This is a genomic window from Anabaena sp. 54 (genome assembly GCF_017355725.1).
GTDB lineage: Bacteria > Cyanobacteriota > Cyanobacteriia > Cyanobacteriales > Nostocaceae > Dolichospermum > Dolichospermum heterosporum.
Genome location: NZ_JAAVWA010000025.1, coordinates 1 through 57,671, shown reverse-complemented (window position 1 = coordinate 57,671; position 57,671 = coordinate 1). Strand labels below are relative to the sequence as shown.

Annotated in this window: 51 protein-coding genes and 1 pseudogene (1 of these 52 running past the window's edge); 28 read left to right on the top strand and 24 right to left on the bottom strand. The window is 38.5% G+C overall.

What is annotated here, in order from left to right; all coding sequences use genetic code 11:
- Positions 1-1,717, top strand: the 3' portion of a protein-coding gene (gene recJ / locus HEQ36_RS19305; protein ID WP_168635394.1) for a single-stranded-DNA-specific exonuclease RecJ. 596 nt of this gene lie to the left of the window's left edge; 1,717 of the gene's 2,313 nt are visible here — the last part of the coding sequence; the start codon falls outside the window, past its left edge; it ends in the stop codon at positions 1,715-1,717.
- A 310-nt stretch (positions 1,718-2,027) separates the two neighbouring features.
- On the opposite strand, the gene HEQ36_RS19300 is transcribed toward recJ, so the two are convergent.
- Positions 2,028-2,507 carry a molybdenum cofactor biosynthesis protein MoaE gene (locus HEQ36_RS19300; protein ID WP_168635393.1) on the bottom strand — a complete coding sequence of 160 codons (480 nt, stop codon included), beginning with the start codon at positions 2,505-2,507 and terminating at the stop codon, positions 2,028-2,030.
- A gap of 160 nt (positions 2,508-2,667) precedes the next feature.
- On the opposite strand from HEQ36_RS19300, the gene HEQ36_RS19295 reads away from it, so the two are divergent.
- Together HEQ36_RS19295 and HEQ36_RS19290 are read left to right on the top strand one after the other, a co-directional pair.
- On the top strand, positions 2,668-3,690 hold the full coding sequence (locus tag HEQ36_RS19295) for a DMT family transporter (RefSeq protein ID WP_168635392.1): 1,023 nt from the start codon (positions 2,668-2,670) through the stop codon (positions 3,688-3,690).
- Positions 3,683-4,591 carry an LD-carboxypeptidase gene (locus HEQ36_RS19290; RefSeq protein ID WP_168635391.1) on the top strand — a complete coding sequence of 303 codons (909 nt, stop codon included), beginning with the start codon at positions 3,683-3,685 and terminating at the stop codon, positions 4,589-4,591. The genes HEQ36_RS19295 and HEQ36_RS19290 overlap by 8 nt, the downstream gene beginning before the upstream one ends.
- Before the next feature lie 322 nt (positions 4,592-4,913).
- On the opposite strand, the gene HEQ36_RS19285 is transcribed toward HEQ36_RS19290, so the two are convergent.
- Positions 4,914-6,224 (bottom strand): glycosyltransferase, encoded by a 1,311-nt coding sequence (locus tag HEQ36_RS19285; RefSeq protein ID WP_205748419.1) that lies wholly within the window; start codon positions 6,222-6,224, stop codon positions 4,914-4,916.
- A gap of 292 nt (positions 6,225-6,516) precedes the next feature.
- Here HEQ36_RS19285 and HEQ36_RS19280 point away from each other — a divergent pair, with 292 nt between their 5' ends.
- From HEQ36_RS19280 to lnt, 3 genes are all read left to right on the top strand, one after another.
- The gene (locus tag HEQ36_RS19280; protein ID WP_168635389.1) at positions 6,517-7,179 is read left to right on the top strand and encodes a glycosyltransferase family A protein; all 663 of its coding nucleotides are present in this window, start codon (positions 6,517-6,519) and stop codon (positions 7,177-7,179) included.
- A gap of 493 nt (positions 7,180-7,672) precedes the next feature.
- Entirely contained in the window at positions 7,673-10,315 is a 2,643-nt protein-coding gene (gene gyrA / locus HEQ36_RS19275) for a DNA topoisomerase (ATP-hydrolyzing) subunit A (RefSeq protein WP_168635388.1), read from the top strand.
- Between the two features lie 75 nt (positions 10,316-10,390).
- Entirely contained in the window at positions 10,391-12,064 is a 1,674-nt protein-coding gene (gene lnt, locus HEQ36_RS19270) for an apolipoprotein N-acyltransferase (protein ID WP_168635387.1), read from the top strand.
- Positions 12,065-12,777: 713 nt separating this feature from the next.
- On the opposite strand, the gene HEQ36_RS19265 is transcribed toward lnt, so the two are convergent.
- Positions 12,778-14,004 (bottom strand): lipopolysaccharide assembly protein LapB, encoded by a 1,227-nt coding sequence (locus tag HEQ36_RS19265; RefSeq protein WP_168635386.1) that lies wholly within the window; start codon positions 14,002-14,004, stop codon positions 12,778-12,780.
- Positions 14,005-14,187: 183 nt separating this feature from the next.
- Between HEQ36_RS19265 and HEQ36_RS19260 the strand changes: the two genes are divergently transcribed.
- Positions 14,188-14,967, top strand: coding sequence for a phosphate ABC transporter ATP-binding protein (locus tag HEQ36_RS19260; RefSeq protein WP_039199698.1), 780 nt, complete (start codon positions 14,188-14,190; stop codon positions 14,965-14,967).
- Between the two features lie 77 nt (positions 14,968-15,044).
- Here HEQ36_RS19260 and HEQ36_RS19255 read toward each other — a convergent pair whose 3' ends face one another.
- The 6 genes from HEQ36_RS19255 to rimM all read right to left on the bottom strand — a co-directional run bounded on the left by HEQ36_RS19255 (position 15,045) and on the right by rimM (position 20,807).
- The gene (locus tag HEQ36_RS19255; protein ID WP_027403682.1) at positions 15,045-15,593 is read right to left on the bottom strand and encodes an NUDIX hydrolase; all 549 of its coding nucleotides are present in this window, start codon (positions 15,591-15,593) and stop codon (positions 15,045-15,047) included.
- A gap of 98 nt (positions 15,594-15,691) precedes the next feature.
- Entirely contained in the window at positions 15,692-16,180 is a 489-nt protein-coding gene (folK, locus tag HEQ36_RS19250) for a 2-amino-4-hydroxy-6-hydroxymethyldihydropteridine diphosphokinase (protein ID WP_053537735.1), read from the bottom strand.
- Between the two features lie 82 nt (positions 16,181-16,262).
- Positions 16,263-17,141: a Uma2 family endonuclease gene (locus HEQ36_RS19245; RefSeq protein WP_234413384.1), complete on the bottom strand. Its 879-nt coding sequence runs from the start codon at positions 17,139-17,141 to the stop codon at positions 16,263-16,265.
- A 273-nt stretch (positions 17,142-17,414) separates the two neighbouring features.
- A complete protein-coding gene (locus tag HEQ36_RS19240; RefSeq protein ID WP_053537737.1) occupies positions 17,415-17,813 on the bottom strand; it encodes a lipopolysaccharide assembly protein LapB in 399 nt (132 codons plus the stop codon).
- Positions 17,814-17,832: 19 nt separating this feature from the next.
- Positions 17,833-19,590 carry an Hsp70 family protein gene (locus HEQ36_RS19235; protein ID WP_168635385.1) on the bottom strand — a complete coding sequence of 586 codons (1,758 nt, stop codon included), beginning with the start codon at positions 19,588-19,590 and terminating at the stop codon, positions 17,833-17,835.
- A 560-nt stretch (positions 19,591-20,150) separates the two neighbouring features.
- Positions 20,151-20,807 carry a ribosome maturation factor RimM gene (gene rimM, locus HEQ36_RS19230; protein WP_168635384.1) on the bottom strand — a complete coding sequence of 219 codons (657 nt, stop codon included), beginning with the start codon at positions 20,805-20,807 and terminating at the stop codon, positions 20,151-20,153.
- A gap of 469 nt (positions 20,808-21,276) precedes the next feature.
- Between rimM and HEQ36_RS19225 the strand changes: the two genes are divergently transcribed.
- Positions 21,277-21,603 (top strand): hypothetical protein, encoded by a 327-nt coding sequence (locus HEQ36_RS19225; RefSeq protein WP_205748418.1) that lies wholly within the window; start codon positions 21,277-21,279, stop codon positions 21,601-21,603.
- A 115-nt stretch (positions 21,604-21,718) separates the two neighbouring features.
- Here the strand turns inward: HEQ36_RS19225 and HEQ36_RS19220 are convergent, their stop codons facing one another.
- A complete protein-coding gene (locus HEQ36_RS19220; protein ID WP_168635538.1) occupies positions 21,719-23,002 on the bottom strand; it encodes a valine--pyruvate transaminase in 1,284 nt (427 codons plus the stop codon).
- Positions 23,003-23,307: 305 nt separating this feature from the next.
- On the opposite strand from HEQ36_RS19220, the gene HEQ36_RS19215 reads away from it, so the two are divergent.
- Positions 23,308-24,417 carry an S-(hydroxymethyl)glutathione dehydrogenase/class III alcohol dehydrogenase gene (locus HEQ36_RS19215; RefSeq protein ID WP_053537739.1) on the top strand — a complete coding sequence of 370 codons (1,110 nt, stop codon included), beginning with the start codon at positions 23,308-23,310 and terminating at the stop codon, positions 24,415-24,417.
- A gap of 80 nt (positions 24,418-24,497) precedes the next feature.
- Positions 24,498-24,752 (top strand): annotated as a pseudogene (locus HEQ36_RS19210) (DUF29 domain-containing protein); the annotation flags it as partial.
- An 83-nt stretch (positions 24,753-24,835) separates the two neighbouring features.
- On the opposite strand, the gene hemW reads toward HEQ36_RS19210, so the two are convergent.
- Positions 24,836-26,020 carry a radical SAM family heme chaperone HemW gene (gene hemW / locus HEQ36_RS19205; protein WP_168635382.1) on the bottom strand — a complete coding sequence of 395 codons (1,185 nt, stop codon included), beginning with the start codon at positions 26,018-26,020 and terminating at the stop codon, positions 24,836-24,838.
- A gap of 242 nt (positions 26,021-26,262) precedes the next feature.
- Here hemW and HEQ36_RS19200 point away from each other — a divergent pair, with 242 nt between their 5' ends.
- The 3 genes from HEQ36_RS19200 to HEQ36_RS19190 all read left to right on the top strand — a co-directional run bounded on the left by HEQ36_RS19200 (position 26,263) and on the right by HEQ36_RS19190 (position 28,278).
- Positions 26,263-27,339: a PIN/TRAM domain-containing protein gene (locus tag HEQ36_RS19200; protein ID WP_053537741.1), complete on the top strand. Its 1,077-nt coding sequence runs from the start codon at positions 26,263-26,265 to the stop codon at positions 27,337-27,339.
- Between the two features lie 169 nt (positions 27,340-27,508).
- Complete coding sequence (locus HEQ36_RS19195; protein ID WP_039201952.1) at positions 27,509-27,889, top strand: DUF433 domain-containing protein; 381 nt, start codon at positions 27,509-27,511, stop codon at positions 27,887-27,889.
- Entirely contained in the window at positions 27,886-28,278 is a 393-nt protein-coding gene (locus tag HEQ36_RS19190; protein WP_039201951.1) for a DUF5615 family PIN-like protein, read from the top strand. The genes HEQ36_RS19195 and HEQ36_RS19190 overlap by 4 nt, the downstream gene beginning before the upstream one ends.
- A 61-nt stretch (positions 28,279-28,339) precedes the next feature.
- Here the strand turns inward: HEQ36_RS19190 and HEQ36_RS19185 are convergent, their stop codons facing one another.
- On the bottom strand, positions 28,340-29,146 hold the full coding sequence (locus tag HEQ36_RS19185) for a D-alanyl-D-alanine carboxypeptidase family protein (RefSeq protein WP_039201950.1): 807 nt from the start codon (positions 29,144-29,146) through the stop codon (positions 28,340-28,342).
- Positions 29,147-29,229: 83 nt separating this feature from the next.
- Between HEQ36_RS19185 and HEQ36_RS19180 the strand changes: the two genes are divergently transcribed.
- The 4 genes from HEQ36_RS19180 to HEQ36_RS19165 all read left to right on the top strand — a co-directional run bounded on the left by HEQ36_RS19180 (position 29,230) and on the right by HEQ36_RS19165 (position 36,416).
- Positions 29,230-30,147, top strand: coding sequence for an AEC family transporter (locus HEQ36_RS19180; RefSeq protein ID WP_168635381.1), 918 nt, complete (start codon positions 29,230-29,232; stop codon positions 30,145-30,147).
- A 63-nt stretch (positions 30,148-30,210) separates the two neighbouring features.
- Positions 30,211-31,881 carry an AIPR family protein gene (locus HEQ36_RS19175; RefSeq protein WP_168635380.1) on the top strand — a complete coding sequence of 557 codons (1,671 nt, stop codon included), beginning with the start codon at positions 30,211-30,213 and terminating at the stop codon, positions 31,879-31,881.
- A gap of 174 nt (positions 31,882-32,055) precedes the next feature.
- Positions 32,056-33,708 carry a site-specific DNA-methyltransferase gene (locus tag HEQ36_RS19170; protein ID WP_168635379.1) on the top strand — a complete coding sequence of 551 codons (1,653 nt, stop codon included), beginning with the start codon at positions 32,056-32,058 and terminating at the stop codon, positions 33,706-33,708.
- Positions 33,709-33,722: 14 nt separating this feature from the next.
- Complete coding sequence (locus tag HEQ36_RS19165) at positions 33,723-36,416, top strand: DEAD/DEAH box helicase family protein (protein ID WP_168635378.1); 2,694 nt, start codon at positions 33,723-33,725, stop codon at positions 36,414-36,416.
- A gap of 23 nt (positions 36,417-36,439) precedes the next feature.
- On the opposite strand, the gene HEQ36_RS19160 is transcribed toward HEQ36_RS19165, so the two are convergent.
- Positions 36,440-36,955 (bottom strand): phosphoribosyltransferase, encoded by a 516-nt coding sequence (locus HEQ36_RS19160; protein ID WP_168635377.1) that lies wholly within the window; start codon positions 36,953-36,955, stop codon positions 36,440-36,442.
- Positions 36,956-37,026: 71 nt separating this feature from the next.
- Here HEQ36_RS19160 and HEQ36_RS19155 point away from each other — a divergent pair, with 71 nt between their 5' ends.
- From HEQ36_RS19155 to HEQ36_RS19135, 5 genes are all read left to right on the top strand, one after another.
- Entirely contained in the window at positions 37,027-38,478 is a 1,452-nt protein-coding gene (locus tag HEQ36_RS19155; protein WP_168635376.1) for an MFS transporter, read from the top strand.
- 325 nt (positions 38,479-38,803) lie between these two features.
- Positions 38,804-39,247 (top strand): DUF29 domain-containing protein, encoded by a 444-nt coding sequence (locus HEQ36_RS19150; RefSeq protein WP_096663115.1) that lies wholly within the window; start codon positions 38,804-38,806, stop codon positions 39,245-39,247.
- 171 nt (positions 39,248-39,418) lie between these two features.
- Positions 39,419-41,176 carry an arginine--tRNA ligase gene (gene argS, locus HEQ36_RS19145; protein WP_168635375.1) on the top strand — a complete coding sequence of 586 codons (1,758 nt, stop codon included), beginning with the start codon at positions 39,419-39,421 and terminating at the stop codon, positions 41,174-41,176.
- A gap of 333 nt (positions 41,177-41,509) precedes the next feature.
- Positions 41,510-41,800, top strand: a complete 291-nt coding sequence (locus HEQ36_RS19140) for a nucleotidyltransferase family protein (protein WP_053537749.1) — start codon at positions 41,510-41,512, stop codon at positions 41,798-41,800.
- Entirely contained in the window at positions 41,797-42,129 is a 333-nt protein-coding gene (locus HEQ36_RS19135) for a DUF86 domain-containing protein (protein ID WP_039204943.1), read from the top strand. The genes HEQ36_RS19140 and HEQ36_RS19135 overlap by 4 nt, the downstream gene beginning before the upstream one ends.
- 59 nt (positions 42,130-42,188) lie before the next feature.
- On the opposite strand, the gene HEQ36_RS19130 is transcribed toward HEQ36_RS19135, so the two are convergent.
- The 6 genes from HEQ36_RS19130 to HEQ36_RS19105 all read right to left on the bottom strand — a co-directional run bounded on the left by HEQ36_RS19130 (position 42,189) and on the right by HEQ36_RS19105 (position 45,026).
- On the bottom strand, positions 42,189-42,416 hold the full coding sequence (locus tag HEQ36_RS19130; RefSeq protein ID WP_168635374.1) for a type II toxin-antitoxin system HicB family antitoxin: 228 nt from the start codon (positions 42,414-42,416) through the stop codon (positions 42,189-42,191).
- A complete protein-coding gene (locus HEQ36_RS19125; RefSeq protein ID WP_168635373.1) occupies positions 42,413-42,622 on the bottom strand; it encodes a DUF5615 family PIN-like protein in 210 nt (69 codons plus the stop codon). Before HEQ36_RS19125 ends, HEQ36_RS19130 begins: the two co-directional genes overlap by 4 nt.
- Entirely contained in the window at positions 42,619-42,843 is a 225-nt protein-coding gene (locus tag HEQ36_RS19120; RefSeq protein WP_027403705.1) for a DUF433 domain-containing protein, read from the bottom strand. The genes HEQ36_RS19125 and HEQ36_RS19120 overlap by 4 nt, the downstream gene beginning before the upstream one ends.
- A gap of 32 nt (positions 42,844-42,875) precedes the next feature.
- Positions 42,876-43,067 (bottom strand): hypothetical protein, encoded by a 192-nt coding sequence (locus tag HEQ36_RS19115; RefSeq protein WP_027403704.1) that lies wholly within the window; start codon positions 43,065-43,067, stop codon positions 42,876-42,878.
- 372 nt (positions 43,068-43,439) lie between these two features.
- Positions 43,440-44,018, bottom strand: coding sequence for a hypothetical protein (locus HEQ36_RS19110; protein WP_168635372.1), 579 nt, complete (start codon positions 44,016-44,018; stop codon positions 43,440-43,442).
- 126 nt (positions 44,019-44,144) lie between these two features.
- Positions 44,145-45,026 (bottom strand): 4-hydroxybenzoate solanesyltransferase, encoded by an 882-nt coding sequence (locus HEQ36_RS19105; protein WP_053537755.1) that lies wholly within the window; start codon positions 45,024-45,026, stop codon positions 44,145-44,147.
- Positions 45,027-45,110: 84 nt separating this feature from the next.
- Between HEQ36_RS19105 and HEQ36_RS19100 the strand changes: the two genes are divergently transcribed.
- The 5 genes from HEQ36_RS19100 (at position 45,111) to HEQ36_RS19080 (ending at position 52,525) form a co-directional block, all read left to right on the top strand.
- A complete protein-coding gene (locus tag HEQ36_RS19100; RefSeq protein ID WP_168635371.1) occupies positions 45,111-46,745 on the top strand; it encodes a Ppx/GppA phosphatase family protein in 1,635 nt (544 codons plus the stop codon).
- A 336-nt stretch (positions 46,746-47,081) separates the two neighbouring features.
- Positions 47,082-47,303, top strand: a complete 222-nt coding sequence (locus tag HEQ36_RS19095) for an antitoxin family protein (protein ID WP_039204950.1) — start codon at positions 47,082-47,084, stop codon at positions 47,301-47,303.
- A 3-nt stretch (positions 47,304-47,306) separates the two neighbouring features.
- Positions 47,307-47,702, top strand: a complete 396-nt coding sequence (locus HEQ36_RS19090; protein WP_081424112.1) for a PIN domain-containing protein — start codon at positions 47,307-47,309, stop codon at positions 47,700-47,702.
- A 333-nt stretch (positions 47,703-48,035) separates the two neighbouring features.
- A complete protein-coding gene (locus tag HEQ36_RS19085) occupies positions 48,036-51,134 on the top strand; it encodes a plasmid replication protein, CyRepA1 family (protein WP_168635370.1) in 3,099 nt (1,032 codons plus the stop codon).
- 80 nt (positions 51,135-51,214) lie between these two features.
- The gene (locus tag HEQ36_RS19080; protein ID WP_168635369.1) at positions 51,215-52,525 is read left to right on the top strand and encodes a tetratricopeptide repeat protein; all 1,311 of its coding nucleotides are present in this window, start codon (positions 51,215-51,217) and stop codon (positions 52,523-52,525) included.
- A 216-nt stretch (positions 52,526-52,741) separates the two neighbouring features.
- Here the strand turns inward: HEQ36_RS19080 and pyrE are convergent, their stop codons facing one another.
- The 5 genes from pyrE to HEQ36_RS19055 all read right to left on the bottom strand — a co-directional run bounded on the left by pyrE (position 52,742) and on the right by HEQ36_RS19055 (position 56,032).
- Positions 52,742-53,359 carry an orotate phosphoribosyltransferase gene (gene pyrE / locus HEQ36_RS19075; protein ID WP_168635368.1) on the bottom strand — a complete coding sequence of 206 codons (618 nt, stop codon included), beginning with the start codon at positions 53,357-53,359 and terminating at the stop codon, positions 52,742-52,744.
- Between the two features lie 179 nt (positions 53,360-53,538).
- Positions 53,539-53,679: a hypothetical protein gene (locus HEQ36_RS19070; protein WP_290708281.1), complete on the bottom strand. Its 141-nt coding sequence runs from the start codon at positions 53,677-53,679 to the stop codon at positions 53,539-53,541.
- A gap of 104 nt (positions 53,680-53,783) precedes the next feature.
- Complete coding sequence (locus tag HEQ36_RS19065) at positions 53,784-54,131, bottom strand: hypothetical protein (protein WP_233455398.1); 348 nt, start codon at positions 54,129-54,131, stop codon at positions 53,784-53,786.
- Positions 54,132-54,370: 239 nt separating this feature from the next.
- A complete protein-coding gene (locus HEQ36_RS19060; protein WP_168635367.1) occupies positions 54,371-55,132 on the bottom strand; it encodes an SDR family oxidoreductase in 762 nt (253 codons plus the stop codon).
- Positions 55,133-55,219: 87 nt separating this feature from the next.
- Positions 55,220-56,032: a nuclear transport factor 2 family protein gene (locus HEQ36_RS19055; RefSeq protein WP_168635366.1), complete on the bottom strand. Its 813-nt coding sequence runs from the start codon at positions 56,030-56,032 to the stop codon at positions 55,220-55,222.
- Between the two features lie 85 nt (positions 56,033-56,117).
- Here HEQ36_RS19055 and murG point away from each other — a divergent pair, with 85 nt between their 5' ends.
- Positions 56,118-57,191: an undecaprenyldiphospho-muramoylpentapeptide beta-N-acetylglucosaminyltransferase gene (murG, locus tag HEQ36_RS19050; RefSeq protein ID WP_168635365.1), complete on the top strand. Its 1,074-nt coding sequence runs from the start codon at positions 56,118-56,120 to the stop codon at positions 57,189-57,191.
- The last annotated feature ends 480 nt before the right edge of the window (positions 57,192-57,671 follow it).

Here is a 57,671-nt window from a genome sequence, read left to right as displayed (position 1 = left end):
TCATCTTTCTGGTGTGGCAGTTGCTTATAAATTGGTGGAAGCATTATATATAAGTTTGCCAGATATTCCCGAACATCCATTAACAGATTTATTAGATTTAGTAGCAGTAGGATTAATTGCCGATTTAGTCCAATTAAGTGGTGATTGTCGCTATTTGGCACAGTTGGGAATTCAACAATTACACACAGACTTTAAAAAAATCCCATCAGCCAGAAGAAGACCAGGAGTGGGGAAATTATTAGAATTATGCCAGAAAAGTGGCGATCGCCCCACAGATATTTCCTTTGGTTTGGGACCCCGCATTAACGCCGTTAGTCGCATTCATGGTGATGCTAGTTTCTGTATAGAATTATTAACCAGTAGAGATATGCAGCGTTGTCAACAACTTGCAGAAGAAACAGAATTAGCTAATTCCCGTCGCAAATCTTTACAAAAAGATGTCCAAGTCCAAGTTACTAAAAAACTCAGTCAATTAGACTTATCAACCACCAGCGTCATCGTTTTAGAAGATCCTCAATGGGCAGGTGGTGTTTTAGGTCTGGTTGCCGGACAAATTGCCCAAGAAATAGGGCGACCGACAATTTTGTTAAGTACAGAAGCAAAAGAAAATAAGACGGATTCTAGCCCATCTCTAGCACGAGGTTCTGCCCGTTCCATTAACTCCGTTGATTTATATCAATTAGTTCAAGAACAAGCCCATTTATTACATCGTTTTGGAGGACATCCCTTTGCTGCGGGTTTGAGTTTATTAGTAGAAAATATCCCCCTATTTACAGCCGCCATTAACCAGAAATTACGTCAATCTTTAGGAGGAATAAATCTCACTCCAACAGTGCAAGCTGATTTGGTGGTGACAGTTGCCGATTTAGGCAAAGATTTATTTTTAGAATTAAAACTATTAGAACCCTGTGGAATGGGCAATCCTATCCCCAAATTATTAATCAAAAACTGTTGGTTTGAAAATTCTTGGCATAAAAATCAAGAAGATTTAAAAGGAAATAAAATCCAATATATTAAAACTGACTTCAATATTCGAGATAATTCTACCAACAATCCGTTTCCGGGGATTTGGTGGGGACACTATAAAGAAGAATTGCCTATTGGTAGATGTGATTGTATTGCCGAAATTGATTTTAACAGCTTTAAAAAACGTTATGAAATTAGATTAATCGCCGTCCGTCCTAATACGGAAAGTGAATTAAAAACCAAAAATTCAGCATTAATTTTAGATTGGCGAAATCAGGAAAATTTAACCGAACTAACCTCAGAAAAATCATTATTAATTATGCAAGATTGCCCTACTAATTGGGATAATTTACGTTTGTGGGTAAAGCAATCACTAAATCAGAAAAAACAATTAGTTATTGCTTGGAAAAAACCCCATAATTTAGCTCCCAAGGACATTTGGTTAACTTTATTAGGCATTTCTAAATACCTGAGTCGAAAAAATCAACCTGTTACCCAAGTCCAACTTTTAGAGAAACTAGGTATTAGTGATCAAACCCTATATTTGGGTTTTCAAGCATTAAAATATTTAGGATTTATCATCCAACGTCAAGATAATCATCTACAAATAATCTGGGATTCCACATATCATTACCAACCAGCAGATCATGTTATTAACAAATTTTTAGCCGCAGTCAGAGAAGAACAATTTCAACAAGATTATTTTTTTCATGTGCCTTTATCTATTATTATTGCCATGATTGGTGAATAATCTCATTTCGTAAGTTGGGTTGACGGATGTTATACTCAAAACGGCTAGAAGCTGGACTTTTTTATCATACAAAGAACAGCCGATGCTCTGAAATCCTTCAGTGACCCTGATATATTAGTTGAAATCAGCGAACTAGATCAATTAATTGCGGACATCAGTAAAAACCTTTAATTAAGCCCCAAATATCGCGGTAGGCACGGGGGTGCTACCCCTACACTAAATCCAATTTTTCTGTATCATTAATTTTTTCTACCTACTTAACAGGTAACGGGTTTGGTAGGGGTGGAGGTTCTCAAACTTCTGCCCCTATTTAATGGTTACAGTTTTTAATAGATACCCAACTAGAGTCTGCTATGGGAGAACCATCTTCACCTAGCAAGCTGTAGTGTTCCTTTTTCCAAATTGGCGCATTATGTTTGAGTGTATCAATAGCATACTCACAAGCGGCAAAAGCCTCACCACGATGGGGACAACCCACAGCCACAACCACACTAATTTCCCCAACTAATAATCTGCCAATGCGATGATATATTACCACCCGACTCACATCAGACCATTGATGGCGAATATCATCAGCAATTTGATAAAATACCTGTAAAGCCATCGGTTCATAAACCTGATATTCCAAAGCTACCACAGACTTACCATCAGTTTGATTACGAACCATACCACTCATCAGTACCACAGCACCATTAGCAGGATTATCTGCTTTACTGTAGATTTCTTCCACAGACAATGGTGCTAATGTAATCCCAAAACCATCTTCAACCCTGGGTTTAGTTGTAATCATACATTCTCCTCATAAAAATCCTCAAATTTATTCATCCGCGTTTATCTGCGTTTATCTGCGTTTAATAATTATTCTATAAGTTTATAGTGTGGGTAGTTTAAAAACCGTAAAATCAGTTAAACTAATTTTTTCAACTATTCATAAAAACCACAATTATCTCATGCAAGTGCAACTCAGTGGATCTAAAAATCCCCTTGCGTATCTGCTATTAATTGCTCCTTTTTTCCTTTGGGGTACAGCAATGGTGGCAATGAAAGGCGTAATTCCTCATACTACACCCCTATTTATGGCTGGAGTCAGATTGATACCTGCGGGAGTATTAATTCTCATAGTGGCTGCATTCATGGGTAAACCCCAACCTCAAAGTTGGTTAGGATGGTTGTGGATTATTATATTTGCTTTGGTTGATGGTACATTATTTCAAGGCTTTTTAGCCGAAGGTTTAGTCAGAACCAATGCCGGCTTAGGTTCAGTGATGATAGACTCCCAACCCTTAGCAGTCGCTTTACTTTCACTCTGGCTATTTCAAGAACATATTGGTTTATGGGGATGGTTGGGGTTAGGTTTGGGAATTACAGGAATTAGTCTGATTGGTTTACCCCAAGAGTGGATTTTTCATCTTTTTGACTCAGGAATCACCATTTCCATAGATAATTGGCAAGAGTTATTTAATCGTGGTGAGTTATTAATGTTACTCGCTGCTTTATCAATGGCTGTGGGAACAGTGATGATTCGGTTTGTTTGCCGCTATGCAGATCCGGTAACGGCTACAGGATGGCACATGATTATCGGTGGCTTGCCTTTGTGGGGAATTTCTTCAGTATTAGAATCTCAACAGTGGGAAAATCTTGTCCTATCGGACTGGATGGGATTAGGTTATGCTACTGTATTTGGCAGTGCGATCGCTTACGGATTATTTTTCTACTTTGCCTCTAGTGGTAATCTCACCAGTTTAAGTTCTCTGACTTTTCTCACACCCGTTTTTGCTTTAATATTTGGTTATATTTTTCTCAATGAAGTCCTGACTACTATTCAATGGTTTGGGGTTTTTCTTACCTTAATCAGTATTTATTTAATTAACCAACGGGAAAATATCGGCGGAAATCAGAAACCTACTATCACCGATACAAATACCACATCTACTCAGAATTTAACAACCGCCAGTAATTCTCTTGATGTCTAACATTCAAAATCTCAAATCTACCCTCCTACCCCCACCCCTCAAACCCGGTGATTTACTGCGCGTCATTGCCCCCAGTGGTGCATTGCGAGAAGTTGAAGCTTTTAATCAAGGTGTGGAAATTTGGAAGTCGCACGGCTATCGGATTAAAATTGGCGACAATCTCAATGATAGACATGGTTATCTAGCTGGTACAGATGCCCACCGTCGTCAACAATTAGCCACAGCATGGCAAGATCCCGAATGTCAGGGAATCCTCTGCGCGAGAGGTGGTTTTGGTAGCACCCGGATTTTAGAAGATTGGACTTGGCAAGAAAATACCATTACCCCTAAATGGTTAATTGGCTTTTCTGACATTACAGCCCTGCTTTGGAGTCTCTACAACGCCGGGATTGCCAGTGTACATGGTCCCGTCATGACTACCCTAACCAATGAGCCAGAATGGTCAATCAAGCGGTTATTGGACATAGTAGAAGGTCGGGCGATCGCACCTTTAAAAGGTTGTGGTTGGGGTGGTGGTACAACTACAGGAATCTTACTTCCTGGTAATCTCACAGTCGCTACCCATCTTTTAGGAACACCGATTTTACCCAACCTTGATGGTGTCATCTTAGCCTGGGAAGATGTCACAGAAACACCTTATCGCATTGATAGAATGTTGACACAGTGGCGGTTGAGCAGGGCTTTATCTAAAGTTCGTGGTATTGCTTTGGGAGGGTTTACCAAGTGTGAAGCCCCACCTCACATACCTAGTTTTACTATAGAGGAAGTTTTGCGCGATCGCTTGGGTGATTTAGGTATTCCCATAGTTTCTAACCTCCCCTTTGGTCATGATAGCCCCAATGCTGCTTTACCTGTGGGTGTAAAAGTAACCCTAGATGGAGACAATGGGATATTGAGCTAGTAGTCTGTCAACCCGAAAATGAGGGGTGAAGGCAAGCAGGGGAGGTTGGGGAGGTTGGGGAGGTTGGGGAGGTTGGGGAGGTAGAGGAGGTAGGGGAGGTAGAGGAGGTAGGGGCGCAGGGCCTGCGCCCTTTCTCAGCAAGTCAGAAGGAAGAATTAGAGTGACGCAAGAATAATATTAAATCTGGGCGTTGCTGATTAAGGGTATGAATTTTAGTCTCACGCAAAGGCGCAAAGACGCAAAGGTAAGAGTTTCAAAGATTCAATTTGGGAATTTCATACCTCGATTCAGCAACGCCAAATCTGAAAATTTTTGGGTTTTTCTAGGATTTTATGAAGTAATTTATGCCTTCTACCGACATTGTTTCGATAATATCAGCCGCTTTTTTTAAACCACCGCTGTTTTTTAAAGTATGTGATATCCGATTCGTGGCTTCTTGATAAGTAGAATCAGCAAGTAAACTATTAATTTTTCTCGTTACTTCATTACTATCAAATTTTTGTTTGTTTAACCTTAAAGCAACTCCAATATCTACAAGACGAGCCGCATTATAATGTTGATCTCCAAAAAAAGGTAGAGCTAATATTGGTTTAGAAAAATACAAAGATTCGTTAATACTATTCATACCACAATGACTCACAAAAAGTACAACGTTGGCATGGGAAAGAACTGCTTGTTGAGGAACAAAATTTTCGATACGAAAAGAATCTGGCAAATTAGAAATATGATGATGTTGGTTTGCTGGTAATGACCATAAAACTTTTAATTTAGTATTTTTCAACCCCGTTAATAAGGCTTGAAACTGCCATTTTTCAATATTTACAAGCGTACCAAAAGCAACATATATAATGCCATTTGTTCCTTGTTTATCGTCTAACCATTGACTTAAAGAAGAACTAAGAGATGGAGGTGTTTTCGGAAAAATTGGCCCTACCATTTGTACCCAAGAAGGTAATTCTCTAGAAATTTCAATGCCAAAAGATGTCCCGACTATGATTAAATTTTTATCGTAAAGATTATTTAACTTTTTATTATTAGTATAACTTTGGCGCACTTGATTCTGTTTATTGGTATTAATTATAACATCAGGTAGGGATAAAATTGGACTGAGAAAATTAAGACAGCGTTCCCATAAGTTCATGTTCATAGAATAAGATGTCCCAAACTGTGGATCTTTGCTACTTTTTTTGACAAAATTGCCTAAAAATCTAGTTTGAATAACATAAGGTATATTCATTTGTTGGGCTAAATCCATTGCTGGAATCACAGCCCGATCAATAATTAATAGATCAGGATGATATTTTTCAAAAATAGGAATTAAACTTTTATACATGGGAGAATATAACTTGATAAAGTGTTGCCACATCATATTTTCACCACGTAAATTGTTTTTCTCTTGAGAAACATTTCCCCAGAAATTTTCTGGTTGATTATCATTGTTATTTTCTGTTTCAGTTAGCCTGATTTCCCAAGGAATAAATTCAGCACCAGTTGTAGCTATCCAGTTCTTGGCAACTTCAGAAATAACAAATTTAACTGGATATCCTCGTTCAACTAGTTCTTGGGTGATCGCTATCATTTGATTGGTGTGTCCCCTTAATGGTAGGGAAACAAACATGATATTTTTTTTCATTGTTTTTAACTAATACACTTCAGTAAGTTGGCGTTAAAAATTGTCGTTATGGTAAGGGAACAGGGAACAGATAAGAACCTAAAGTTTCAGAATTTAAAGCTAAGTTAAAAAGGGATGTTTTGAAAAGATGCGTAGCACGAAGTATACAGCATCCTTGCTTACATCTCACTATCAGTAAGGGTGGGTTTCTCCTGACTCCTGCTGTAAATCTTGAAGGTTAAAAATAGGCGAACCAAGCGTTATAATATGCGAGTTATACCTAATTTCAGGGAACTTTTGTTCAACTTCAAAAATGTCTAGTATAAATTTTGACCCTAAGCCTACAATCTCGATTATTCTATCTACTTACAATCGAGCAGAATACTTAAATGATTGCATAAACAGTGTACTTCAACAAACTTTTCAGGATTTTGAATTAATTGTAGTTGATGATGGTAGCCAAGATCATACTTTTGAAATTGTCAATGATTACTTACGAAAATTTAATCATATCCGTTATCTTAAACATCAGAATCGGAAATTAGCTTATGCCAGAAATGCGGGTATTCAAGCATCTTTTGGCGACTATATCACATTTCTTGACAGTGACGATACCTATAAACCCAATCATCTACAGTCACGGTGGGAATTTATGCAAGCTAATCCAGAGATTGATTTGATTGTAGGTGGATTTGAAATTGCAGAAGAATTTTTTGTTGCTGATTATTTCCAACCTGATCAGGTAATTAGCATTAGAGAGTGTATTGCGGGGGGAACATTTTTTGGAGAAAGACGCATATTTTTTGAATTAAAGGGATTTAATAATATTGCTTACGGAGAGGACGTTGATTTATGGGAGCGGGCTGAAAAAATTTTCAAGACTCAGAAAATTAAAGAGCCAGAAACCTATGTTTATACTAGAGCAGAAGATAGTATCACCAAAGTTTTTCTAGATGAAATTTCCTCTGCCAATTAACATATCTACTATCTGAATTTTGAAGTGAGATTGACAAGCCAATGGCAGGATTTACCAATGATTGCAGTTAGAGGTTTAAGTTGATTTTTTCGGCGTTGCTGATTAAGGGTATGAATTTTAGTCTCACGCAAAGGCGCAAAGACGCACTGAGGTTTGAGTTTTAAAGGTTCAATTTGGGAATTTCATACCTCAATTCAGCAACGCCATTTTTTCAATTGCATCTATAAAATATTTTAGATATTTCTATTTTAAAGAAAGTTATTTTTAGATGCAATTAATTAATCAGATCTGTAAATTGTCGTCAATTATCTAGTCTGTTTATGTAAGTTGTAAATTGACTATTTTTGGAGATTGGATAGTATTTGTGTGAATTGTGGGAGAATATGTTAGAATTATAGCAAAATATGACAACTATTCAAAGTTAATTTGACATAATTTTGTCTTTTGTCAAGTTGAAGCCTAAAATCTACATTTTTTTGGAGTTTTCGAGTTTATGACAACCTCACAGGAGAGGATTATCCCGACGGATTTGCGAGGTGAAATGTCGCGGTCTTATCTAGAATACGCCATGAGCGTCATTGTAGGTCGGGCGCTGCCAGATGCTAGGGATGGACTCAAACCTGTGCATCGTCGCATCCTCTATGCCATGCACGAACTGGGTTTACTACATGATCGCCCCTTCAGGAAATGCGCCCGTGTGGTCGGGGAAGTGCTGGGTAAATATCACCCTCACGGTGACACGGCAGTGTATGATGCCCTGGTGCGGATGGCGCAGGATTTTTCCATGCGATCGCCTCTCATCAGTGGACATGGTAACTTTGGTTCAGTGGACAATGATCCGCCGGCAGCAATGCGGTACACAGAATGTCGTCTGCACGCCTTAACCAGTGTTGCCCTCCTCCAAGATATTGAAGCCGAAACCGTAGACTTTGCCGATAACTTCGATGGTTCTCAACAAGAACCCACAGTTTTACCCTCCCGCATTCCCCAACTGCTGTTAAATGGTTCTTCGGGAATTGCTGTGGGAATGGCGACAAATATTCCCCCACATAACTTGGGAGAATTGATTGATGGATTAGTAGCCCTAATTCACAATCCCGAAATCACTGATATGCAGCTAATGCAGTATATTCACGGTCCCGACTTCCCGACTGGGGCGCAGATTTTGGGGGTGAGTGGCATTAAAGAAGCTTACACCACTGGACGCGGTTCAATTACCATGCGGGGTGTTGCCAATATTGAAACCCTTACCCAACGCAACCGTCCAGAACGGGAAGCAATCATCATTACCGAATTGCCTTACCAAACCAATAAAGCGGCATTAATTGAAAAAATTGCCGAATTGGTAAATGATAAACGCATTGATGGTATTTCCGATATCCGGGACGAGAGCGATCGCGACGGCATGAGAATCGTTATAGAATTAAAACGAGATGCCTATCCCCGCGTCGTTTTAAATAACCTTTATAAACAAACCCCCCTTCAAGCCAATTTTGGGGCAAATATGTTGGCACTAGTCAACAGTGAACCCCAAACCCTGAACCTCAAACGTTTCCTCAGCGTCTTCCTAGATTTCCGCATTCTCTCCATTGAACGCCGGACTCGCTATGAACTAAGGAAGGCACAGGAACGAGATCACCTATTGCAAGGTTTATTAATTGCCCTATCACGATTAGATGCAATTATTGTTTTAATTCGTCATGCACCGGACGCACCCACAGCCAAAGGGGAATTAATCACCACTTACGGACTGTCGGAAGTGCAAGCAGACGCAATTTTGCAAATGCAACTACGGCGATTAACAGCCTTAGAAGCTGATAAAATTCGCCTCGAACACGACGATTTACAACTTAAAATTAGCGATTTAGAGGATATTTTAGCCAGACGGGAACGGGTGCTAGAAATCATCGAAACGGAAATCAGCCAAATCAAAACTAGCTTTGCCACACCCCGGAGGACAGTAATTACTCATGGGGAAGGAGACATAGATGATATTGACTTAATTGCCAACGAAAAAGCAATTATTCTTGTCACCGAACAAGGTTACATCAAACGGATGCCCGTCAACACCTTTGAATCCCAAAGCCGTGCCACCAGAGGCAAAGCCGGTGCGAAAGTCAAAGATGATGATACCATCGAGCATTTCCTCACCTGCTGCGACCATGATAGTATTTTATTCTTTAGCGATCGCGGAGTCGTCTACTGCCTGAGAGCATATCAAATTCCCGTGAGTTCTCGCACCAGTCGCGGCACACCCATTGTGCAAATGTTGCCCATTCCCAAAGAAGAAAAAATTACCTCCATTGTCCCCGTAGACGAATTTAGCAGCGAAGAATATCTCGTCATGCTCACCAAAGGCGGTAACATCAAAAAAACTGTCCTAGAAGCATTTAGCCACATTCGCGCCAACGGATTAATTGCTATATCCTTAGAAGAAGGCGACCAACTGCGCTGGGTCAGAAGAGCCAGAGTTGAAGACAGCATAATTATCGGCTCACGTCAAGGTATGGCTATTCACTTCCGCTGCACCCATGATCAACTGCGTCCCCTGGGGAGAGCCACTCGTGGTGTAAAATCCATGAAACTCAAAAACAAAGACGAACTCATCGGCATGGATATCCTGCCAGCAGCTATTCTCGACACCTTGGACACAGGTACAGAAGCAGAAATCGAAGAAACTGTAGAAATCGAAAATAGCGAAGAAACCGCAGAAATTGTAGAAACCGCAGAAATTGCCGAAATCGAAAATAGTGAAGAAATCGTAGAAGTCACCAACACCAACAGTATTGGACCCTGGGTATTAGTCATTACCATGGGCGGTTATGGTAAGCGCGTTCCTGTTTCCCAATTCCGACTGCAAAACCGTGCTGGACAAGGTTTAATGGCTACCAAATTCAAAAACCGCAAAACCAAAGACAAACTCGCCACCTTAAGAATTGTTAACAGCGACGACGAAATCATGATGGCCACCAATCGTGGTATTATTATTCGTCAAGCCGTCAATGCCATTTCTATTCAATCAAGATCAGCTACTGGAGTTAAAGTGCAGCGTCTGGACGAAGATGATGCCATTACTGGAGTTGCTATTGTTCCCCCTGACACGGGTGATAATGGAGAACTAGAAGAAGCAGAATAGACAATTAACAAGATCCCCGACTTCTCTAAGAAGTCGGGGATCTGAATTCCTTTAGGTGCTTTAGGACACAAGGAGATGAGCAAACTCGGACAGCAAAAGATATCCAAATCCATCATATATTATACCTTATCTCTCCTCGGTGGCATACTCATGGGAGTAACCGTAGCCCCTATTGGTGCATGGTTCTTGGCCTGGATTGCCCTTGTTCCCTTGTGGATATTAGTTATTAACTATACATCCAAAACAGATCCCCCTGCCCCCCGCCCCCTGCCCCTTGCCCTGCTTTGGGGTATCGGTTATCACGGAGTTGCTCTGTCATGGATTACAGGGATTCATCCTATGGATTGGTTAGGTGTTCCTTGGTTGCCTAGTTTAACTATTACCCTCCTTTGTTGGGCATTTATTAGCCTGTGGGGAGGAATATTAGTTACTGTTTGGGCGGCTTTAATGGTGCGTCTAGATAGGGGAAATCCTTGGTTGCGTGTTCTATTTGGTACAGCTATTTGGTGTGGGTTAGAAAGTCTCTGGAGTGCTAGTCCTCTATGGTGGAGTTCTCTGGCTTACACTCAATCACCGCAAAATCTGGTAATTTTACATTTAGGACAGCTTTCTGGTCCGAATTCTGTCACGGCGGTAATTGTGGCGTTTAATGGTTTAATTGCGGAATATCTCACGCAAAGGCGCAAAGGCGCAAAGGAAGAGGGGAGTTTAGGGAAAGGTTTTGTTAATGGTTATTTAATTTTGGCTGTTTCCTTATTAATTATTTCTCATTTTATCGGCTTTATTCTCTACACTGCACCCCTAAATCTAACCTCAAGTACGGCTTTAAAAATTGGTGTTATTCAAGGTAATATTCCTAATAAAATTAAGGTTCTTCCTCAAGGTTTACGTCGGGCGATTACTGGTTATACTGAAGGATATTTAAATTTAACTAATCAAGGTGTGCAAGCTGTTCTTACCCCGGAGGCTTCTATACCTATTTTTTCTCGTGATTTACTTCAAACTCCTTTGTTAGCTGCTATTCGAGAAAAGGGTGTAATAGCTTGGATAGGTGCATTTGGTGAAAGAGGAAATAGTTATACAAATAGTTTATTTACAGTTCTTGGTAATGGGGAAGTTACCAGCCGTTATGATAAATCTAAACTTGTACCATTAGGAGAATATATTCCTTTTGAAAATATTTTAGGTGGACTGATTCAACGGTTATCACCCCTAGAAGCACATCAAGTTGCGGGTAAAGCCCAGCAAATTTTTGATACTCCTTTTGGTAAGGTAATTGTTGGTATTTGTTACGAATCTGCTTTTGCGGAAAATTTTCGTTATCAAGCTTCTATGGGTGGGAAATTTATTCTCAGTTCGTCGAATGATGCCCATTATACGGCAGCAATGGCAGATCAACATCATGCCCAGGATATCATGCGGGCAATTGAAACTGATAGATGGGCGGTGAGGGCAACAAATACAGGCTATTCGGCATTTATTAATCCCCATGGGCAAACTCTCTGGAAATCGGCTTATAATACCTATCAAACCCACGCAGAAACTATTTATCCCCGTCAAACTCAGACTTTATATGTGCGTTGGGGTGATTGGTTAACTCCTTTATTGTTGGTTCTGAGTGCTTTGAGTCGGATATTCCAAAGCCTTGTACTTTTTTGTGATAAAAATCCGCGAAACCCTTATTACAGTAAATTGTCATCAAACCCGGAACAAGAACCCCGCCCCCAACCCCCTCCCCGCAAGCGATGAGGGGGCTAAGATGTACCTCATAAGATTGGAAATCGCTGTAATAAGGGACTTCCAAGAAATAAATTATCCTGATTAACGAACCACGGAGGCGCAGAGGACACAGAGGAATAAGGGTTTGAGGGATTTTTGCGTTGGGTGGTTTATCGGTTGTCAAGAGATTGCTTCCTTTCACTCGCAATGACAACTCATGCAGCACAGGTTTATTATATTAGAGACTTCCAATCAAAAAAATATCCCAAAATTTCTTGTGGTGCGGGCATACTATGGCTAACGCCACGCTACGCTATCGACAAGCTCAGTACAAGTCTTGCCCGCTAATCATCAAGGACGGGCAAGGATGCCCATCCCACAAAATTGGATCATTTTTTTTGTGGAGTTCTCTAAATGGTTTTAGCTTTACTCAGCCTGCCCTATTTATGAGAAAATCCTAGACAAAACAATCTGAGTTATGTCCGCAATTTCCCATATTTACCACCTCTTCAAGCAACGGGAGACATTCACCTGTAGCAATCATCATCAATAAATCCCCTTTTTCTCAGACATAAATATAGAAATTATGTCCTAACTTTTAGATCAAACCACTTGATTTTCTGAAATTAATTCGTAAAAATACAAATAAGTCTAACATCTTGTAGGCTCTCTTGGTGACAACTTAACCTTATCCAATATCTAGAGTCCGCTTGCGCGGACTTTTTTATTTATCTGGATATTTTTTACATTTTTATCTCAGTTTTTAACTTTTCAATTTGTTGATTAAAGTATGATTCTTGATGTTTAAGTTGTTGTGCTATTGCTAATCCCTTCTGAAATGCTGTTAATGCTTGGTTATATTCTCGCCGTTCTATATATAAGTTGCCAATTTGATCATAGGCTGACATTAAACCATAAAAATTGTGAGCTAATGTTTGTATTTCCAAAAGAATTGCGCCAGTTTGCAAGGCTGCATCTACTTGTTTTTGTGACCGATAAAAAGCAACTAATTTCTCTAGTGCTTCTCCAGCCCTAGCGTATTGCTCTAATTGCCATGCTGTAGTATAAGCTGCTTGATAATTATCGAAAGCCTGTTGTTTTAATGTGGGATTTTTTTGGGCTAGATATTCATAATTTGCTGCTATGGCTAATTTTAAAGCGGGAATTTCACCGAGATTTTGGTCACGAGTATAAAGAAGGACTAATTTATTTAATATATCTATTGCTGCTTGGGGTTGTTTTCCTCGCCCATAGATATAAGCTAATTGTTGTAAATATCCCAATTCATTAGTTTTATCACCCTGATTAACTGCCAAATTTAATAGTTTTTGGTAAGTATTGGCAGCTTGGTTATAATCAAACCAACTTAAATATAATTCTCCAATATTCTTTAAAGTCTCTATTTCTCCAGATGAGTCCTGTTGTTGTTTAACTAATGTTAAAACCTGTTCATAAGCTGATATTCCCAATTTAGGAAGACGGATTTTTTGATAAGCTTTACCCAGGAGTTGCCATAATTGTAAATCCGCGCTTTTTTGTTGTCCTATCTCCTTTTGAATTACTTGTAATCGCTGACTAATATATCGCACCTCGTCCCGTTCATTTTGATTCCAGGCGATTTCTCCCACCCCTGATAACGCTTCTATCTCAGCCAATGTACCTAAATAACGTCTTAATCGTAGTTCACGATTCCAAACCTCAAAGGCTTTCTTTCTGTCTCCTCCTTGTAGTGTCACCTGTGCCTCTTGATTTAACCCATCTAAATCTGTCCTTAATTTTTGCAATTCTGTTAATGTTAATTGGCGTTTATCTGGTAAATTTGGTAACAGTGGATCAGGTAAAATCATTTCTAGGGGATTGGGAGGAAACTTATCCATATTTTCAACTTTTTTTTCCTGGGCAAGGGTGCTAAAAATACACAAATGCCACACAATAATAGTGGTAATGATGAAAATAAAACGCTGTAGCATGGTGAGTTTACCTTTATTACACTAATTAAACGCAGCATTGCAGGTTATGAGATGACTTAATTTAGGTTATAAGCAAATATCAAGCTTTTCAAGTATTCTGATTTACTAACTTTTTATTTATTTCTTCTTCTTCCTGTTATTCAGCCTTATTCCTCCTGACTACTGACTCCTTTCTTAATTAATATGAGTAAAATAATTCCGGCAATTAGTGTGAAAAACTTTAGTTTTTACTACAGCAAGCAAAAAATCCTGGAAAGTCTGTCAATGGATATTCCCCAAAATAAAATTATTGCTATTATGGGACCTAGTGGCTGTGGGAAATCTACTTTTTTAAAGTCTCTCAACCGCATGAGCGATTTGGAGGGAGAAGTCCACACAGAAGGGAAAGTAGAGTTTTTTGGGCAAAATATTTATGAGAGACGGATTAATCTCAATCGTCTCCGTCGTCAAATTAGTACAATTTATTCCAAACCTAATCTTTTTCCCATGAGTATCTATGATAACGTTGCTTACGGGATTAAATTAGTTGGTTGGCGACCAAAACCAGAATTAGATGAAGTTGTGGAGTTAGCTCTTAAATCTGCGGATATTTGGGAAGAGGTCAAAAACAAGCTCTATAAGCCGGCTTTAGAACTATCTTGTGGTCAACAACAACGACTGTGTATTGCCCGCGCTTTGGCTGTAAAACCCCAAGTTATTCTCATGGATGAGCTTTGCAGTGGACTTGATCCCGTCACTACCACAAAAATTGAAGAACTCATTGAGTGTTTGCGTTCTGAATTGACAATTATCTTTATCTCTCAAAACATCCAACAAGTCTCTCGTCTGGCTGATTTCACGGCTTTATTTCAATACAATCAGAATCATGTGGGACGATTAAGAGAGTTTGCATCAACAAAAAAAGTCTTAGCTCAAGCTACAGATTATCGTACCCGCGATTATGCGACCAGTTATTCCCGGTAACTATACCAGGAGTCAGGAAGAAGAAAATTATTTACCAATTACCAATTCCCTGTTCCCTGTTCCCCGTTCCCTGTTCCCTATTTTAAAAATGAACGCAGCAGGAAAAAACTAGCAATGGATTTAGCATCTACAGGTTCTCCTACCAAAATGGCTTTTTCCAATTCTTCAGGAGTTAGTAATACTGTCTCAATATCTTCGTCTTCGTCTTGTGCTGGTGGTGTTTCTAGCTTTTCTAAATCTCTGGCAATAAAAGCATAGATAATTTCATCAGAATAGCCAGGAGCAAGGAAAAATTCTCCTAATTTATCCCACTGACGAGCATGATAGCCAGTTTCTTCTGCAATTTCCCGTTTGACTGTTTCTAAAGGATCTTCATTGGGTTCTACAGTTCCCGCCGGAAATTCCAATAATCTTCCCTGCACTGCAAACCGATATTGACGCACAAGTACCAGTTTACCGTCTGCGGTTATGGGTATAACCAGAGCGCCACCGGGATGACGAATACATTCCCATTCCCCTTCGGCTTTGTTGGGTAAACGCAAGCGGTTAACTTCAAAGTTGAACTTGCGTCCTTTATAAAACAAGCGTTGCTTGAGCAACTGTGGTAATTCTCTACCTAATGGCATAGTAAATTCTACCGTCTGTGAATACAGAGAACTTATACGGGGGTTTTCTGTTGTTATCAGTTCTTTTTGGATTGTAAAAATGGTAATTTTTCCACCCACTACAATAAATGTACATCATTTGTGTTGATCTCTAGTAGTAAATCTTGAATTACTCGTTGAGATATAGGGTCTATCCAATCTGGAGCAATTTCTGCCAGAGGGACTAAAACAAAGGCTCGTTCAGCCATGCGAGGATGGGGAATTTGTAGATTTGGTTGCTGTAAAATTAAGTCATCATATAATAATAAGTCTAAATCTAAGGTACGTGGACCCCAGTGTTCCTGACGCACACGCCCAAACTTTTGTTCAATGGTGAGTAATTGTGCTAATAAGGCTTGTGGTGAAATCTGCACTGATAATATCGCGCAACCATTTAAGTAGTCTGGTTGAGTTGGGCCTATGGCTTTGGTACGATACCAATGAGATTGGGCTTGTATGCTTATGCCTGATGTTTGGGCTAAGGTTTCTAAAGCTCCTGTGAAAATGGCTAGGGAGTTACCTATGTTACTACCAAGGGCGATCGCCGTTCTAGCCGCAGTTTGTACCATTCTTTAAGACTCCTACACACCTGGGTTTTTTGAATGTGGGATGTGATGTCCACAATAAGTGCAGAAATCACACACCTACAGTTCAAATATCATCAGGATTGATACCTAATGATCTTAAGTAAGTTGCTAATTTCTCCTTTTGTTGTCGTTCTTGTTCAGCCATTTCCTCTGCTTGTTGTTGGGCTAAAGTTGCTTGTTGGGCAATTTCCTCTGCTTGTTGTTGGGCTAAAGTTGCTTGTTGGGCAATTTCCTCTGCTTGTTGTTGGGCTAAAGTTGCTTGTTGTCTTGCGTCTTCTGCTTGTAAACGAGCTTGTCTTTCAACAATAGCCCTTTCATCACCAGTTAATAGCAAATTTCCCACATCATCCCACCAACGAACCCACGGTAAACCATCATTTTCTATTAAACCTAATTCCACACCCATAGGATAAATTGGAAAATGATTACGCTCGTTTGGTTGCATCTTTTCATAACGCCCATCAACTAAGCGATAAACTTCCAGTAATGCTTTTCTCGCTTCAAAAATTGCATAAAAAGGAATATGAATTGCTTGTTCATAAACCCAGAATTTACCAGCTTTTTCTGTTTCACTCGGAGGAGTTGCGTCTCTTTCTTCTGAACCATTTCCCGAAACAAACTCAATGGCAATTAATGGTGCGACAAACTCTTTCCATAATACATAGGAACGACGATATTCTCCATTGAGAAATGGTGGTACATTAGGCACATAAAACCAATCAGGAGCTTCTGCACCTTTTTCAGGTGGTTCAGTTAAACGCCAATAAATACCGCTATCTTGACCAATACAGTAGTTTCCATCTGGATGTAGTTTCTGTAATACTGGCTCAATGGAACTGGTTAAGACTATACTTTGTGGATGCTCCTGGAAATTTTTCACGAAAGTTCCGTCTGAATCTGGTAGTTGCGTATGATCTGGTAATGTGAATTTATTGGTGTGAATGTCTTGACTTGGGGGAGTAGTGGGATTAATCACTGCTTGAGTGGTTTCCATAGTAACTCCAGGATGTAAGTAGGTTGGCGTTAAAAATTGTCGTTATGGCAAGAGGCAATAGACACTCATGCAAGAGTGAAGAAGTTTTGAGCGATTTTACCTTTCTTCACATACCCTTAATTTTTTCTGTTGACCTAATCATATTGGTTTAATTTTAACAGTAGACACTAAAAAGTTGAAGTGTTTGAATCAGATAATTAAATTTAGCTTGATCATAGACAATCACAAGGGATTCCTAGGTCGCGCTTCGCTATCGCATTTTTTTGGGTCAAATTTGAGTGCTTGTTGCCAAGATGCGATCGCTTCTCTCCATTCTCCTTGCAATGCCGATAATTTCCCCGCTAAGGCATGAAAGTCTGCATGACTATAATACAAAGCTAAAGCTTGATTGTTGTGCATTGCTGCTTCTGGATAACGCTTTTTTGAAAACAGATCCAGGGCTTGTCTGTGATACCAGATAGCTTGGTCATGGAGAGTAATCAAGTCGGACAAATCGGCTTTACAGCGTCTACAAGTTGGAGAGTGGGGAGGCAATGGAGAAGTCTGGCTGTCAGTTTCTCCCCCTTGCGTCCCTACTGCCCTTGTCGGACGATAAATTGCTCCACAAACAGGACATTTCATAATTACTACTCTCTATTTCCTATTCATCATTCGTACTAGCGTAGTACAGCAAATCTGAGAGTTCTTCTTGTAACTGGGATAATTCTGGACTCTTGTTAGCACTGGCATTTTCAATCTGGGCTAATAAGTCTTGTAATTCCTCTGCTTGTTCAGAATCTAGTGTGGGCAGTGTTTGTTGAGCGCGGTCTAAAAGTGCTGCTAATTCTGGAGCTATTTCTACTACTGAGATTGTTTCTTCTGTGGAGATTTCGATAGTTTCATCAACTTCAAACAAGGCATCTAAATCTGCCCTTGCTTGCTTCAATTCATGGCTAGAAAGCTTCTCAATCCCTGCATTATTGACTACTAGCGTTCCCTGTTGCCCTTTGCCTTTTTCAGTAGTAGTGACAGTGAGAATGCCATTCACGTCAAAGTCAAAGTGAACCTCAACTTGAATACCCCCTGCTGGTTTGGGTGGTAAGTTCTCGACTCTAAAATCACCTAAAGGCACATTTTCTTCAGCGATCGTATTTTCTCCCTGAAAAACTTCAATTCCTACGGCTTCTTGTTCATCAGACACGGTGTAATAAACCTGAGAGCGAGAAACGGGAACAACGCTGTTACGGGGAATAATCACACTGAAGAAACCGGGCATAATCCCCATTGGTGTGGACACCGCCGCAGCAATACCCAAGGAATGGGGAATTACATCTACAAGAATGGCATCTACAGATTCACCTACCAACACCCCAGCTTGTAAGGCTGCTCCCAAGGCCACACAAAGGTCGGGTTGAATACCATCACTGGGATTCTGTCCCAGATGTTCTGATATCATTTGTTGGGCTAGGGGAATGCGTGTTGAACCACCAACTAAGATAATTCGGTCAATATCACCGGGTAATAGGTCTGCATCGGTGAGAGCGCGGTCAATAGCCTCTAAGGTTTCTGTTAATAGGGGGCGAATCAACTTTTCCAAATCTGCTCGCGCTACTTCTGTTTCTAGATGGAGTGCAGTCTTGCCCTTACTACCTAAAAAGGCTTCTCGAACTGTGGCGAAAGCATGGGAACTCAAATCAATTTTTAACTGCTCGGCTGCTCGTAAAAGACGCGCTTGGGTGACAGCATCATCTGGAACATCCACACCATGCTGTTTACGAAATAGATCCACTAGATAAAGTTGCAACAGCCTGTCAAAATCGTCTCCACCCAAGCGATTGTTACCATGAGTTGCTAATACTTCTGTGACTTCGCCTGTAATTTCCACTACCGACACATCAAAAGTACCACCTCCCAAATCATAAACCAAAACCCGTTCTGTCTCTTCGGAACGCAAATCATAAGCTAAAGCGGCTGCTGTTGGTTCGTTGATAATTTGCAGTACCTCGAAACCAGCAATCTCTCCAGCGGTTTTGGTTGCTTGTCGTTGAGCATCCGTAAAGTAAGCGGGAACTGTAATTACTGCTTGGGTAATTGTTTCTCCTAAAGCATTTTCAGCCCGTTGTTTGAGGGCGCGGAGAATAATAGCGGAAACTTCATGAGGTAAGTATTCTTTATCTCCTAAAGTGGTTTTGTGGTCAGTTCCCATCCACCGTTTAATTGACTTCACGGTGCGTTCGGGAGCCGCAGCATATTGACGCAGTGCTTCTCGTCCCACTAGCACTTTACCCGTATCGCTAAATCCTACACAGGAAGGTAAAATCAGATCGCCATCTTCTCCTGGCAATACCCGCACCTGTCCGTTTTCGACAATTGCTACTTCGGAATTTGTTGTTCCTAAATCAATACCGACTGCTTTCATAGTTCTAAATTTAGAAGTTTTTGCCTCTGGTGCGATGCCTACGGCGAGCGAAGCTATTGCACAAGCTCACACCGTAGTAATTACAAAATATCGTATTTTGGCAGCATGACAGCTTCACCATTAGAGATAAGATTACAAGATATTGACCAAATAATTCATAAAAGAAGGGAACAGGGAACTCTTAACTGGGAACAGGGAACAGGGAACAAATAAGAAACAAAAGTTGCTGAGTTTAAAGCTCAGTCAAAAAAAGGATGTTTTTTTCGTGCTACGCATCTCAAAAAACAGTGTCATTATTTCAATCTCATGTTTTTAAACATGAGTTTTTCCTGTTCCCTGTTGCCCGTTCCCTGTTCCCTCTGAAAATTCTTGTCTGTCAGGGCAATGCGTCGGGTTGCGCTGTCGCTTAACCCGACCTACAAAAAATGGACAAGGTATTGATTTTGAGACACCATTAGCCAAAACCTGGCATTTTTTTGTGGTAAAAATCCGCGAAACCCTTTGTTAATAGATGGTTTTAGGTTTATATGGCTAACGCCACGCTACGCTATCAGCAAGCCCTAATTATTAACTGACAATAAACCGGGGGGAGGAGTAATTTCAACTCGACGGGTTGCTAGATCAACAATAGGGACAATTGCCATCACAAAAGGAATTAAAACTGTTTTTTGTTCTTTATCAGTTTTAAATTCTTCATGGTTAGTGACAAAGTCAGGATCAAATTTAACTTCTAATAAATCATGACCTGAAGGTAAGATGTCCACCACCGTTCCTACAAATTCCCCAGAGGATTGCATAAAGACTTGCAACCCTAGCAAATCTAACACATGAAATTCACCTTCTGCCAATTCCGGGCGATCGCTCACAGGCACGAAAAACCGACAATCACGCATATTTTCAGCTTGATGGCGATCGCTCACTCCCTTTAATTTAATCACATAAAGATTCTTATTCTCAATATATCGCCCATTTAATAACTCCACAGTTTCAAGTTCCGTTTCCCCAGGACGTAACAACCAGCGTTTTCCCGGTTCTTCAAAGCGTTCAGGAAAATCCGTATTAGGATAAACCCGCAACTCCCCAGTTAAACCTTGAGGTGAGACAATTTTGCCAATTTCCAACCAATCATCAAGATTGGGGACTGGAGAGTTTTTAACTTTTCCCCCTACTCCCGGTTCTTTGCTCCCCTGCTTCTTTTTCGCGTCTTCGTGGTTCATTAATTAGTTAATTGCTCACTTTGTCTCCATTTTACCACTTCACGTTTGTAGATTAGGTTAAATAAGCTGTTACGCAGCTAAATTTAATATTTTGCAGCCTAGAGTCCTTGTAGTAAGGCTTTTAGGCAAAAAAAGCAAATGCGTAACAGCTTAACACTAATTTTTTAAGTAGGTGAACACAATAAAACCAATCTGTGTAAAGAAAAGTAAAATCGCCCAAACCCTCTTCACTCTTGCATGAGTGCTTCTTGCCTCTTGCCTTGCGATAACAACAATTTTTAATGCTAACCTACTTAGTTCTCTGTTCCCTCTCTCAATGAGTGAATTTAATTTTGTTTAGACTATTTGTAATATAAAATACAGGGACTGCGTAAAAAAATCTTAATTGTTAAATTATTTGAAAATTCGACGTAATATCACTGACAATATAATAGTATGCGAACTGAAAATTTATGATCATCCAAAAAAAATGAAACTTTTCACTTCTGCCAAACGCGTGTTTTTACATTCAATCGTGTTATTATTCGCGTTCTGTAGTTTGCTGTTAAACGTGCCTACCGCTCTTGCTGCTTCAGTATATACCGCTCCTGTACTATATGCTGCTGCAACTGCGCCAGCCCCCACTCAAACCGTTGCAGACATTGACGAACTAATTGCATATTATAGAGACCAAAAAAACGGTATTTCTCAAAACACCGAACTATCAATAGAGCAAAAAAAAGAACAGTTGAAAAACATTAATTCCGAAATTAATGCTCTGATTCAAGATAAGAAAGCTTTACTAGCTAAACAGTAATAATACAACATACCCCCGCTATGTCAATCTAACGACTATAGCGGGGGTATGTTGTATTTTAACAATATTGTTGAAGATAATCAACATTTTTTGCGTTTTCGTGGTTCATTATCTCTTACACACTCACAGCCGCAACTTGATAAACCCGTTCAGCAACTTCCGCTAAACGCTGCATACCGATAGTAATTTCCTCATCACTACCAGTTAAACTGATTCGCAGACATTGGTGTTTGTGTTCCCAGTCCTCCTTTAAACCAGGGAAGAAACTACTACCAGGAACAACAATCACACCCACTTTCTTTAATTCCTGGTAAAATTCCCAATCAGTCATGGGTAAATCTTGCAACCACAACCAGCCAAAAATCGCCCCTTCACCACGATGTAAGAACCAGGGTATATTCTTAGGCATTGCTGCTTCTAGGGTACTTTCTAAGACATCAAACTTTTGCTGATAGAAAGGACGAATCACATTTTCCGCGATATGGGCTAATGTCCCTGATTCTATCGCGCGGGCAGCGATCGCTTGACCATATCGAGAAGAATGAATTCCCACATTAGTTTGGAAACATTCCAAAACTTGAATTAGGTTTTCATCTCCAATGGCTACCCCAATCCGTTCTCCAGGCAAACCTGCTTTTGATAAACTCATACAGTGGAGAATATTTTCCCCAAATACCGGAGTCATTTCTGTAAAATTCAAAGCTGGGAAAGGAGGTGCATAAGCCGAGTCTATTAACACAGGTACATGATGCGGTGCTGCTAAATCCGTGATTTTATTCACTTCATCATTAGTTAAAACATTACCTGTTGGATTACAGGGACGGGAAAAGATCACACAACCAGTATTCTCTGTAATCGAGAGTTGGTTAAAATCAGGGCGATATTTAAATCTGTGTGCGGCTGCATCAATATCTAGAGTAGGCTTATAAGCAACCAAAGCCTCTGGAAATAAACAAACACCACCGTAACCAGTATAATCTGGACTTAAGGGCAGGACAATTTCCTTCAAACCGCCATTTTCAGTATAGCCACCAAAAGCGTTAGCGGCATAAAAATAGATAGTTTGACTACCCGCAGTGATTAAAATATTCCGCTCAGTTAAACTTAACCCATAACGCTGGTTAAAATCCTGAACAATCGCCTCAATTAGTGGTGAATAACCTTGACTAGAACCATAACGACAAACAACTTCACCATATTCAGAACTAGCTAATAAATCTGCCGTACAATCCCGCCATAACTGTTCTACCTCTGGTAAAATCAACGGATTGCCAGCGCTTAAATTATATAATTCCTGTCCCTTACTAGCTCTGAGGGTTTCATTAATATCTTTCATAATCGCTCTTACGCCAGTTAAGTTGGACATTTGAGCGCCAATTTTCGTAAGGGCAGGTTTTATCATGTTTGTTACAGACTGAATTAATCGCAAAAGTGGATAAATTAAAAGGTAGTTGCAGCTAAGACAAAATTTATTATAGTTGCCAAAACAGCCACTGCCTTTAACTAATTTAAACCAGTGAATGCGATTTTAACAAAATCTGGTAGTTAATAAAGCCCCACCGATGAAAGTGGGGGGTTTCTCATGTGATAGATACTAATGTACTATACAGAGAATAATTTGACAAGTAATTAAAAATTCTCCTCTGTAGCGACTCTGCGCCTCTGCGTGAGATAAAATTACGTAAATTCCCAAAGGAGAACCAAATGGAAGTCAAAGCAGCAGTAGCTTACACCCCAGGTAAACCCCTGACAATTGAAACCGTGCAATTAGCGCCACCACAAGCAGGGGAAGTATTAATTGAGATTAAAGCCAGTGGGGTTTGTCATACTGATGCTTTTACCCTTTCCGGTGATGATCCTGAAGGCTTATTTCCGGCAATTTTAGGACATGAAGGCGCTGGTATAGTTATTGAAGTGGGGGCTGATGTCAAAAGTCTTAAACCTGGAGATCATGTAATTCCTTTATACACGCCCGAATGTCGGCAATGTGATTATTGCTTAAGCTTCAAAACCAATCTCTGTCAAGCAATTCGCGGCACACAAGGACAGGGTTTAATGCCTGATGGTACTAGCCGTTTTAGTATTGGTGGCGACAGGATTCACCATTATATGGGTACATCCACCTTCGCTAATTATACGGTATTGCCAGAAATCGCCGTTGCCAAAATTCGAGAAGATGCCCCTTTCGATAAAGTTTGTTATATCGGTTGTGGTGTGACAACAGGAATTGGTGCAGTTATATATACAGCTAAAGTAGAACCGGGCGCAAACGTGGTAGTTTTCGGTTTGGGTGGAATTGGTTTAAATGTGATCCAAGGAGCGCGAATGGTGGGCGCAAATAAGATTATTGGTGTGGATATTAATCCCAAAAAACGCGAACTAGCTGAAAAATTTGGGATGACACATTTTGTCAATCCTCAAGAAGTTGCAGGTGATTTAGTTCCTTATTTAGTAGATTTAACAAAAGGTGGTGCTGATTATTCCTTTGAATGTATTGGTAACGTTAATACCATGCGTCAAGCATTAGAATGTTGTCATAAAGGTTGGGGTGTGAGTGTGATTATTGGTGTGGCTGGTGCGGGTAAAGAAATCAGCACTCGTCCCTTTCAATTAGTAACTGGAAGAGTTTGGAAAGGTTCGGCTTTTGGTGGTGCAAGAGGGCGGACAGATGTACCGAAAATAGTAGATTGGTATATGGATGGAAAGATCAATATTGATGATTTAATTACTCATGTAATGCCGATTGAAAGGATTAATGATGCTTTTGATTTGATGCATAGGGGGGAATCTATTCGGAGTGTGGTGACTTTTTAGGTTTTATGGCTCACGCAAAGGCGCAAAGGCGCAAAGGAAGAAAGAAGTTATAATTAATCCAAGGTTACTAGGTTTTAATTATGCAGACACAAAAGGCGAAAGAATCCGCTGTAAACCTGAATGATCATCTTTATGAAACTGATTTTTACGCCTGGACTCAACAACAGGCTAATTTATTACTTTATCAGCAATGGCATCAAGTTGATTTAGATAATTTAATTGACGAAGTTGAATCTTTGGGGAGAAAGGAACGCCAAGAATTGAGAAATCGTCTGAGTGTTTTAATTGGACATTTACTCAAGTGGGAATATCAATCATTAAAACGGAGTCGAGCGTTGCTGAATAAAGTATGAAATTGGAAAATTTAACCTTTGCAACCTTAATTCTTTGCGCCTTTGCGCCTTTGCGTGAGACATATTCATTCTCCCAACTTTTCAAACAACTTCGCTAACATCACATTAGAAAATATAAAACCATCGGGATCGCTAAAACGCAACCTATCCCCAACAATCTTCACCCAACCCTGAGCAAAGTATGGTTGCAAACAGCTTTGAATTCTCTCAACTTGATGGTTGCCAAAGTTTGTTGCTAAGGAATTTAAACTGATTCCTTCGGCTAACCGTAACCCTAACATGAGAGTTTCTAACAAAACATCTGCCTTTGGTGTGACTTCACAATCAATCACAGCACCGTTTTTTAACCATTGGTAATATTCCTGGGTTTTGCGGGGACGGGTGAAGCGTTTACCATAAATATAGCTGGCTGCACCCATACCAAAGCCATAATAGGGGCGATTTTGCCAATAAACTCGATTATGCTGGCATTGATGTCCTGGTTGGGCATAATTGGAAATTTCGTAATGTTCGTACCCGGCATCAGTTAAGGTTTTTTGCCCCAATTGATACATTTTGACTGTGGTTTCATCTGTGGGTAAGGGATGATCTCCCGGTTTGTAATAACGATTAAAGGCTGTTCCTGGTTCAATGGTCAGGTCATAGATGGAAATGTGAGTTGGTGTGGCTGCTACTGCTTGGGTTAGGGAATTTTGCCATTGTTCTAAAGATTGATGCGGTAAGCCAGAAATCAAGTCTAAGCTAAATTCGGGAATCTCGACCTTGTGAATTAACTCTATAGCTGTAAATATATCTACAAGGGAATGCGATCGCCCAGCAGTTTTTAACAATTCTTCTTGGAAAGCTTGGACACCCAAACTAACACGATTTACTCCTAAACTGCGATAACCAGCGATATGTGCCAAATCAAACGTCCCTGGGTCAATTTCCATGGAGATCTCTACCTTAGAGGCAATGCCAAATCGCTGTTCTAAGGTTGTCAATATAGATTGCAACTGTGCTGTAGATAATAACGAAGGAGTACCACCACCAAAAAAAATTGTTTCTAAAGGTTGACCATAAATTGGCGCAATTCTGATTTCTTGACATAAAACTTCAACGTATTCGGCAATTGTCCCAGAATTTTCACCCCGTGAGCGATCGCCCACTACAAATACCGGAAAATCGCAATAAAAACATCGTCGCCGACAAAAGGGAATATGTACATAAGCAGAACTGGGAATCCCCCAACCAACGTCTTTTTGAATCATTCTGATCAATAGTGAAGTTAATTTGATTTGACTGTTAAAAATAATGAAAATGAGGAGTTGGTTTACAACTTTTTATCCTTTTTCCCTAAAAATAAAAATAATATGCGATAAAAACCCTTTAGTTATAATGTTGGCATATTCTGTCTGCCTAAACAGCTAAGATCATTCCATCACTAAAAAGGACTCAAACAAGCATACTTTACTCTATCGAATAAATATCGTTGTAGGAACACAACACAACCATGCTGGATGTCATTATTATTCTCTCATTTATCTTGGCAGCGGCGGGGATAGGTTATTTCAGCACCGACCTACTCCCACCAGGTACTCTCACTGGAGTTACCAATTTAGATGCCTTACGCTTAATTCTAGCCGTCTTTGCTGCCATTATTGGTGGTGCAGTCGGGGTGAGTTTCCAGACTACATACCGCCGTCTAGAGTCACAAGTCCGGGAAATGCCCCTAGAAGTCATCTTAACCCGTGCTATTGGCTTAGTAATTGGGCTACTACTTGCCAATCTGATGTTAGCCCCGCTATTTTTATTACCCATTCCCACAGATTTTGGTTTTATTAAACCTCTTGTCGCCGTTGTTGGTAGTATTATCCTCTCTGTTACAGGGATGAATTTGGCAGATACTCACGGACGAGGTTTGTTAAGATTAATTAACCCCAGTACTGTCGAAAGCATGGTTGTGGAAGGAACTCTCAAACCTGCCAACACCAAAGTTTTAGATACTAGCTGTATTATAGACGGACGGATTGAAACATTACTAGAAACGGGATTTCTAGAAGGGTTAATTCTTGTCCCCCAATTTGTTTTACAAGAATTACAACAAGTAGCTGATGCTAGTAAAGACCAAAAACGGGTGAGAGGAAGAAGAGGACTAGAAATTCTTAACCGCATTCGAGAAACTTACCCAGAACGGATTTTAATTAACCCTGTAGACTATGAAGACACTTCTACTGTTGATGCTAAATTAGTCCGTTTTGCTCAAGAAATCAATGGCACATTACTTACCAATGATTACAATTTATCTAAAGTCGCCAGTGTACAAAAAGTCCCAGTTTTGAATGTTCACGATTTAGTAAATGCCGTCCGTCCGACCTATTTACCGGGTGATAATCTTGATTTGAAAATTCTCAAAGAAGGAAAAGAACCAACTCAAGGAATTGGCTATTTAGATGATGGCACAATGGTAGTAGTTGAAGAAGGTAGAGGTTATGTCGGTGGTGAATTGCGAGTAGTAGTTACCAGTGCTTTACAAACTTCTGCTGGAAGGATGATTTTTGCCAAACCCCAAGCTTCCGCATTAGCCTAAGGAATATGGCACGGAAAATTAGAGTTAAATTATGTAAATCGGTGTGGGAAAACTGCACCGATTTTGTTGATTAAGCTGAATGCTTGTATTTGGCTGATCAATCTCAAACAGGGTATTGTTATCTAATTAATATTAGAATACGAATAGTAGTTGGTAAATAAATTTAGATATGAAGACCATCTTATCAAGTGAAAAAGCATTTATTATTCGGACTGAGCGAGGACTCACAATTGCGGGAACGCGCATCACCCTTTATGATGTAATAGATTTGATCAAGGCTCAGTATCCTCCGAAGTTAATTCGAGATAAATTCAATCTCACAGATGAACAAATTAGTGCAGCTTTATCTTACATTGACACAAATCATACTCAGGTAGAAGCTGAATATCAAGAAGTTCTACAAACTAGAGAAGAAATTTATCAATACTGGGAAGAACGTAACCGCGAACACTTTGCAAAAATGGCAGCAAAACCACAAAAGCCCGAAAAACAGGCTCTTTGGGCGAAACTTGAGGAGCAGAAAGCCCAACGTACCTCAATAAAGCCATGATATTTTTAGTGGATTACAATCTTGATGGATACGCTGTAGTTTTGCTGGGAATCTTGGCGAAAAACGGTTGGCTTGAGTTACTATCTATTCGTTTTGTCACATTTCGAGAAGCGGATTTATCAATGGATAGTAATGACCGCGCAGTTTGGTGTTATGCTCAAGCAAATCAAATGATGATCCTCACCGCTAATCGGAATATGAAAGGTGAGGATTCATTAGAACAAGTAATGCGTGAAGAAAATACACCAACTTCATTTCCTGTGATTACAATTGGGAATCTTGATCGCATTGACGAATATGATTATCGAGAACAATGTGTTGATCGTATAGTTGAGATTATCATAGATATTGATAATTATTTGGGAGTAGGTCGGCTTTTCATTCCATAAACATCATAAAACAGTCTCATTATTGCTTCAGTGTCAGATATCGGATATTCTCTGACTATCATTATGGTGTTTTTACAGGTTTGATATTTTTGGCTTTATAAAATGTTTCTAAACTATCAGTATCACCGACAAAACGCCAATGCCAAGGTTCATAACTCACGCCTTGAAGATTATTTTTAGGAAAGGAAATTTCAAAACTAAACTTAGCCGCATTGGCTTGTAACCACTGATAAGCTTTGGTATTATCAAAGTTGGCTTGGAGATTAGTTGCTGGGACTGTGCGATCGCCAACATCTACCGCATAACCTGTATGATGTTCACTATGATTTGGTGGTGCGCTGAGGGCAGCCCTTTCCGCCGGAGTTTGATTACGCTGTGCGCTTACACCAAAAAATAACTGCTTTTGCTCCTGTACAGACCGAAACCCAGAAATTGGTACTAAAATTACACCTGCACTTCTCGCTGCTTGTACCATTGCTTGAAATTGAACAGCGGCAGTTTTTCGCATTCTGATTCTGCCGTCACTCGTAATTGGTGCTAATTCTGATGCTGGTGCTTCTGAGTATGGAAAATGTCCCAATACTGTATCATTATCATTATTACTAACTGGGGTATTGGTAGCTACAGGTGTAGAACTAATTGGTGTAGCTACAGAATTAGCAGTTGGCTTAGGTGCCGTTAACGAGAACAAAAAACCACTGGTGATAGCCAGTAGCAAAAATCCTGTTAATCCACCTATAATTAAAATCACAGGTTGGACTTTGATCTTACTTCCTGCATCATCTGTATCACGTAAAGCCACTGGTATATCATCACCAGAGAGAGGGTAGGAATTGTGCGGTTTTTTAGGAAACCCAGCTTTATTCAAGTTTTTGCTCCTGTTTGTGTTTAATAGTTAGTTAGAGAAGAAATGAGTTTTTTTAATTCTTAATTTTGAATTATGGTGTAATTTTGATAAATCTTTTAGAACTATATATCAAGTTAGTGGGATTAATCCTAGTGGGATTTATACTGGGACGTAAATTGCCTAACAATACTTCTACTTACGTAGGTCAGTTTCTCTATTGGGTGGGAGTACCTATCAGTATTATTGGTTTTTTAATACAAACAGATTTATCAGGACAGATTTGGATTGCACCGATAATAGCTCATTTGGCAATCTTTTTGGGGGCATTATTAGCTTGGTTAAGAATCAAAGCCCAAGCCTATGTTACTCATTCAGTTCCCCCCACTACAACTCAAGGTAGTTTGATTCTAGCAGCAATGGTAGGTAATACAGGTTATCTGGGTTTTCCCATTACTTTAGCAATGGTAGGTAAAGAATATTTTGCCTGGGCTTTATTTTACGATATGTTGGGTTCGCTGTTTGGAGCTTATGGTTTAGGTGTGTTTCTTGCTGCTAAGTTTGGTAATAATATCCAAAATCAGATGCAAATAGCCAAGGTAATTTTGATTAATCCGGCTTTATGGAGTTTTGGATTTGGCTTATTATTACATCAAGTTACGCTTCCCTCCCCAGTGGTATTTTGTTTGGAGAAATTGGCTTGGGGTGCAGTTGCCTTATCTTTGATGTTAATTGGTATGCGACTTTCCCAACTAAAATCTTGGCGAAAATTACCAGAAGCAGGAAGTAGTGTGTTCATTAAAATGCTATTAGTGCCGATGATTTTAGGTAGTATGCTATCGCTGTTTGGGGTGACAGGTAATGCAGCACAGGTGATAGTTTTGCAAATGGGTATGCCTCCAGCTTTGGCTACATTGGTAATAGCAGAAACCTTTGATTTGGATAGAGATTTGGCTGTTACTGCGTTAGCTGTAGGGATGATAGTTTTGTTGTTTACTCTTCCTGTTTGGTTATGGTTGTTTTGAAAATAAGTATCTTACCTGTACCCAACTCTGGGATGATGTATTAAAAACAATTCTAATCGCTCAATGCCTAAGCCGAATACCACAGCCCAAAAGACTCAAATCATTGAAATTTTGACACGGGATTATTTTCCGATGATCCCTCAACTTCAGATAAATTACAAACCAGAACAACATTATAAAAATCGTTTAAGTCGTTCTTTGGCTGCATTTGCCATTACTAATCTCGCTGATCTTACTCCCCCTCAAGCTGCTCATTCGATTATCAATGGAGGAGATGATAATGGTATTGACGCAATTTATTTTGATCGGGTTAATAATCGGCTTTGGTTAGTACAGGCTAAAGCGGGAAATGCGCCCGACATGGGTGATAATAAAAAATTTTGTGATGGAATTAGGGATCTTGTCCATAAACGGTTTCAAAAATTTAATTATAGTTTTTCCCGGTTGCAGCAAGATATTGAAGATGCTTTAGACAAAAATGGCGTAATTATAGTTGGCTGTAATATATATTTAGAAAGCAGCTTGGGTTCTCATGTAGTTAATGATCTGAATCAATTAAAAAATGAACTAAATAAGTTTGATTCGCGTTTTCAATGGCAAGATTTAAATATTAAAAATATTCATGGATGGTTGACAGCGAAACAAGAAAATGCACCTATTGAGGTTAAATTAACCTTAGAAAAATGGCATTGTTTAGAACAGCCCAGAAAAGCTTTTTATGGATTAGTGAATGCTGCTGAACTAGCTAATTTATATAACCAGCATAATAAATTATTATTTGAGAATAATATCCGTTATTATCTGGGTACAGAAGATGTTAACTTAGCAATTGCTGAAACTGTAGAAGAACAACCATCAGAACTTTTTTATCTCAATAATGGATTAACCATTACTTGTGCAAAGGTTAGTTTACCATCTGGACACAATCAGGACTCAACTCAATTTACTTTAGAGGGGTTTTCGATAGTCAATGGAGCGCAAACAGTGGGATCTATTGCATCTGTATTTAATGCTAATGGTTCTATTTCTACCAATGCAAAATTATTAGTTACCATCATTGAATTAGGGACACAATCAGATACTATAGGTATAGAAATTACCAAAGCGAGAAATACACAAAATACAGTCCGTGATATTTATTTTGCAGCATTAGATCCCAATCAGGAACGGTTGCGGCAAGAATGTATGGTATCAAATATTGTCTATCAATATCGTCCATCAGCAGATAATCAGGGTGCTATCACCATTGAACAAGCTGCAATAGCCCTGGCTTGTTTTAGCAGTAATCCTGAAATAATTGTGGCCGCAAAGAAAGATATTAGTCAGCTTTATAAGCGTTATTATTCAAAACTTTTTAGTAATGAGCTTTCAGGAATTACACTTTGTCGCTATGTGCGTATATTTGAATATCTTGATCAGATTTTTGAAGATTCTCGAAAAGCAGAAACAGAAACTCGGCGTAAAAATTTCTATCAACATGGTAGATTGTTTATATTAGATATTTTATCAAGACGCTATAAATCTCTAATCAATAAACCAGAAGTTAATTTATCTCAAGATGACTTGACTGAGTTTTCCAGAATTGGTATAGAAATTGCTGAGTTAATTTATACTCTTGCTGAATCCCAGTTTGCTAGTGATGAAAAAGGCTATCTTGCTATTTTTAGAAGTTTAACTGATGTTAAAAGTTTAATGAGTGTCGTAATGCAAGAATTGGCTAACAGGGCTGCTTAGAAGATGTTGGGAAATTAGTAGATATGAAAAACCTAACCCCCCTACCCCCCTTCCCTGGTAGGGAAGGGGGATTACAAAAAATCTTGAGTATTCATTTTTATTCTTTTTCCCTCTCCTTGTAGGAGAGGGTTAGGGAGAGGTTATTTAATATTTGAGATAAAATCAGAACTAATTATGAGTAAAAAGCAGAGACTTGAACTTACATGGATTGGTAAAGAAATTCGCCCCAAATTAGAACCGCGAATTTTATTAGAAGATCCTGAAAAATCTTATCATGCTGCCCATCGAGTCAGTGAAAATGATATTTTTGATAATCGCTTAATTTTTGGTGATAACTTATTAGCTCTCAAGGCTTTAGAACAGGAATTTACAGGAAAAGTTAAATGTATTTTTATTGATCCTCCCTATAATACAGGTTCAGCTTTTCAACATTATGATGATGGTTTAGAGCATTCTATATGGCTTGGCTTAATGAGAGATCGTCTAGAAATTTTGCGTAATTTATTATCTAGAGATGGTTCTATTTGGATTACAATTGATGATAATGAAGCACATTATTTAAAAGTAATGTGTGATGAAATTTTTGGACGTGCAAATTTTGTTGCTAATGTAATCTGGCAAAAGAAGTTCTCTCCACAAAATGATGCTAAATGGTTGAGCGATATGCACGACCATATACTAGTTTTTGCTAAGGATAAGTCAGTGTGGCGACCTAATCTATTAAAATCTGAAAATGTTGGGCGAAAGCGATCAAATCTTGATAATGATTCTCGCGGAGATTGGATATCAGTTGACTACACTTGTAATAAAAATAGATTTGAGCGTCCCAATCTTTACTATCCAATAACGAATCCTAATACTGGTGAAGAGATTTATCCAAAAGAGACTGCTGTATGGCGTTATAACAAAGAAAGACATCAAGATAATGAACAGCAAGGATTAGTTTACTGGGGTAAAAGTGGTCAAAACAAAGTTCCGAGATTTAAGAATTTTGTTGCTGTAGATCGAGAAGGTCAAGTACCATCTACTATTTGGTTACATCAAGATGTTGGCAATACTCAAGAGGCTAGAAAAGAGTCAAATATTTTCAACTCAGATGATCCTTTTGCTACACCCAAGCCTGAGCGTCTATTAGCGCGAATTATTCAAATAACAACAGATCCATCAGATATTGTTCTCGACTCCTTCGCAGGTTCAGGAACAACAGGCGCAGTTGCACACAAAATGGGAAGACGCTGGATAATGATAGAACTGGGGGAACATTGTCATACCCATATTATTCCCCGACTTAAAAAAGTAATTGATGGTGAAGATAAAGGAGGTATTACCCAAACTGTTAACTGGAAAGGTGGCGGCGGATTTCGTTATTATCGTCTTGCACCATCACTGTTAGAAAAAGACAAATGGGGTAACTGGATTATTAATAAAGAATATAACCCCGCCATGTTAGCCGAAGCACTCTGCAAAATAGAAGGCTTTACATACTCACCATCAGATACATTTTATTGGCAACATGGTTATTCTACAGAACGAGATTTTATTTATGTCACTACCCAAAATCTCAGTCATGAACAATTATCTCAACTTGCTGATGAAGTAGGACAAGAACGCACATTATTAGTTTTATGTAGTGCTTTTCGTAGCAAAGTTGATATATTCCCAAATCTGACAATTAAAAAAATTCCTCAACAAATACTTTCACGCTGTGAATGGGGACACGACGATTACAGTTTAAAAACCGAAAATCTGCCTAAAACACCTCCAAAAATTGAACAACCATCACCACAAAAACCACAACAACAGCATATACAACAATCACTATTTTAAATAGATAACATACAATGAATAACATCGTTAATAACATTACTAATCGTCTCAGTCTGCGCCCTCCGCAAAGACAATCATTAGAAATTTTAGATCGGGTTTGTGATATTTTGCCTATCAATGGACAATCAGATATAGAAACAAGTTTAGCGAAAATTAATCAACAATTCCCCAAGGTTACAGATTTTGAAAGGGAATTTCCATCACTATGTTTTGCACTAGCTACAGGTGTTGGTAAAACTCGATTAATGGGGGCTTTTATTAGTTATTTACATCTAGCTTATGACATCAAAAATTTCTTTGTTTTAGCACCTAATTTAACAATTTATAATAAATTAATTACAGATTTTACACCTAATAATCCCAAATATGTATTTACAGGTATTTCTGAATTTGCAATCAATTCACCAATTATTATCACAGGTGAAAACTATGAAACCAATGCGAGAACAATTTTAGATCCACAAATTACCTGCAAAATCAATATTTTTAATATTTCAAAAATTAATTCTGAAGTACGCGGTGGCAAAACCCCTAAAATCAAACGACTATCTGAATATATTGGTGAAAGTTATTTTGATTATCTATCTCAATTAAAAGACTTAGTAATTTTAATGGATGAATCGCACCGATATCGAGCTTCAGCAGGTCAGCGAGTAATTAACCAATTAAAACCATTAATGGGTTTAGAACTCACAGCGACACCTTCTATAGAAACCAGTAAAAAACCAGTATATTTTAAAAATGTTATTTATGAATATTCTTTAGGAACAGCCATTAAAAATGGTTTTGTTAAAGATCCTGCTGTTGTTACTCGTAAAGATTTTAATCCTGCTAGTTTATCACCAGCAGCAATTGAACAAATCAAATTAGAAGATGGAATTTATCTGCACGAAAATATTAAAGCTGAATTAAAAATTTATGCTCTCCAAACAGGAAAGCCAATTGTTAAGCCATTTATGCTGGTTATTGCCCGTGACACTACCCATGCTACACAACTTTTAGAAATGATTAAATCTGATGAATTTGCAGCAGGGTTTTACAAAGATAAAGTCATTCAAGTTGATTCTAGTAAAACAGGCACTCAAGAAGATGAAATGGTAGAAAGATTGCTAAAAGTAGAACATCCAGATGAACCAACAGAAATAGTTATTCATGTGAATATGTTAAAAGAAGGTTGGGATGTTACTAACCTTTATACAATTGTACCATTAAGAGCGGCAAATTCGGAGATTTTGATTAAACAATCAATTGGTAGGGGATTACGTTTACCTTATGGAAAGCGTACAGGTGTCACCATTGTAGATCGTTTAAATATTGTTGCCCATGACAAATTTCAAGAAATTGTGGAAGAAGCAAAACGCCCAGAATCAGAAATTAGATTACAACAAATTATTCTCACACCTGAAGAGTTAGAACAAAAAACTAAAACAGTAGTTTCACAGTCAAAACTAGATAAATATTTAGGAATCACGACTGAAGAAACTATCAACTTGCTCGAAACAGAGATCGAAAATCTTCAACCATTTATAGTTGAATCACCAATAGAAGCGAAAATAACATTTCTTACTCGTCAAGAAATTCAAAAATTAGAAAATCAGCCGGAAAAAGTACCAACTGCATCTTATCTTTCAACACCAAAAGTTCAAGCAATAGTGCGGGAAGCTGTAGCTAGAGAATATCAGCCAGAACAACTGGAAATTGAAGGGGTAACTACACCACCAAATATTGCAGATATTGTGGCTAAAACCACTGATTTAGTTATTCAACGAACCATTGATATTCCCAAAATTATTTTTGTTCCTCAAGGGGAAGTAAAATCAGGTTTTAGGTCTTTTGCTTTAGATATGACAGGTTTGAATTATCGTGTTCCATCCAAAAAAGAATTATATATCCAATCTTTAGCAACGGATGATTCTACATCTTTAGAAATCAAAACAGACAATTCTGAAGAATTTCAGTTAGAAAACTATATTGTCAAAAATTTAGTCAATTTTGATGATATTTGTTATGATGAAAATGCTGATTTACTTTATGATTTAGCAAGTCAGGTTATTAGTCATTTTCTCACTTACTTATCAGAAGAAGAGACACAGAAAGTTTTATCTGATAACCAAATCGAAATTGCTAACTTTGTCCATAACCAGATGATAAAACATTTCTGGGAAGATGATAAGGTTGAGTACAAATACGAAATTAGCAAAGGTTTTACATCCTTAAAAGAGAGTGCATATACCACAAATACGAAGCATTACTTAGATTATAGAACCTCGCCTCCAGATAAAAGCAATATGTCCAAATATCTGTTTACAGGGTTTTCTAAATGCCTCTATACAGAACAAAAATTTGAATCAGAAGCAGAAAGAGTATTATCTATAATTTTGGAACGAGATGCAATAAAATGGTTTAAACCAGCAAGAGGACAATTTCAGATTTATTACAAATGGGATGGAAATTATTTAGAATATCAACCCGATTTTGTAGCAGAAACAGCAGAAATTATCTATATGCTTGAACCCAAAAATCGAGATGAAATAGATAGTCCTCAAGTGGTTGCTAAGAAGGATGTAGCCGTTAAATGGTGTCAAAATGCTTCTAATTATATGCTACAACACAATGGAAAGCCTTGGGTTTATGTGTTGATACCCCATGATGCGATCGCCCAAAATATGACACTCAAAGGATTAGGCGATCGCTTCAAGAAAAAGTGATAGGTAAGAGGTGACAATAATTATCATTGTTGACTCTTATTCTGTGCCAGTTCAGAAGGACTAATAGATTCGTAATGTTCAAAAGGTTGATGAATCCAAGGATTATCAGCCAGATAATCAACGTGGTAGTCAGGAACAACAACTGAACAAGCTTTATACCAAATTACAGCAGTGCGAATTTCTTGAATGGGAAAATCATGATGTTTCTGTAGCCAGGGAACTGTTTGTTGAATAGTGATACCAGAGTCTACTAAATCATCTACTAGCAAAATCCGTGAACCTAAATTTTCACTAGTCATGGTTAATTGACGAGAAATAATTAAATTACTTCTTTTATATGTCCCCGCGCCATTATAAGATGAGGTAGATAAAATTGCTAATGGTTGATTGTATATGCGGGAGAGAATATCTCCTACTCGCAGTCCCCCTCTGGCTAAACAGACGATTTGGTTAAATTCCCAACCTGATTGATAAATCTTTACAGCCAGTTGTTCAATTTTGTGGTGATAATCTGACCAAGAAATGTAAAGGTCTGACATAAGACTAAAATAAGTGTGTTAATAATTGTTAATTATCTGTTGTCAATTGTCAATTCATAAGGGTGTAATTTATGGTTAAAGATAATTCTGATAATAACGATTTTCACAAATCTCTGTCCAGTGAAAAATTAGATTTTAAAACTAAATTAGCTTATGGTGCAGGAGATTTGGGTCCTGCGATTACTGCAAATATTGCTGTATTTTACATGATGGTTTTCTTTACCAATGTGGCAGGAATTCCGGCAGGTTTGGCAGGTAGTATTTTGATGATTGGCAAAATTTGGGATGGTATCAATGATCCTATGGTGGGAATGCTGACTGATAAAACCCAATCCCGCCGCTGGGGTCGTCGTTTACCTTGGCTTTTATATGGGGCAATTCCTTTTGGTTTTTTCTTTTTCTTGCAGTGGATTGTTCCTCAATTTACTGCCGATAAAAGTGTTAATATGTGGTGTTTGTTTTGGTATTATGTAGTTATTGGGATTGTCTCTCAGGCATTTTTTACTGTTGTGAATTTGCCCTATACAGCCATGACTCCTGAATTAACTCAGGATTACGACGAACGGACTAGTTTGAATAGTTTTCGGTTTACGTTTTCCATTGGTGGCAGTATTTTATCGTTGATTTTATCAAAAATTATTTTCTCACAAATTAGCGATCGCCAACAACAGTATCTAATTTTAGCGGCTGTGTGTACCGTGATTTCGGTTTTATCCTTGTATTGGTGCGTTTATGGGGTGCGCGATCGCATTTTGGCTTTTGAAGCAAAACGGATTTCTTTGCCACAGGAAGCCGAAATTCCCTTTTTTGAACAGCTAAAAATTGTCTTTAGTAATAAACCTTTTCTGTTTGTTATTGCTATTTATCTTTTTTCTTGGTTAGGTGTGCAAATCACAGCCAGCATTATTCCTTATTTTGTCGTTAACTGCATGAAACTGAAAGAGGGAGATGTTCCCACAGTCATGATTGCAGTTCAGGGAACGGCTTTGTTTATGTTATTTATTTGGAGTTATTTAAGTAAAAAGATTGGCAAAAAACTGGTTTATTTTCTAGGTATGAGTTCCTGGATTATTGCCGCTGCTGGATTATTTTTCTTACAGCCTGAACAAATTGGTTTAATGTATGTTATGGCTGTAATGGCAGGTGTGGGAGTTTCCACAGCTTATCTAATTCCTTGGTCTATGATACCTGATGTAATTGAATTAGATGAATTGCAAACTGGACAACGACGGGAAGGTATTTTCTATGGTTTCATGGTTTTATTACAAAAATTTGGTTTAGCTTTTGGGCTATTTTTAGTCGGTAATACTTTACAAGCCTATGGTTTTAAAGAAGCTGTTTCTGGACAAAGTTCTTTACCTATACAACCTGAATCCGCACTTTTAGCGATTCGGATTGCTGTTGGACCAATACCAACTGTTTGTTTAATTGCCGGGTTGGTTTTAGTCTATTTCTATCCCATTACCCGCGAAATGCACGCAGAAATCATGCTAAAACTGCAAGCACAACGAGAGAGAATATAAAGATTTAAAAGTTCTATACCAGCGGGTAAACAATAGTGAACAGAGTAGAAAATTTTTTGGTGGGCAACACCCACCTTACATAATATTGCAAAAATCAAATATTATTTCCATCTAAATTATCTCTTCGATGTTATAATTAATTTTAAGTTAAGTAGGTGAACACAATAAAACCAAACTGTGTAAAGAAACGTAAAATCGCCCAAACCCTCTTCACTCTTGCCTATTGCCTATTGCCTTTTGCCTTGCCATAACGACAATTTTCAACGCCAACCTACTTAGATGATCAATAAGTAAATCTCTCCAAACAAATACTAGAGAAAAAACCATGACATCATCTCTTTATGAAACAGATCACAACCAATGGACACAAGATACTATCCAATACATCCAAAACCGTAATTTTGACAGCATAGATTGGGATAGCTTAATCGAAGAACTAGAAATTATGGGAAAAAACGACAAACGCGCCATAATTAGTCTGTTGACCCGTGTTCTAGAACATCTCCTAAAATTGTCTTACTGGGAATCTGAAAAAACAAGATCCGGTAATCACTGGGCTGCGGAAATTGTCAACTTTCGCGCCCAAATTCAAGGGCGTTTGGAAGATAGTCCTAGCCTTTATTCTCAATTACAAACGTTCTACGAAAAAGCTCATCCCGTCGCTATCAAGTCCGTTTCTAAGTTATGTCCACTTCCCCCAGATGCTCACATTAGCCTCTTGCAAGCCCTAGATGACAACTGGTTTCCGAATGACATCTCAAATGATTAAGTAGGTGGGCGTTAAAAATTGTCGTTATGGCAAGGCAAGAGGCACTCATGCAAGAGGCAAGAGTGAAGAGGGTTTGGGCGATTTTACTTTTCTTTACACAGATTGGTTTTATTGTGTTCACCTACTTAAATATCACAGTATTCAACAGCAGAGACAGATACAATTTACATAATGAATGCTACACAAGAACAACTAAAACTCAAATTAACACAGGCTTTAGTGGCTGCTTTTGGCACAGATTATACCAATACAGATCCAATTTTAGTGGCTGCAAGTAATCCTAAATTTGGTGATTATCAAGCTAATGTGGCTTTATCTTTAAGTAAAAAGTTAGGAAAGCAACCCCGAATTATCGCTGGGGAAATTGTCAGTAAACTAGATGTATCTGATATTTGTGAACCTCCAGAAATCGCAGGTCCTGGTTTTATTAATCTTAAATTACAAACATCTTATCTAGAAGCGCAACTCAACGCGACTCAGGTAGATGCTAGATTGGGAATCCCCACAGCGACAAATCCCCAAAAGCAAATTGTTGATTTTTCCAGTCCGAATATTGCGAAGGAAATGCACGTCGGACATTTACGTTCTACCATTATTGGTGATTCTATTGCCCGGATTTTAGAATTTTGTGGTCATGATGTTTTGCGGTTAAATCATGTTGGTGATTGGGGTACGCAATTTGGGATGTTAATTACTTATTTGCGGGAAGTTTATCCAGACGCACTCACCACTGCAAATGCTTTAGATATTGGAGATTTAGTTAATTTTTACCGCAAAGCCAAACAGCGATTTGATGAAGATCCGATTTTTCAAGAAACTTCCCGTCAAGAAGTTGTGAGATTACAAGCGGGTGCAGAAGATACACTTCATGCGTGGAAATTGTTATGTGAACAATCTCGACAAGAATTTCAAATCATCTATGATTTACTGAATATCAAATTAATAGAAAGAGGTGAATCTTTTTATAATCCTTTATTACCAAAAGTTGTTAAAGATTTAGCAGCAACAGGATTATTAGAATCAAGTCAAGGGGCAAAATGTGTTTTCTTGGATGGTTTTACAAATAGGGAAGGTGGTCCTTTACCCTTAATTATCCAAAAAACTGATGGTGGTTATAACTACGCAACCACAGATTTAGCAGCTTTAGGTTATCGGATTCAAGAAGATAAAGCCAAGCGAATTGTTTATGTGACAGACGAAGGACAATCTAACCACTTTGCCCAATTTTTCCAAGTCGCAAGAAAGGCAAATTGGATTCCTGATGATGTGGAATTAGTTCATGTTCCTTTTGGTTTAGTATTAGGTGAAGATGGGAAAAAATTTAAAACTCGTTCTGGGGATACTGTGCGCTTACGGGATTTGTTAGATGAAGCTATTAACCGCGCCCGTGCAGACATAGAAAAGAGATTACAAGAAGATGAACGGACAGAAACAGAAGCGTTTATTCAAAATGTCGCTGAAGTAGTGGGGATTAGTGCGGTTAAATATGCTGATTTAAGCCAAAATCGCACCAGTAGTTATGTCTTTAGTTATGACAAAATGTTATCTCTCAAAGGCAATACAGCCCCTTATCTTCTCTATGCTTATGTGAGAATTCAAGGTATTAGTCGTCAAGGGAATATTGATTTTACCAACTTGGGAATAAATCGCCAAATCTTGCTAAGAGAAGATGCAGAATTAACTTTAGCTAAACATCTGCTGCAACTTGATGAGGTAATTAAGGAAGTAGAACAAGATTTATTACCAAATCGTTTGTGTGATTATTTGTATCAACTCAGCGATAAGTTTAACAAGTTCTATGAAAATTGTCCTGTTCTCAAATCTGAAGAACCTGCTAGAACTTCGCGGTTAATGTTATGTGATTTAACTGCAAAAACGCTGAAGTTGGGATTATCTTTGTTGGGAATTAAGGTTTTAGAAAGGATGTAGATATAGCGGTTATTGGTTGGGTGAAATACAAGAACCCCACCCCCAACCCCCTCCAATATCAAAAGTTTATCCTTTTCTTCCCCCCGCTGCGGGGGGAATGAGGGGGGTGCGAGGAGGGGGCTTATGATTCAAGTGCATACTGCTATAAAAGAATTCAGAAGTAGGGGTTTAGCTTTTGCTTTACCCTGACATAATATCAAACATATTCAGTATTTTTTTGATAATATTCCGGTATTATTCTCATTTATCAATGGCTGAATTTTCTCTTTATATTGACAACTCCTGATGTAATCTAATAAAATAGAGAGGGTTAAGGTTTATCAAAAATAAATTATGGGAATTGGAGAATTATTACTACCATTTCGAGAAGAAATATTAAAGATTGCCACTAAATATGGTGCTGATAATTTGCGGGTTTTTGGTTCTGTTGCTAGAGGTGAAGCAACACCAGATAGTGATATAGATTTTTTAGTAGAATTAAAACCACAAAGTAGTTTATTTGATTATATTGGTTTAATGCAAGATTTAGCAGCATTGCTAGGACGAAAAGTGGATATTGCTGAACCTGATAATTTACATGAGTTAATTAGAGATAAAGTATTAGGTGAAGCTGTACCGTTGTGAAAGATGAGCGTTTATATTTAAGTAATATTCAAGAATGTATTGAACGAATAGAAGAATATACAAAAGGTGGTAAGGAAGAATTTATGCAAACCAAGATGATTCAAGATGCTGTAATTCGCAATTTTGAAATCATTGGGGAAGCAACAAAAAGATTATCACCTGAGTTGAGAAGTAAATATTCTGATGTTCCTTGGCAGCAAATGGCAGGTTTACGAGATGTTTTAATTCATGATTATTTAAAGGTAAATCTTAATTTAGTTTGGCAAATTATTGAACAGAATTTATCTGATTTAAAAAGACAAGTTACAGCGATTATGGAAAATTTATAACAGATGGTAAGGGTTTATCATTGCTAAACTCTGCTAATATATTTTAATGTTATTGAATATTAAGCCACCTTCATTAATTGTTCCAAAGATTTAACTACAGGTAAAGGTTTACCATCTTCTTGATATTCGGCAATTAGCATTTCTATAACTTCTTGAGCATTTTTAACAGCTTCCTCATAAGTATCACCATGAGTATGATATTTTTGAGTAGGAAATTCTGGTAAATGAACTGAATAACATTTATCTTCACTACTCCATTGAATAATAATTGTGTAATGTAAATTCATTCTTCTGACTCCTCTTCTTGAATTGATTTTAATTCACTATCTTTTGTCATAATTATCACATTAGCTATTTTGGCAGCTTCAAAAATATCAATATCTTTAGCATCACGTAAACCAATTTCTTTTAATGAAAATGCTTCGATAGCAAAAGTATTTGTGATCCAATCTGCTAATGTTGGAGGTAACTGTGCATCAATCCAAATTTTCATGCTGTTAATCTAACAAAATCAGTACGTCTTGCAGCGAATATTAAACAAGCCTGAATATCTTCTAGTTCTAAATCAGGAAAGTCTTCTAAAATTTCATTTACACTGACATTTTCTGCTAACATTTCTAAAATGTCGCTAACTCTAATTCTCATTCCCCGAATGCAAGGACGACCTCCACATTGACCAGGTATTTGTGTGATTCGAGTTAATAGTTCATTCATTGATTTAATTAAAGGTGATAATAAACGATATTTTAGCATAATTCCTGACGCAAACCCAGATAATGACGGTAATCATTTGCCCATTCTATAAATAGGGTATCATCTGATAATATCCCTAGTTTGCGTGCGAATAGGGAAGAACTACAACCAGTGATAATAATCGGAGAAGCGGGAAATAAGAGAACAAAGAATAATAATAAATGGGATAATTTGTGTAATTTCATAGATGATACTCCTGTTATTTGATAATTTGGTAATTGGTTAATTTTTGGTTTGTTTCATAAACCGTCTGGGAATAAATTCCCAGTCTAATAGCCCAAGTCCATTAAAAGGGACTAAAAAATTCGGCGTTGCTGAATTGAGGTATGAAATTCCCAAATTGAACCTTTAAAACTCAAACCTCAGTGCGTCTTTGCGCCTTTGCGTGAGACTAGAATTCATACCCTTAATCAGCAACGCCAAAAACTCTTCCATTCAGTCGGTTTTAACCGACTTTAGCTTTCAGACAGGGAATTTATTCCCTGGCTTTAAATACCTTGAAAATATCAACAGTACAAGTTAAATTACTACCATAGTGCTTAAATTTTCTCCTGCTTTTACCATTTTTCCGCCCAGTAGATAATTTCTGAAGATGCAATATCAATTGCGACTCCATGACTATTACCATGATTCCATTTTGTACCGGGTTGGCTTTTATCTTCAGCTTTTAATACCAATATTTCATAACTGCTAGGAAAAGTTTCTGTTTCTGAATCGCTAGTATAAAAGAATGTTGTCGGTACGCCGTTGGGTTGGTTACTATGATTATTTGTATTCCCACCCTGGTATTGATGCTGAGAGATTTTTTTGTATTGTTTCAGCAGGTTTTTGATTTTTGTTTGTGGTTCTTTGAGACGAATTTGTAAAGAACTACTTTCGGGTGTGATTCCGGGAGAATAAGCCATTTGTAAAACTTGAGCATCACTAGGAATTTGTCCGGGAAAATGTTGAATTTGTTGAAGATCAGCCCATTTGTGATGACGAATTTCCTGATATTGTGATGTATCAGTAATTGGCTGTAGTTGTTTGGTTTTAGTAGTAGCTTTATTAATTAGGAAACCGCCAATAACTAGACCAAAACTACCCAGGGACAGTAGAATTATTGTAGCGAGTTTAACTAAAATAGATTGATTCATTTGGTTGGGTTGCATCTAGCTGGTAGATTACTATCCCAACCTTTAAAACAGTAGTCCTGATAGTTTTTAATCTAGCCTGAGTTAGATTGACAGGAAAATTTTGATTTGGTTAAATTGATGACAAATTTAAAAAGAACCAATGATCATTCCTGCCAAAATTAAAAAACCAATCCAGACGTTTTGACGAAACATTTCCCCATAGGCAGAGTGAGGTATTTTTGGCTGTTGTAAGCGCGTAATTTGCCAAATCCAACCGATGGTGGCGAAGATTAAACTGATCCAAAATGCTGTCTTTAAGTGAACTAATACACCTACTCCAGCTAGGAGAATAACTGTCCCCATGAGGAAAATAGCGATCGCTGTAGGGGCATATTTACCAAAGAATATAGCACTAGAATTAATACCTATACGTTTATCGTCTATGCGATCGCTCATCGCATAGATTGTATCAAATCCTAATGTCCATAGTACCGTTGCCCCCCAAAGTAACCACGTCGGTGCTGTAATATTGGCTGTAACTGCACTCCAACTAATTAAAACCGCAAAACCCCAAGCTATGGAAAGCACCAATTGAGGAACAGGAAATACCCGCTTTGCACCAGGATACAGGACGATAACCGGAACGGCGGCCACAGACAACCAGAAGCTTAATGGATTAAGATAGAAGGCGATAACTGCGGCACAGGCGAGGGAGACTATCCCCACCACAATCCCAATTTTAACGGAAAGGGCGCGAGATGCCAGGGGGCGATCGCGTGTTCTCTCAACTTGGGGATCAATATCTCTGTCCCATAAATCATTAACCACACAACCAGCCGCACTGGTCGCCATACTACCGCAAATAATTACTCCTACTAGGGGGATAGGCGGTTTACCGCCAGCGGCTAAGAATACAGCCCATAATGCGGGTATCATCAGAATTAACCTACCTTCCGGTTTATTCCACCTTAACAGCCGGATAATTACAAGCCATAATGGTTCTTGGTTGGTTTTTGGTGTCTCCAACATATTTGGTCATTTAACATATCTTTACATTTATAGAATATCCTTATTTGCTATTTCTCCTCCAGTCCCTATTCGCAAGCACAAAAAATGGTAAATTCCGTCTCGGCTAATTGGGAGAACACACCCAGTCAATCAGTTCCAGAAAATCAGATGATTGCAGCCATTGATATTGGTACAAATTCTTTGCACATGGTGGTGGTAAAAATTGAAGCAACTTTACCATCTTTTACCATTATTGCCAGAGAAAAGGAAACGGTGAGATTAGGCGATCGCAATTTAATTACTGGCGACTTAAAACTAGAAGTTATGAGTAAAGCGATCGCCTGTTTAGGCCGATTCAAAACCCTTGCTAACAGCTTAGGAACAAATAGCATTGTGGCGGTGGCGACAAGTGCAGTCCGTGAATCTCCCAACGGTAAAGAATTTCTTCATCAAATCGAAATAGAAGTTGGCTTAATTGTTGACTTGATTTCTGGACCTGAAGAAGCCCGTCGCATCTACTTAGGTGTCTTGTCGGGGATGGAATTTAACAACAAACCCCACATCATCATTGACATTGGTGGTGGTTCAACAGAATTAATTTTAGGAGACAGCGAAGAACCCCGTAGTCTCACCAGTACCAAAATCGGTGCAGTCCGCCTCACCGGAGAATTAATCGCCTCAGATCCCATCAGCGAAACCGAATTTAAATACCTCCAAGCCTACGCTAGAGGAATGCTAGAACGTTCTGTAGAAGAAGTCCAAGGAAAACTCAAAATTGGCGATTCTCCCCTGTTAATCGGCACATCTGGGACAATAGAAACCATTGCCACCATCCATGCACGGGAAAAATTAGGTCTTATTCCCACCACCCTCAACGGCTATCAATTCAGTCTCCAAGACTTGCGAACCTGGGTAAATCGCCTCCGCAAAATGACCAATGTAGAACGGGCGGCGATCGCCGGAATGCCAGAAAAGAGGCCAGAAGTGATACTTTCAGGAGCAGTAATTTTACAGGAAGCAATGACCTTATTAGGAGTCGAATCCTTAACAGTCTGTGAACGTTCTCTTCGAGAAGGCGTAATTGTAGACTGGATGCTGACTCATGGCTTCATTGACAACAGACTACGGTTTCAAAGTTCCATTCGAGAACGCAGTGTATTAAAAACTGCCAAAAAATACCAAACTAACTTAGAACATAGCGCTCGCGTTACCGCTTTTGCGTTAGATATATTTGACCAAACCAAAGGACAACTACATTATTGGAATGCAGATCAACGCCAATTACTATGGGCTGCTGCCATTTTACACAATTGTGGCCACTATGTCGGTCATTCATCACACCACAAACATTCATACTACTTAATTAGAAATAGTGAATTACTCGGTTATAACGAAACCGAAATCGAACTCATCGCCAATATAGCCCGTTATCACCGCAAATCTCCACCCAAGAAAAAGCACGACAGCTATCGAAATCTACTGCACAAAGAACATCGGACAATGGTTAATCAACTCAGCGCCATCTTAAGATTAGCTGTGGCTTTAGACAGAAGACAAATAGGAGCTATTTCTTATGTTAAATGCGACTATATTCCCAACTTCAAAGAATTTAAGATGTCCATATTTCCATCTACCATTGATGATGAATGTGCCTTAGAAATGTGGAGTTTAGATTACAAAAAAGGAGTTTTTGAAGAAGAATTTGGTTTAAGATTCGTAGCAACATTAATTAATAGATAAAGTTGCTACAAGTAGGTTAGCATTGAAAATTGTCGTTATGGGAAGGTAAGAGGCAATACTTCGACTTCGCTCAGTAACCAGATGCAAGAGTGAAGAAGCTTTGGGCGATTTTACTTTTCTTTACACACTTTGGTTTTATTGTGTTCACCTACTTAGCCGTATGCACTCTTTGTGAGATACATAAATCGCAAAACCTGTAGGTTTCCCCGCCCTTAATTATATTGCATCAAGCGCGATAACCGCTATATTACCGTAGGGATGCTTCCGTTGCCAAATGCGGAAAATCCCTCCGAGATGATGCTATAATTTAAGTAATCAAATTCCAGGATAAATTCTATGCCAGTAGAAGCTATTTATGAACAAGGAACATTGAGGTTATCAGAACCAATAACACTACCAGAAGGAAGTAAAGTACAAGTAATTATTATTCCTCTAGAATCTTATTCTCAACATAAAAACCCCTTAGAAATTTTACAAGAGATTGCTGAACTGCCTTTAGAAGGAAAAACAGATACTTTCTCAGGTTTAGATCATGATCAAGTTTTATATTCCAAATAGTTTATGATTTTTGTTGATACGGGTGCTTGGTTTGCTAGTATTGTTCCTGCTGATTCCGAGCATCAAAATGCTATTTTATGGTTAACTAATAACAAAGAAACTTTATTAACGACTGACTACGTAATTGATGAAACATTGACTTTATTAAGAGCAAGAGGAGAAACAAAACGATCTATTATTTTAGGTGAAGCTTTCTTTTCAGGTAAATTAGCAACCATCTATTATTTAACAGAGGAAGATATCCATTTAACTTGGCAACTATTTCGTGATTATTCTGATAAAGAATGGAGTTTTACGGATTCTAGTAGTAAAGTTGTCATGGAAAAGCTGGGAATTATGAAAGCATTTGCGTTTGATTACCATTTTCGTCAGTTTGGTTCGGTTCAAGTTGTTCCATAATCTACATAAAAATTTAAGTATTGTAAAGTGGGTAATGCCCACCTTAAGAGGGCTTTAATAGACTTTAAAGAAAATGACTCATAGATAGGTTAATTATGAACTAGCCTCACAGCTAATACCTATAACCAAAAATTATATATGTATAAATATCACAATACAAATTTATTATATTTACGGTTGCACAGCCCTAACCACACATTGATATATTCACAGAAGTATTTATCAAAACAAAGTAAAAAAGATAACACTTAAAAACAGAAATTTCTTTTATAAAAAATCAGCCGAGGCGTGCTAAAGTTTTGATCTTGTTATCTTCCTTAGCTGCTTCAGCTTATGTATCTGCCTTCTTTACATCCACAACACCTTGAAGAATTAGTCAAGAACAGTGGTATAAACTTAGACTTAATTCTTTTAAACTTTAAATCGCTTCAGGGCATCAGTGCTTATGAATATTTGCTAATTTCTGACCAACTCCCTCGCACCAATACAGGGATGATTAGAAATGCTTGGTTGCAGCGTTATCATCATGTTACCGCAGGTGGTTGGTGGTGTTCGGGACTAGACCCCCTCAACAATTGGCACAATATGGAATGGGGATGTTTTAAGCCCAACCAACCGCGACAAAATCAAAAAGGTAAATCCATCAAATATGAACATCCTCCCAGTACACCCACACGCATATTTTGTTTACGCATATCCTTACAAATTTGGCAAGAAGTTGGACAACGTTACAACTTAAGTTTACCGGAAAATATCACCATTAATCATGATGGTGAAGCCGAAGGCTTTTGGTCATGGGTAATTAAAAATAAAATAGCTATTGTTATTTGTGAAGGTGTGAAAAAAGCCGCAGCCCTTTTAAGTCAGGGATATGTTGCGATTGCGATTCCCGGCATTAATAGCGGTTATCGGGTCATTAAAGATGAATTTGGCAAAGTTACCCGTCGGCAATTAATCCCTGATTTAGCCGCATTTACACATACAAAACGCGATTTTTATATTTGTTTTGATTTTGAAACTCAAGCCAAAAAAATTGCCGCTGTAAATAATGCTATTTCCCAACTCGGTTATTTATTTCAACAACAAAACTGCCCTGTTAAAGTTGTCGAACTTCCAGGAAAAGAAAAAGGAGTTGATGAATTTATCATTGCTAAAGGTGCAACAGCATTTGATAAAATTTATCGTCAAAGTCTAGATTTAGATATTTATATTGCCCAAACCAAACCTCACACAGAGTTAACAATTCCGGCAGCACTGACTATTAACCGTCCTTATTTGGGAAACATTACCTTTCCTACCTCTGGTTTAGTGGGAGTTAAATCAGCAAAAGGTACAGGTAAAACCACAGCCCTAGAAAGCATTGTTCAACAAGCAAAAAACCATAATCAACCAGTTTTATTAATTACCCATAGAATCATCTTAGGACGGTTTTTATGTGATAAAATCGGCATTAAATGGGGTTTTGAACATCAAGAATGGAGTATAGAAGCTGATGAAGTACCTGTTACTTATCCTTTAGCAACTACCCCATCTTTAGGATTATGTGTAGATTCAATTTGGAAATTAAAACCCGAAGATTGGCGCGGTGCAATATTAATTTTAGATGAAGTTGAACAATCTTTATGGCATTTACTCAATAGCAATACCTGTAAACAAAAACGAGTTAAAATTCTCCGCATTTTTCAACAACTAATTTCTACAATTCTCACAACTGGAGGATTAATCATTGTCCAAGATGCCGATTTATCAGATGTATCTTTAGAATATTTACAGACTTTATCAGGAATTAAATTAACCCCTTGGGTAGTTGTCAATGAATGGAAACCAGCAAAAGGTTGGGATACAACTTTTTATGATTCACCCAATCCTACACCCCTAATTCATCAACTGGAATTAGACCTAATTGCTGGACGAAGATGCTATGTAACTACCGATAGTCGTTCTGGACGTTACAGTTGTGAAACCATTGAACGTTATTTAAGGGAACGGTTACAAAAACTCAGAAGAGAATTTCCTGAAACCCTGGTAGTTAGCAGTTATACTACTAATACACCTGGTCATGCAGCCGTTGATTTGATAGCAGCAATAAATCAAAAAATTACTGATTATGATACTGTTTTCGTTACCCCTAGTTTGGGAACAGGAATTAGTATTGATGTCCAACATTTTGACCGAGTTTATGGTATTTTTCAAGGAGTAATTCCTGACTCAGAAGCCCGTCAAGCTTTAGCAAGAGTTAGAGATAATGTTCCCCGTGTGATTTGGTGTGCTAAACGCGGTATTGGCTTAATTGGTAGTGGTAGTACAAATTATCGGTTACTATCTCATTGGTATCAAGAAAATCAAAAAGAAAATTTGGCTTTATTAAGTCCTTTACACAAAATAGATGTAGATTTACCTTTAGTTTATGATCCCATTCATTTACGCACTTGGGCAAAATTATCTGCCAGGGTAAATGCCTCTATTCGTCTTTATCGGCAATCTATGCAAGATGGATTGATAGCTGATGGTCATTATATCCAAATGCGAAGTAATGAAGTACAAAACAACATTCTCCGTGATTTACGTTTAGCCTTTTTTGCCACTGAACCTAGTGATTTAGAAAATCGTAAACGGTTAATTGTCGAAATTGTGAAAGTGCAAAAAGATTGGGCGCAAAGTCGGCAAAAAGCTAAGGAAATTAAACGCAAAATCAAAGACATTAAGCAACAGAACCAATTAGCAGCAGCAAATTCTGTAGCTACAGCTAAGGATATTGACTATGTAGAATATGAACATCTATTAACTAAACATTCTCTCAGTAATTCAGAACGTCATCAAGTTAGTAAATATATTCTCAGGCAAAGGTATGGAATTGTCGTTACTCCTCAACTGAAATTACAAGACGAAAAAGGATATTATGGACAATTGTTAATTCATTATTATTTAACTCATGAAAGTGAATATTTTCATGTTAAAGATCAACAAGAATGGAGTCAGCAGTTATTGTGGGGTGAAGGTAAAGTTTTTCTGCCAGATTTAAGAACTTATACGCTCAAAGTGGAAGCTATGCGGGCTTTGGGAATAATGCAATTTTTGGAAATAGAAAGGGTATTTACTGAAAATGATGCTGACTTAATTTGGTTGAAAAATGTGGCCATACAAAGTAGTAGACATATTAAACGGGCTTTAGGAATTGATTTAGTTAGAGGTAAGGAATCTGTTGCGGGAATTAAGTTATTAAACAGACTTTTAAGTTTGTTGGGTTTGAAGTTGCAACAAGTCAATGATGGTTATAAAATTGATTTAGAAACTCTCAATGATGGTAGAAATAAAATATTTGCAGTTTGGCAACATCGTGATGATTTGATGTTAACTTCTTTACATAATATGGAACGAGAAATAGTGGATTTATCTAGGAAGTCTCAGTATGAAACTGTGTTGATAAGTTGACCAAAAAAACAGATCCCCGACTTCTCAAAGAAGTCGGGGATCTGTGGTAGAATCTAGTTTGTGCGCCTACAAGTGACAAAATGAATAAGAATATCAATTTTGATGTTGTTAATGCTTTGCACCAACAGGGTTTAGATCATTATCATGATGGTAATTATCAACAAGCGATCGCTAATTTTGATACAGTTTTGGAATTATACCCTGATTTTTCGATAGCTTATATTAATCGAGGTAATATTTTTCATATTTTAGGGAATTATGAAAAAGCTATTACTGATTATAATCAATGTATAAAAATAAATCCTAATTTTGCGGAAGCCTATCATAATCTTGGTAATAGCTATTATGCTTTGCAAGAATATGAAAATGCCCTTTCTAATTATAATTTTTCTCTAGAAATTAATCCTAAATTTGGTGCAGCTTACTACAATCGCGGTTTAGTTTATGCTCGTATTCAAGATTATCACCAAGCGATCGCTAACTTTAATCAAGCATTAAAAATAGTTCCTGATGATATTCAAGCATACTATGAACGAGGTTTAGTCTATAGCAACTTGGGAGATTATGAAAGTGCTATTCAAGATTATAATCAAGCATTACAAATCAATCCCACATTAGCTTTAGTATATGGTTTTCGAGCTAATGCACATCATCAATTAGGAAATTATGAAAATGCTATTCAAGATTATAACCAAGCATTACAAATCAATCCCCATTTAGCTACAGCGTATTATGGACGGGGAATGGTACGAGAGGCTATGCAAGACTTTGCTAATGCAGTTACAGATTATACTCAAGCTATAGAAGTGTCTCCAGAATTTGCCCCGGCTTATTGTAAGCGAGGTGATGCTCATAAGTTGTTAGGTAATATACAAATGGCTATTCAAGACTATAATCAAGCCTTACTAATAGATACAGATTTTTTAGCTGCTTATTATCATCGAGGTAATAGTCGTTATACAGTTAAAGATTTTGCTGGTGCAGTTAGTGATTTCACAGAGGCTTTACGCTTAAATCCCCAGTCTGCTGTATTTTATAGCGATCGCGCCAATGCTCGTTATGCCCTGAAAGAATATCAAAAAGCCATATCAGATTATACTCAAGCCATCAGCATTAACCCTAGTTTAGCTGAAGATTGGTTTAATCGAGGTCGGAGTCGCTTTCTAGTCGGAGAATTAAATAGCGCATTAGCAGATTTAAACCAAGCGATACAATTACAGCCCCGTTATCCTTTAGCTTATTTAGTCAGAGCAGATATCCATAAACATTTGGGTAATCAATTAGATGCGATCGCCGATTTTCGTAAATCTGCTGATCTCTATTCTCAGTCAGGAAATACGCGGTATTATCAGGAGATTACCAATCTGATTTCCAGAATGTCTCAGTCTTGAATAGGGGGTAGGGGGGTAGGGGGGTAGGGGAGTAGGGGGGGTAGGGGAGTAGGGGGGGTAGGGGAGTAGGGGAGTAGGGGAGAAATTTCTTTCTTCTTTCTTCTTTCTTCTTTCTCCTGAACTCCTGAATGGGCGCAGGCCCTGCGCCCCTACCTCCTGATAGCGCAGCGTGGCGTTAGCCATACTCCTGAACTCCTGGAGGGGGAAACCCCGCCCCTACTTAATTTCTCGATAGTGTTTTTGAAGATCCTCAATCGTGAACAAAGCCTCAAACTGCAACCCAGCCGACTCATATAGCTCCCCACCGCCCTGCAATCTATCTATAAGGGAGATTACCCTATCTACCGTATAACCAGCCGCCTGTAGCCTCTCCACAGCCTTGAGGGCAGATTGTCCAGTTGTTACCACATCTTCCAAAACCACGACTTTTGCCCCCTGGGGTAAACTGGGACCTTCAATATAAGCCATTGTTCCGTGTCCCTTAGCTTCTTTGCGAATAATTAAAGCTGGTATCGGTCTATTTTCGTACACAGAAACTACACTAACTGCTGATACAATAGGATCAGCACCCAAGGTCAAACCTGCCACAGATTGAGTATCTTTAGGTAACATTGGTAATAATAATCTAGCCATAGCCAAAGCACCTTGGGGGTCAAGTGTGACTTGTTTACCATTAATATAGTAAGAACTATGTTGTCCAGAGGAAAGAACAAAATCACCTTCTTGATACGCAAGTCGGCAAAATAAATCTAGTAACTTTTGACGGAGAGTGGTTAAATCAGTGGTAGTTGCCCAAATGTTTGGGTTACTAGAAACTTCGGCGGAATAAGACATTACAAACAATTAAAGTTGTGTTAAATCAAAATTGAAACTCAACAGAGTTATCTTTATTAAGCATAAATTAAGATTTACCCAAAAAGTAGCGAGAATCAATCAACTCCATTACCCTCGTTCCCAGACTCCGGCTGGGAATGCCCTCAAGAGGCTCTGCCTCAAGCATCCCACCTCACACCTCAAAAATCAACCAACTCAACAGCCAATAAACTTGGTAATTCCAGATAATTCCGATAACTAGAATAACGCCAATGAGACGGCTCATCAACATAACCACGTTGCACCGGATTATGATGAATGTAATCTAAGTAGGTGAACACAATAAAACCAAACTGTGTAAAGAAATGTAAAATCGCCCAAACCCTTTTCACTCTTGCCTCTTGCCTCTTGCCTTTTGCCTTGCCATAACGACAATTTTCAACGCTCACCTACTTAATTTTTGTCTAAACATTTCCTCATTAGAAATTGTTTGGGGGTGAAAACCTTCTTGACAAAGTTGATAATCTTGTTTTGTTTTATGTTTTAATTTATGAACTTCCAGTTGCTGAAGTACATAACTGACGTTATTTTTCTCAAGTAAATCAATAATCGAACGAGCGGTAAATGATTTAAAATTTGCGATTTCTTTAGATAAGTTGGCAGCAGCAGCAATAAGATGAAGATGGTTTTCCATAATCACATAACCATACAATGTCAACCGCTGCTGGCATTGGAGAAAATTGAGGGAATCTATAATAATTTGGGCAATTTCCATATTGCCAAATAATGGCATCTAATTTACCAATGTGCAGGTAAGAAAGTGGGGTTGTGTTCCTAATACATGATAGTTTTTTGATTTGTAGTGGTATTGAGATGAGGCAGAGCCTCTGGGGGGCATTCCCAGCCGGAGTCTGGGAACGAGAGATAAGGTGAGGCAGAGCCTCTGGGGGGCATTCCCAGCCGGAGTCTGGGAACGAGAGATAAGGTGAGGCAGAGCCTCTGGGGGGCATTCCCAGCCGGAGTCTGGAAGGGTTACACTTGACGATTTACTAGGGTGGCGCTGGCTTGGTCAACAGGCATCAGTAAGACCTCACTAATATTAACATGACTCGGCCTAGTGGTACAGAAAAAGATCACATCAGCTACATCATCAGGAGTTAGGGGTTTAACTCCCTCATACACCTTTTTAGCCCGTTCTATATCACCATGAAAACGCACTTCACTAAATTCTGTTTCTACCATTCCAGGGTCTACAGAAGTCACCCGCACGGGAGTTCCTAAAAGGTCTTGTTTTAAGCCTTCAGAAATGGCTTTAACGGCTGCTTTTGTCCCACAATAGACATTACCACCGGGATAGGTTTGATGTCCGGCGATAGAACCGATATTGATAACATGACCATGATTCCGTTCCACCATTCCTGGGACAACATAACGGGTAAGGTAAAGCAAACCTTTGATATTAGTATCAATCATTTCTTCCCAGTCTTGAAAGTCGCCTTCCTGTAATTTACTTAAACCGCGACTTAAACCAGCATTGTTAATGAGAATATCAATATTTTTCCAAGATGAAGGTAAGTTAGCAATAGCAGATTCTACCGCCAAGCGATCGCACACATCAAGTTGTAATAAATGGATTTTCTCAGATGGAATATCCAACGAATTAGCTAATTGCTGTAACCGTTCCCACCGTCGTGCAGCTAAAATCAGTTTTGCACCAGCATGAGCAAAAATCTTGGCACAAGCAGCACCAATACCGCTACTTGCACCAGTAATGAAAACAATTTGGTTTTGCATAGAAAAGTCCAGTAGGGGCGCAGGGCCTGCGCCCAAAAGTTAAATGCACCCAACAGTTAAAATAGTTATTACCCAGTCCCCAATCCCCTACTTCTTGACTACCTGCAACCGTTGAGTAATAATAGTCATATCTTCACCTCGGCGAATTACAGCGGAAATCCATTGAGGTCCGGGAGTAGAGGGTGCGCGTCCTATTTTGAAGAGTCCACCAGAATTGAGAAATTCTAAATTTGCAATTGTGGGGTTGAGGAGTTTGCTGCTTTGAATGGGTTCTTCTATGGCTGTTCCCAAGAGAAAATCTTCACCTAATGGTTCTTGGACAATGGCATCAAAACTATATTTTTCCCCAACTTTTACCTGTTGTGGTAATTTAATTTCTACTTGGGGTGGTTTACTGCCAGCGGTTAGTTGAGTCCGTTCTGATAGAATATCTTGCTGAACGATTTTTGCACCTGCGACTTTTTGCCGCGATTTAATTGTAGATTGCAGAGTTAAATTATTATTACCTGATGCTGGTAAACCGCTAATTGTGGTGACAGTATTCGCAATAATTGTATTGCCTTCCGATTTCCAAGATTCTAGCTTGGTTGTGTAACGTAATTTGGGATATCGTTTCCAAAGTCCTGTTAAGGCTTGTTCCATTGCTTTGCGGTTTAAGCCGTCACCATGAGTAAATGTAGGGCTATAAAATTCCATGACACCGTTCACATTACCTTGATTAGCGGCATTATCAATTTGTGTTAATAGGTTAGTAAGTGTAGCAGGGGCATTTGCCAGTTGACCGGCTTGTGCCAATTGCCAAGTGCCGGATAAACCAATTGCTAGTACACTGGAAATTAGGGAAATACTCGTGATCAATGTTTTGTTACGTTTCATTAATAAGGGGATAATTTTAGTCATAGGGAAGATTTTAGTGATTTGATGATACAAGATCAGGAATTTGTTTTATCTTAATGAAACTGGGAGATAAATGGTATAGTCGGGAATGGTAAATCCATCAATTAGATTACTCATAGCAGCTAGTGGGACAGGTGGACACTTGTTTCCGGCGATCGCATTGGCTGAAAAACTGCCAGAATACAATATTGAATGGCTGGGTGTGCCAAATCGGCTAGAAACTCAGTTAGTTCCCAAGATATATCCTTTAAATACGGTTGCTGTTGAAGGGTTTCAGCAAGGTTTGAGTCTTGGTTCTGTCCGCACCTTGTGGAAATTAATCAGTTCGATTCTTAAAGTTAGACGGATTTTGCAACAAGGAAAGTTCCAAGGAGTTTTCACCACAGGGGGTTATATTGCCGGTCCTGCGGTGATTGCAGCGCGTTCTTTGGGTTTACCTGTGGTTTTTCATGAATCTAATGCAATACCTGGCAAAGTTACCCGCTTTTTTGGGCCTTGGTGTAAGGCAGTGGCAATAGGATTTGATGTAACTACTCAATATTTACCTGGGACAAAAACTGTCTATGTGGGTACTCCTGTTCGTTCTCAGTTTTTAGATGAGTCTGTTAATAACACTTTAGATTTACCTATTCCTGATGGTGTGCCTCTAATTGTGGTGTTTGGTGGTAGTCAGGGGGCTGTAGCTGTCAATAAATTAGTCCGACAGTCTGCGGACGCTTTGTTTCAAGCCGGTGCTTATATTGTGCATTTAACGGGTGATAATGATCCTGATATTAATAGTCTTCAACATCCTCAATATATCGCCTTGGCTTTTTATGATAATATGGCGGCTTTGTTGCGAAGAGCTAATTTAGCTATTAGTCGTTCTGGTGCGGGTAGCTTGACAGAATTGGCAGTTTGTGGTACTCCAGCAATTTTGATTCCCTATCCCTTTGCGGCGGAAGATCATCAATCTTATAATGCGGCAGTATTTACTCAAGCTGGTGCGGCTTTGTCCTTTAAACAGTCGGATTTAACTCCAGAAATATTTACAACTCAGGTATTGAATTTGTTGCAGTCTCCGACGGAATTAGGGAAAATGGGAGAGAAAGCTGCATCGATCGCTGTTCCTGATAGTGCAGATAAATTGGCGACTTTGGTGAGAGAGGCGATCGAAAATTAATTCCCATTAACTCAAAATAGTCATTCCTAAATTGTGAGCATTTGGTGATATGGCGCGGTAGGATAGATAATATCTCTCAGATTTGCAACAATCGTTTACAAGTATTACAAAAACACAGCATATTTTAAACGAATGAGGTACAGGATTTAAATTCAAAGCCAGACAGAAAGCCAGTTTTACTCCTGACTCCTGACTGGGCGCAGACCCTGCGCCCCTACCTCCTGAATTCTGCTGTAAGTAACACTCTAAAAGATTTACCAGCCGCCACTACGGTGGACTAATGACTATATTTACATTGAACTAGGAAAATTGCGAACTTTTGTAGCGATATACTAAACACGGTTAGGACATGGACTTTTACGAAATTACGAAAAACCTAAATTTGTAGGGGTAAAGCAAAAGCTCATTGGTGTCAACTTAACGTAAAACCCATAGCCCGCCTGGGAATGAATTCCCAGTCTAAGGGACTTCCAAATAAAA

What these genes read in the sequence shown, in the direction of transcription:
- HEQ36_RS19255 (WP_027403682.1), bottom strand. Translation starts at nt 15,593, where the DNA reads ATGCCATTAGGTAGAGAATTACCACAGTTGCTCAAGCAACGCTTGTTT.
- HEQ36_RS19215 (WP_053537739.1), top strand. Translation starts at nt 23,308, where the DNA reads ATGGAAGTCAAAGCAGCAGTAGCTTACACCCCAGGTAAACCCCTGACA.
- hemW (WP_168635382.1), bottom strand. Translation starts at nt 26,020, where the DNA reads ATGATTCAAAAAGACGTTGGTTGGGGGATTCCCAGTTCTGCTTATGTA.
- HEQ36_RS19125 (WP_168635373.1), bottom strand. Translation starts at nt 42,622, where the DNA reads ATGAAAATTTGGATTGATGCACAGTTACCTCCAACATTAGCAGATTGG.
- HEQ36_RS19175 (WP_168635380.1), top strand. Translation starts at nt 30,211, where the DNA reads ATGCCTAAGCCGAATACCACAGCCCAAAAGACTCAAATCATTGAAATT.
- HEQ36_RS19265 (WP_168635386.1), bottom strand. Translation starts at nt 14,004, where the DNA reads ATGCTACAGCGTTTTATTTTCATCATTACCACTATTATTGTGTGGCAT.
- HEQ36_RS19300 (WP_168635393.1), bottom strand. Translation starts at nt 2,507, where the DNA reads ATGATTACAACTAAACCCAGGGTTGAAGATGGTTTTGGGATTACATTA.
- lnt (WP_168635387.1), top strand. Translation starts at nt 10,391, where the DNA reads ATGAGCAAACTCGGACAGCAAAAGATATCCAAATCCATCATATATTAT.
- HEQ36_RS19080 (WP_168635369.1), top strand. Translation starts at nt 51,215, where the DNA reads ATGAATAAGAATATCAATTTTGATGTTGTTAATGCTTTGCACCAACAG.
- HEQ36_RS19090 (WP_081424112.1), top strand. Translation starts at nt 47,307, where the DNA reads ATGATTTTTGTTGATACGGGTGCTTGGTTTGCTAGTATTGTTCCTGCT.
- HEQ36_RS19110 (WP_168635372.1), bottom strand. Translation starts at nt 44,018, where the DNA reads ATGAATCAATCTATTTTAGTTAAACTCGCTACAATAATTCTACTGTCC.
- HEQ36_RS19280 (WP_168635389.1), top strand. Translation starts at nt 6,517, where the DNA reads ATGTCTAGTATAAATTTTGACCCTAAGCCTACAATCTCGATTATTCTA.
- HEQ36_RS19065 (WP_233455398.1), bottom strand. Translation starts at nt 54,131, where the DNA reads ATGCCATTATTTGGCAATATGGAAATTGCCCAAATTATTATAGATTCC.
- HEQ36_RS19105 (WP_053537755.1), bottom strand. Translation starts at nt 45,026, where the DNA reads ATGTTGGAGACACCAAAAACCAACCAAGAACCATTATGGCTTGTAATT.
- HEQ36_RS19295 (WP_168635392.1), top strand. Translation starts at nt 2,668, where the DNA reads ATGCAAGTGCAACTCAGTGGATCTAAAAATCCCCTTGCGTATCTGCTA.
- gyrA (WP_168635388.1), top strand. Translation starts at nt 7,673, where the DNA reads ATGACAACCTCACAGGAGAGGATTATCCCGACGGATTTGCGAGGTGAA.
- HEQ36_RS19155 (WP_168635376.1), top strand. Translation starts at nt 37,027, where the DNA reads ATGGTTAAAGATAATTCTGATAATAACGATTTTCACAAATCTCTGTCC.
- HEQ36_RS19225 (WP_205748418.1), top strand. Translation starts at nt 21,277, where the DNA reads ATGAAACTTTTCACTTCTGCCAAACGCGTGTTTTTACATTCAATCGTG.
- HEQ36_RS19190 (WP_039201951.1), top strand. Translation starts at nt 27,886, where the DNA reads ATGATATTTTTAGTGGATTACAATCTTGATGGATACGCTGTAGTTTTG.
- HEQ36_RS19290 (WP_168635391.1), top strand. Translation starts at nt 3,683, where the DNA reads ATGTCTAACATTCAAAATCTCAAATCTACCCTCCTACCCCCACCCCTC.
- HEQ36_RS19060 (WP_168635367.1), bottom strand. Translation starts at nt 55,132, where the DNA reads ATGCAAAACCAAATTGTTTTCATTACTGGTGCAAGTAGCGGTATTGGT.
- HEQ36_RS19285 (WP_205748419.1), bottom strand. Translation starts at nt 6,224, where the DNA reads ATGAAAAAAAATATCATGTTTGTTTCCCTACCATTAAGGGGACACACC.
- pyrE (WP_168635368.1), bottom strand. Translation starts at nt 53,359, where the DNA reads ATGTCTTATTCCGCCGAAGTTTCTAGTAACCCAAACATTTGGGCAACT.
- HEQ36_RS19115 (WP_027403704.1), bottom strand. Translation starts at nt 43,067, where the DNA reads ATGAAATTACACAAATTATCCCATTTATTATTATTCTTTGTTCTCTTA.
- HEQ36_RS19160 (WP_168635377.1), bottom strand. Translation starts at nt 36,955, where the DNA reads ATGTCAGACCTTTACATTTCTTGGTCAGATTATCACCACAAAATTGAA.
- HEQ36_RS19240 (WP_053537737.1), bottom strand. Translation starts at nt 17,813, where the DNA reads ATGAAATGTCCTGTTTGTGGAGCAATTTATCGTCCGACAAGGGCAGTA.
- HEQ36_RS19165 (WP_168635378.1), top strand. Translation starts at nt 33,723, where the DNA reads ATGAATAACATCGTTAATAACATTACTAATCGTCTCAGTCTGCGCCCT.
- HEQ36_RS19095 (WP_039204950.1), top strand. Translation starts at nt 47,082, where the DNA reads ATGCCAGTAGAAGCTATTTATGAACAAGGAACATTGAGGTTATCAGAA.
- argS (WP_168635375.1), top strand. Translation starts at nt 39,419, where the DNA reads ATGAATGCTACACAAGAACAACTAAAACTCAAATTAACACAGGCTTTA.
- HEQ36_RS19120 (WP_027403705.1), bottom strand. Translation starts at nt 42,843, where the DNA reads ATGAATGAACTATTAACTCGAATCACACAAATACCTGGTCAATGTGGA.
- HEQ36_RS19085 (WP_168635370.1), top strand. Translation starts at nt 48,036, where the DNA reads ATGTATCTGCCTTCTTTACATCCACAACACCTTGAAGAATTAGTCAAG.
- HEQ36_RS19195 (WP_039201952.1), top strand. Translation starts at nt 27,509, where the DNA reads ATGAAGACCATCTTATCAAGTGAAAAAGCATTTATTATTCGGACTGAG.
- HEQ36_RS19200 (WP_053537741.1), top strand. Translation starts at nt 26,263, where the DNA reads ATGCTGGATGTCATTATTATTCTCTCATTTATCTTGGCAGCGGCGGGG.
- HEQ36_RS19140 (WP_053537749.1), top strand. Translation starts at nt 41,510, where the DNA reads ATGGGAATTGGAGAATTATTACTACCATTTCGAGAAGAAATATTAAAG.
- HEQ36_RS19260 (WP_039199698.1), top strand. Translation starts at nt 14,188, where the DNA reads ATGAGTAAAATAATTCCGGCAATTAGTGTGAAAAACTTTAGTTTTTAC.
- folK (WP_053537735.1), bottom strand. Translation starts at nt 16,180, where the DNA reads ATGGTACAAACTGCGGCTAGAACGGCGATCGCCCTTGGTAGTAACATA.
- murG (WP_168635365.1), top strand. Translation starts at nt 56,118, where the DNA reads ATGGTAAATCCATCAATTAGATTACTCATAGCAGCTAGTGGGACAGGT.
- HEQ36_RS19055 (WP_168635366.1), bottom strand. Translation starts at nt 56,032, where the DNA reads ATGACTAAAATTATCCCCTTATTAATGAAACGTAACAAAACATTGATC.
- HEQ36_RS19235 (WP_168635385.1), bottom strand. Translation starts at nt 19,590, where the DNA reads ATGAAAGCAGTCGGTATTGATTTAGGAACAACAAATTCCGAAGTAGCA.
- HEQ36_RS19130 (WP_168635374.1), bottom strand. Translation starts at nt 42,416, where the DNA reads ATGAATTTACATTACACAATTATTATTCAATGGAGTAGTGAAGATAAA.
- HEQ36_RS19170 (WP_168635379.1), top strand. Translation starts at nt 32,056, where the DNA reads ATGAGTAAAAAGCAGAGACTTGAACTTACATGGATTGGTAAAGAAATT.
- HEQ36_RS19150 (WP_096663115.1), top strand. Translation starts at nt 38,804, where the DNA reads ATGACATCATCTCTTTATGAAACAGATCACAACCAATGGACACAAGAT.
- rimM (WP_168635384.1), bottom strand. Translation starts at nt 20,807, where the DNA reads ATGAACCACGAAGACGCGAAAAAGAAGCAGGGGAGCAAAGAACCGGGA.
- HEQ36_RS19100 (WP_168635371.1), top strand. Translation starts at nt 45,111, where the DNA reads ATGGTAAATTCCGTCTCGGCTAATTGGGAGAACACACCCAGTCAATCA.